At 53.1% G+C, this 46,274-nt stretch carries 38 protein-coding genes, 1 tRNA gene and 1 pseudogene; 28 read left to right on the forward strand and 12 right to left on the reverse strand.

What is annotated here, in order from left to right; all coding sequences use genetic code 11:
- Positions 1-377: 377 nt before the first annotated feature.
- Complete coding sequence (locus tag ACESQ2_RS22395) at positions 378-1,502, forward strand: cupin domain-containing protein (RefSeq protein WP_049082207.1); 1,125 nt, start codon at positions 378-380, stop codon at positions 1,500-1,502.
- Between the two features lie 68 nt (positions 1,503-1,570).
- Here ACESQ2_RS22395 and surE read toward each other — a convergent pair whose 3' ends face one another.
- Positions 1,571-2,446: a 5'/3'-nucleotidase SurE gene (surE, locus tag ACESQ2_RS22400; protein WP_064406610.1), complete on the reverse strand. Its 876-nt coding sequence runs from the start codon at positions 2,444-2,446 to the stop codon at positions 1,571-1,573.
- A gap of 495 nt (positions 2,447-2,941) precedes the next feature.
- Between surE and ACESQ2_RS22405 the strand changes: the two genes are divergently transcribed.
- Positions 2,942-3,721 carry a histidine phosphatase family protein gene (locus ACESQ2_RS22405; protein WP_038422856.1) on the forward strand — a complete coding sequence of 260 codons (780 nt, stop codon included), beginning with the start codon at positions 2,942-2,944 and terminating at the stop codon, positions 3,719-3,721.
- An 84-nt stretch (positions 3,722-3,805) separates the two neighbouring features.
- The gene (locus ACESQ2_RS22410) at positions 3,806-5,149 is read left to right on the forward strand and encodes an OprD family outer membrane porin (RefSeq protein WP_046878216.1); all 1,344 of its coding nucleotides are present in this window, start codon (positions 3,806-3,808) and stop codon (positions 5,147-5,149) included.
- A gap of 41 nt (positions 5,150-5,190) precedes the next feature.
- Here ACESQ2_RS22410 and ACESQ2_RS22415 read toward each other — a convergent pair whose 3' ends face one another.
- Entirely contained in the window at positions 5,191-6,555 is a 1,365-nt protein-coding gene (locus ACESQ2_RS22415; RefSeq protein WP_014227732.1) for an MFS transporter, read from the reverse strand.
- A 565-nt stretch (positions 6,556-7,120) separates the two neighbouring features.
- Here ACESQ2_RS22415 and ACESQ2_RS22420 point away from each other — a divergent pair.
- The 6 genes from ACESQ2_RS22420 to ACESQ2_RS22445 all read left to right on the forward strand — a co-directional run bounded on the left by ACESQ2_RS22420 (position 7,121) and on the right by ACESQ2_RS22445 (position 13,696).
- A complete protein-coding gene (locus ACESQ2_RS22420) occupies positions 7,121-8,770 on the forward strand; it encodes a signal transduction protein (RefSeq protein WP_373171309.1) in 1,650 nt (549 codons plus the stop codon).
- 144 nt (positions 8,771-8,914) lie between these two features.
- Entirely contained in the window at positions 8,915-10,366 is a 1,452-nt protein-coding gene (locus ACESQ2_RS22425; protein ID WP_014227730.1) for an MFS transporter, read from the forward strand.
- Positions 10,367-10,418: 52 nt separating this feature from the next.
- Positions 10,419-11,522, forward strand: a complete 1,104-nt coding sequence (locus ACESQ2_RS22430; protein ID WP_004108723.1) for a mandelate racemase/muconate lactonizing enzyme family protein — start codon at positions 10,419-10,421, stop codon at positions 11,520-11,522.
- A gap of 23 nt (positions 11,523-11,545) precedes the next feature.
- Positions 11,546-12,373, forward strand: a complete 828-nt coding sequence (locus tag ACESQ2_RS22435; protein ID WP_016809991.1) for an SDR family oxidoreductase — start codon at positions 11,546-11,548, stop codon at positions 12,371-12,373.
- Positions 12,367-13,278, forward strand: coding sequence for a dihydrodipicolinate synthase family protein (locus ACESQ2_RS22440; protein ID WP_088168478.1), 912 nt, complete (start codon positions 12,367-12,369; stop codon positions 13,276-13,278). Before ACESQ2_RS22435 ends, ACESQ2_RS22440 begins: the two co-directional genes overlap by 7 nt.
- The gene (locus tag ACESQ2_RS22445; protein WP_049069584.1) at positions 13,265-13,696 is read left to right on the forward strand and encodes a heme-binding protein; all 432 of its coding nucleotides are present in this window, start codon (positions 13,265-13,267) and stop codon (positions 13,694-13,696) included. Before ACESQ2_RS22440 ends, ACESQ2_RS22445 begins: the two co-directional genes overlap by 14 nt.
- 136 nt (positions 13,697-13,832) lie before the next feature.
- On the opposite strand, the gene ACESQ2_RS22450 is transcribed toward ACESQ2_RS22445, so the two are convergent.
- On the reverse strand, positions 13,833-14,846 hold the full coding sequence (locus tag ACESQ2_RS22450; protein ID WP_004117622.1) for a LacI family DNA-binding transcriptional regulator: 1,014 nt from the start codon (positions 14,844-14,846) through the stop codon (positions 13,833-13,835).
- A gap of 210 nt (positions 14,847-15,056) precedes the next feature.
- Positions 15,057-16,088, reverse strand: a complete 1,032-nt coding sequence (locus tag ACESQ2_RS22455; RefSeq protein WP_345911965.1) for a DUF1176 domain-containing protein — start codon at positions 16,086-16,088, stop codon at positions 15,057-15,059.
- Positions 16,089-16,562: 474 nt separating this feature from the next.
- Between ACESQ2_RS22455 and ACESQ2_RS22460 the strand changes: the two genes are divergently transcribed.
- From ACESQ2_RS22460 to ACESQ2_RS22480, 5 genes are all read left to right on the forward strand, one after another.
- On the forward strand, positions 16,563-17,267 hold the full coding sequence (locus tag ACESQ2_RS22460; protein WP_373171351.1) for a DNA/RNA non-specific endonuclease: 705 nt from the start codon (positions 16,563-16,565) through the stop codon (positions 17,265-17,267).
- A gap of 289 nt (positions 17,268-17,556) precedes the next feature.
- On the forward strand, positions 17,557-17,880 hold the full coding sequence (gene symE, locus ACESQ2_RS22465) for an endoribonuclease SymE (RefSeq protein ID WP_373171312.1): 324 nt from the start codon (positions 17,557-17,559) through the stop codon (positions 17,878-17,880).
- Between the two features lie 158 nt (positions 17,881-18,038).
- The gene (locus ACESQ2_RS22470; RefSeq protein WP_373171314.1) at positions 18,039-18,473 is read left to right on the forward strand and encodes a VOC family protein; all 435 of its coding nucleotides are present in this window, start codon (positions 18,039-18,041) and stop codon (positions 18,471-18,473) included.
- 165 nt (positions 18,474-18,638) lie between these two features.
- Positions 18,639-19,382: a hypothetical protein gene (locus ACESQ2_RS22475; RefSeq protein ID WP_373171316.1), complete on the forward strand. Its 744-nt coding sequence runs from the start codon at positions 18,639-18,641 to the stop codon at positions 19,380-19,382.
- A 260-nt stretch (positions 19,383-19,642) separates the two neighbouring features.
- On the forward strand, positions 19,643-20,356 hold the full coding sequence (locus tag ACESQ2_RS22480; protein WP_373171317.1) for a hypothetical protein: 714 nt from the start codon (positions 19,643-19,645) through the stop codon (positions 20,354-20,356).
- Between the two features lie 84 nt (positions 20,357-20,440).
- On the opposite strand, the gene ACESQ2_RS22485 is transcribed toward ACESQ2_RS22480, so the two are convergent.
- Positions 20,441-21,535, reverse strand: a complete 1,095-nt coding sequence (locus ACESQ2_RS22485; RefSeq protein WP_373171318.1) for a hypothetical protein — start codon at positions 21,533-21,535, stop codon at positions 20,441-20,443.
- Positions 21,536-21,777: 242 nt separating this feature from the next.
- On the opposite strand from ACESQ2_RS22485, the gene ACESQ2_RS22490 reads away from it, so the two are divergent.
- The 4 genes from ACESQ2_RS22490 (at position 21,778) to ACESQ2_RS22505 (ending at position 26,219) form a co-directional block, all read left to right on the forward strand.
- Positions 21,778-22,800, forward strand: a complete 1,023-nt coding sequence (locus ACESQ2_RS22490; protein WP_373171319.1) for a DNA adenine methylase — start codon at positions 21,778-21,780, stop codon at positions 22,798-22,800.
- 53 nt (positions 22,801-22,853) lie between these two features.
- Positions 22,854-25,106, forward strand: coding sequence for an Eco57I restriction-modification methylase domain-containing protein (locus ACESQ2_RS22495; RefSeq protein WP_373171321.1), 2,253 nt, complete (start codon positions 22,854-22,856; stop codon positions 25,104-25,106).
- Positions 25,099-25,692, forward strand: coding sequence for a hypothetical protein (locus tag ACESQ2_RS22500; protein ID WP_373171322.1), 594 nt, complete (start codon positions 25,099-25,101; stop codon positions 25,690-25,692). The genes ACESQ2_RS22495 and ACESQ2_RS22500 overlap by 8 nt, the downstream gene beginning before the upstream one ends.
- A gap of 74 nt (positions 25,693-25,766) precedes the next feature.
- The gene (locus ACESQ2_RS22505) at positions 25,767-26,219 is read left to right on the forward strand and encodes a hypothetical protein (RefSeq protein ID WP_373171323.1); all 453 of its coding nucleotides are present in this window, start codon (positions 25,767-25,769) and stop codon (positions 26,217-26,219) included.
- Between the two features lie 646 nt (positions 26,220-26,865).
- Here the strand turns inward: ACESQ2_RS22505 and ACESQ2_RS22510 are convergent.
- Positions 26,866-27,465, reverse strand: a pseudogene (locus ACESQ2_RS22510) (tyrosine-type recombinase/integrase); the annotation flags it as partial.
- Positions 27,466-27,654: 189 nt separating this feature from the next.
- Positions 27,655-27,739, reverse strand: a tRNA-Leu gene (locus tag ACESQ2_RS22515).
- A 307-nt stretch (positions 27,740-28,046) separates the two neighbouring features.
- On the opposite strand from ACESQ2_RS22515, the gene ACESQ2_RS22520 reads away from it, so the two are divergent.
- The 8 genes from ACESQ2_RS22520 to ACESQ2_RS22555 all read left to right on the forward strand — a co-directional run bounded on the left by ACESQ2_RS22520 (position 28,047) and on the right by ACESQ2_RS22555 (position 35,945).
- Positions 28,047-29,060 carry an HNH endonuclease domain-containing protein gene (locus ACESQ2_RS22520; RefSeq protein WP_004128309.1) on the forward strand — a complete coding sequence of 338 codons (1,014 nt, stop codon included), beginning with the start codon at positions 28,047-28,049 and terminating at the stop codon, positions 29,058-29,060.
- A complete protein-coding gene (locus tag ACESQ2_RS22525; protein ID WP_373171324.1) occupies positions 29,060-29,638 on the forward strand; it encodes a class I SAM-dependent methyltransferase in 579 nt (192 codons plus the stop codon). Before ACESQ2_RS22520 ends, ACESQ2_RS22525 begins: the two co-directional genes overlap by 1 nt.
- Positions 29,639-29,768: 130 nt before the next feature.
- A complete protein-coding gene (locus ACESQ2_RS22530; protein ID WP_373171325.1) occupies positions 29,769-30,788 on the forward strand; it encodes an NAD(P)-dependent alcohol dehydrogenase in 1,020 nt (339 codons plus the stop codon).
- A gap of 190 nt (positions 30,789-30,978) precedes the next feature.
- Positions 30,979-31,851: a carbohydrate ABC transporter permease gene (locus ACESQ2_RS22535; RefSeq protein WP_014227687.1), complete on the forward strand. Its 873-nt coding sequence runs from the start codon at positions 30,979-30,981 to the stop codon at positions 31,849-31,851.
- Positions 31,841-32,728: a carbohydrate ABC transporter permease gene (locus tag ACESQ2_RS22540; protein WP_014227686.1), complete on the forward strand. Its 888-nt coding sequence runs from the start codon at positions 31,841-31,843 to the stop codon at positions 32,726-32,728. Before ACESQ2_RS22535 ends, ACESQ2_RS22540 begins: the two co-directional genes overlap by 11 nt.
- A 10-nt stretch (positions 32,729-32,738) precedes the next feature.
- Complete coding sequence (locus tag ACESQ2_RS22545) at positions 32,739-33,563, forward strand: phosphodiesterase (RefSeq protein WP_219677756.1); 825 nt, start codon at positions 32,739-32,741, stop codon at positions 33,561-33,563.
- A 5-nt stretch (positions 33,564-33,568) separates the two neighbouring features.
- Positions 33,569-34,642: an ABC transporter ATP-binding protein gene (locus ACESQ2_RS22550; RefSeq protein WP_373171326.1), complete on the forward strand. Its 1,074-nt coding sequence runs from the start codon at positions 33,569-33,571 to the stop codon at positions 34,640-34,642.
- Positions 34,635-35,945 (forward strand): ABC transporter substrate-binding protein, encoded by a 1,311-nt coding sequence (locus ACESQ2_RS22555; protein ID WP_014837229.1) that lies wholly within the window; start codon positions 34,635-34,637, stop codon positions 35,943-35,945. Before ACESQ2_RS22550 ends, ACESQ2_RS22555 begins: the two co-directional genes overlap by 8 nt.
- A 176-nt stretch (positions 35,946-36,121) precedes the next feature.
- On the opposite strand, the gene ACESQ2_RS22560 is transcribed toward ACESQ2_RS22555, so the two are convergent.
- The 5 genes from ACESQ2_RS22560 to iolD form a co-directional block, all read right to left on the reverse strand.
- Entirely contained in the window at positions 36,122-37,621 is a 1,500-nt protein-coding gene (locus ACESQ2_RS22560) for a sugar porter family MFS transporter (protein WP_014837228.1), read from the reverse strand.
- Positions 37,622-37,789: 168 nt separating this feature from the next.
- On the reverse strand, positions 37,790-38,689 hold the full coding sequence (gene iolE / locus ACESQ2_RS22565) for a myo-inosose-2 dehydratase (protein WP_004098147.1): 900 nt from the start codon (positions 38,687-38,689) through the stop codon (positions 37,790-37,792).
- 25 nt (positions 38,690-38,714) lie between these two features.
- Positions 38,715-39,599, reverse strand: a complete 885-nt coding sequence (locus tag ACESQ2_RS22570; protein WP_004098146.1) for a sugar phosphate isomerase/epimerase family protein — start codon at positions 39,597-39,599, stop codon at positions 38,715-38,717.
- Between the two features lie 41 nt (positions 39,600-39,640).
- Positions 39,641-40,654, reverse strand: a complete 1,014-nt coding sequence (locus ACESQ2_RS22575) for a Gfo/Idh/MocA family protein (protein ID WP_004098145.1) — start codon at positions 40,652-40,654, stop codon at positions 39,641-39,643.
- A 48-nt stretch (positions 40,655-40,702) separates the two neighbouring features.
- Positions 40,703-42,643 (reverse strand): 3D-(3,5/4)-trihydroxycyclohexane-1,2-dione acylhydrolase (decyclizing), encoded by a 1,941-nt coding sequence (iolD, locus tag ACESQ2_RS22580; protein ID WP_373171327.1) that lies wholly within the window; start codon positions 42,641-42,643, stop codon positions 40,703-40,705.
- 525 nt (positions 42,644-43,168) lie between these two features.
- Between iolD and iolC the strand changes: the two genes are divergently transcribed.
- Both iolC and ACESQ2_RS22590 read left to right on the forward strand, forming a co-directional pair.
- Complete coding sequence (gene iolC, locus ACESQ2_RS22585) at positions 43,169-45,082, forward strand: 5-dehydro-2-deoxygluconokinase (RefSeq protein ID WP_373171328.1); 1,914 nt, start codon at positions 43,169-43,171, stop codon at positions 45,080-45,082.
- 151 nt (positions 45,083-45,233) lie between these two features.
- Positions 45,234-46,091 carry a MurR/RpiR family transcriptional regulator gene (locus ACESQ2_RS22590; protein ID WP_004098142.1) on the forward strand — a complete coding sequence of 286 codons (858 nt, stop codon included), beginning with the start codon at positions 45,234-45,236 and terminating at the stop codon, positions 46,089-46,091.
- The last annotated feature ends 183 nt before the right edge of the window (positions 46,092-46,274 follow it).

The following is a 46,274-nucleotide window of genomic DNA, read 5'->3' on the forward strand; positions in this document are numbered from 1 at the left end:
TTTTTTCTCTTCAACCGACCCGGTTGTTTGTGAAGTGATTCACATCTGCCGTGTCAGTGGGAGCGCATTATAGGGAGCTGCCGGGATATAGCAACCCTTAAAATACAAAAAACTTATCAAACGCTCATAATTTAAACTTCTCACGCTCCCTCCACGCCAGAAAAAATGGGGGAAAGCCAGATGCCACACGGGCTGCAGCGAATTCAGGCAAAAGCGACATTTTGCGAAAATCAACGTTATCCGCTTTAAGTTTCCCCCACTCTTACCGCGTCGTGACTTCAGATGATGAATTAAGCACCAGCCTTGACCCATGACAAAGCGGCTTGAGGGTGCATATTTCTATAATCAGGCCCGTTTCTTCTTATTGGTATGAACCTATGGCTTATCAACTCAACATTAACTGGCCCGAGTTTTTAGAAAAGTACTGGCAAAAGCAGCCGGTCGTATTAAAGAAGGCTTTCGCGAATTTCGTCGATCCGATTACGCCGGATGAGCTGGCCGGGCTGGCCATGGAACCGGAAGTCGATAGTCGACTGGTGAGCCTCAAGAACGGTCAATGGCAGGCCAGCAACGGGCCGTTTGAACATTTTGATGGCCTGGGCGAAACCGGCTGGTCGCTACTGGCTCAGGCGGTAAACCACTGGCATATGCCCGCCGCTGAACTGGTGCGCCCCTTCCGCGTGCTGCCGGACTGGCGTTTAGACGATCTGATGATCTCCTTTTCCGTACCGGGCGGCGGCGTAGGCCCGCATATCGACCAGTACGACGTCTTTATTATTCAGGGCATGGGCAGCCGCCGCTGGCGCGTGGGCGATAAGCTACCGATGCGTCAGTTCTGCCCGCATCCGGCGCTGCTGCACGTTGACCCGTTCCCGCCGATCATTGATGAAGATCTGCAACCTGGCGATATTCTGTACATTCCGCCCGGATTCCCGCACGACGGAATCACTCACGAAACGGCGCTGAACTACTCCGTCGGCTTCCGTGGACCAAACGGCCGCGATTTGATCAGCAGCTTTGCCGATTATGCGCTGGAAAACGATCTCGGCGGCGAGCACTACAGCGATCCGGATTTGACCTGCCGCGAACATCCGGGACGGGTAGAAGAGTATGAACTGGAACGCCTGCGCGGCATGATGATCGAGATGATTAGCCAGCCGGAAGATTTCCGCCGCTGGTTTGGGCGTTTTGCCACCACGCCGCGCCACGAGCTGGATATTGCGCCCGCTGAACCGCCTTTTGAAGAAGAGGAGATTGTCGACGCGCTGGCGGGCGGTGAAATGCTGACTCGTCTGAGCGGCCTGCGTGTACTGCACATCGGCGACAGCTTCTTTGTGAATAGCGAACAGCTGGAGCCAACCGCTCCCGCGGCTCTGGACGCGCTGTGCCGCTATACCCTGCTGGGTAAAGAGGAGCTAGGCGAGGCCGCGCTGCGCAATCCGGCTTTTATCGCCGATCTGACCCGCCTGATTAACCAGGGCTACTGGTTCTTCGACGAATAGCGCTTCATCATCGGTTCATATAAAGAAGGCGCGGAGCCCGCGCCTTCTTCTTTACTATCGCTACAGCATCATTTACCGAGCAGCGCCTCAAACTGCGCCTGGTAGTGCGGCGCGTTCCATGAACCATCAAACAGGGTGTAAGTAATATATCCTTTGTTGAGCCAGCCCGAGTCATTATCCCCTTCCGCCGGTTTCATCGCCTCCGGATTCATCGTCTGTTTGGCGGTACCGTCCGCCAGAAGTTCATAACCAATCTGCGGCACAGGGAATTGTTCATTCTCAATATAATGAACGCCCTTAATTTCAGCCGACGGCAGCGGCGGATAGTTAATGCTTAACCCGGCCCCCTGCGGCATAATCGGGCTTCCCGGTTTATGCGCGGCGTTAAGTTTATCCACCAACGAGACGACATAATCCACCGAATCAGGCCAGTACTTATGCGTGCTCGGCCATTTGTTCTTCATCTCTTCTTCCGTGAAGCGGTAGCCAATGCTGGCGGCAATCGCCGGGAAACCGTAGCGTACGGCGCGGGCCGCGGCGCTCACGGTGCCGGAGTTAACCTGCGCCATACCGGTATTGGGACCATCGTTGACGCCCGAAATCACCAGATCCGGCGGCGCGTCTTTCAGTACGCCCCACAGGCCAAAATCCAGCGCATCGGCAGGAGTTCCAGGGAAGCAGTAGCGTTTGTCAGCGGCTTTTTTGACATCAAAAACTTTACCCGTTTTAAAGGTAATTGCCGACCCGATACCGCTCTGATTCGTTGCCGGCGCCACCATCCAGACGTCATACCCTTTGGCCGTCAGTTTTTCCTGCAGCGAAGTGGTCCCCACAGACTGGCAGCCATCATCGTTAACCAGCAGTATTTTCAGCGGTTTTTCAGCAGCCTGTACGCCAGCGGCAGATAACGCCAGAATGGCGGCAGTCAGGATTTTCGTTCTCATCATCACTCCTTGTTGGGTAGCAGAGGTATTTCTTAGGCGCAAAAAAAAACCTAAGACTCCTGCCGCACGCCAAATTGGCGGACAGGGGTCTTAGGTTTTGCCTGTGGTCAGTAACAATCCCAGAGTGCTGCGAAAATAACGCCAGAGCGTAAAAGAGTCCAGCCCGGACATCATTATTCTGTGACGGAGATCAATCCTCTAAAATTATTTAAGCCGAAAACTGCCAATTAATCTGAAAATTAAACTTAAGATACAACTCAATCGACAAAATTACCTCCATGAAGACGATCACATTTACTGACATTTATAATAAATAGAGGGTGTCTTTTCTCATAATTAGTGCTAACGTCGCCCTTGTTGGATTGTTACTGTTTAGAACAGGCGAAACCTACGTTATAGACGTTCGAGCGAACATAATCTTATTTATGCTTCGCGTCGAATATCTGACGTAGGTTTTTTTTTGCTTATAAAAAGACCATTCAGGTGGAGCGTTATATGAAGAAGTGGCTAATAGCATTAATGATGGCGGCAGGTGCGGCAACCTGCTCTGCGGCGGAAGTTAAAAACGATGACGGCGTGAATATCTATTTCGCCCGCCATGGCAAAACGCTGCTGAATACGTTTGACCGCGTGCAGGGTTGGGCGGACTCACCGCTTACCGAAGACGGCATTCGCGTCGCTCGTTATCTCGGCGAGGGGCTTAAAGGTATTCCGTTTGATAGCTTCTATTCCAGCGATGCCGGACGTCAGCGTGAAACCATGCAGGTGATCCTTAAGCAAGCCGGAGTAAGTGATTACAAACTTACTGAACTCAGCGGCCTGCGAGAAGCCTTCTTCGGCGGTTTCGAAGGCGGCTATAACAAAGATATGGCCGACGCCGGCGCCAGACAGCTGGGGCTTAAAGACGGCGCTGCGCTGTTCAGCCAAATGAAAGCGGGCACCCTGGCCGTCGATACCAACCAGAACGCGCTGGCAGCGGCCGACCCAAAGGGTATGGCGGAAAACTATCAGCAGGTAAAAACCCGTACCCAGGCAGCGCTGCATACTATCGTTGAAAACGCGCAGGCCCGGGGCGATAAAAACGTGCTGGCAATTTCATCCGGTACCGCCATGCAGATTATGATTTCCGATTTAACCGACGATAACGCGAAAAACAAGCCGCTTGCCAATGCCGCGGTGGTTAAAATTGTTTATAAAGACGGCAAATATACCGTTCCAGAAATTGGCACCATGAAATATGTTGAAGCCGGAAAACAGGCTCTCGATAAAAAATAATACCCACGCTTAATTATTTATTACGGCAGACTTCAGGCGAAAACACCTCGCCTGGATCGCTGCGTCCCTACTCTGGGGTTTATTATGAAAATCAATACTACAACAGTCGCCATTATGCTGCTGGCTATTCCCGCCAGCGCCTGGTCAGCTTCGACCACTAACAGCCTGAAGGAGCACGATTATATCGATACCGTGCTCGACGATCCGTTATTCAGCCAGTCCCATATGAATTTATCGTTTAAAAACTACTGGAAATATCTTAAGGAAGAAGAGACCGAGCCAAAGAAAGTCCATAATGCCTGGGGTCAGGGCGTCGCTGTCGATTATCAGTCCGGCTATTTTGCCGATATTATTGGCTTTGATGCCACTTACTACGGAGCGGTAAAGCTCGGCGCCAGCGATTACTTTAACTCCCGCGGCGTGCTGTATAACAACGGCAGCGGGAATAAAAAGAGCAACGCTGAAGGCTTTTCCAAATTTGGTCAACGCAACATCAAGCTACAGTATCGCCTGGCGGACACTCATCTGAACGCCCGCTGGGGCTGGCAGACGATGAAAAACTTTGGCGTCATCTCCAACTCCACCCGCCTCTCCCCGACCACCTATTTGGGCTGGACCGGCGCGGTGAACTACGGCCCCTTCACGCTGCGCGGCGCGTACATCGAAAGCGCGATGGATCGTAACTCGCCGGATAAGAAACGCTTCCAGACCAACAGCGGACAGTACATTAACCATATCGCCAGCGGCGATATTCTGTGGCAAAGCGAGCACCTGAACATGCAGTACGGCTATGGTGAAAGCGATAACTATCTGCGCCGCCATATTCTGTTTACCAATATTAAACCGATAAAAGCGCTGAACATCGGTACTCAGGTCTACGCCACTCACGCGCTGGACGAGTATAAAGCGATGCCAGCGAATAAGCGTGACTTTGACGACGACGCCTGGCACATCGCCATGGATGTGAAGTGGCAGGCGGACAACTGGAGCACCAAGTGGGGTCTGGGCTATACCGATGCGAACAAGGCCAATGAAGTGGGCTTCTACCCGCGCCATATGAGTAAAAACTCGCGCGGGACCTTTATCTCAATGGCTTACGCCGGTAACGACTATATGCGCGACGGTGAGCTGGTTCTCTCTAATATGTCGGATTATAACCTGACGCCGGAGCTGGCGATCGGTCTCGCCGGCAACATCGCCCAGTTTAACTACCGCGGCAACCACGTCCGTACCGGGGAAATTAACGCCTTCAGCCGCTGGGTGCCGACGCACCCAAGACTGAAAAATCTCACCGTCTGGGCGATGTTCGGACCGGGCTGGTCCTATAAGATGAATGGCAAAACGCCGGTGCTTACCGACGGCCATTACAGCCGGGCCAACTCGCTCTCTTCGGAAGTGATTATCGAATATAAATTTAATCTGTTCTGATACGCCCGCCCCGCCGGTCATGGCGGGGCAACCCTCCCCGGCTACTTCTTCACCTCATTAAGCTCATCGTTATAGCTTTCCCGCGTCACGCAGACGCACAGGATGGTAATCAGCGCCATGCAGGCGAGAAACAGCGAGATGGGCCACGATGCGCCGCCGGACCACACCAGCAGCAAGGTACCAATCATCGGCGTTAGGCCGCCGACGATGTTCGCCAGCTGGAAGCCGAGCGACACGCCGGTATAGCGCACGCTGGTGTCAAAAAGCTCCGAAAAGAAGGCCGGCTGAACGCTGAACATCATGCCCAGCCCCACGGAATAGCAGAAGGTGGTGGCGAACATAAACATCTTCACCGAGCCGGAGTCGATCATCCAGAATAGCGGGAAGGCAAAGATCAGCGTGATAGCGGCGCCGGCCAGATAGACCGGTCGGCGGCCAATTTTATCTGAAAGCCAGCCGAAGAACGGAAAGGTAAAAATGCCGACAAAGCTGGCCAGCAGCAGCCCGTTCAGCGCCGTTTCGCGAGTAAAGTTGAGTTCCCTTGTCACATAGGACATAAAGAACGCCACCGTCAGCCAGCCCAGAACAATCTCCCCCATGCGCATGCCCATCGCCAGGAACACCGCTTTACGGTGATGCTTGAGTACGGTGAGAATGGGAAACTTCTGCTCCGCCGCTTTCGGCGCGTTCTGCTGCTGTTTCTGATTCTCCTGGAACACCGGCGTCTCTTCGATCCTTGAGCGGATAAACATCCCGACAAACAGCAGCGCGATGCTTAACAGGAAAGGCACGCGCCAGCCCCAGGACATCAGGTCATCCTCCGGCAGCATCACCACCAGCGCAAAAACGCCGGTGGCGATAAACAGGCCAAGCACGTTGCCCAACTGAACAAAAGTGCCGAAAAAGCCCCGGCGATGGCGCGGCGCATACTCGGTGATCAGCGTCGTCGCCCCACCCCATTCGCCGCCGATGGCAAAGCCCTGGCAGAGGCGCAAAAAGATAAGTATCAGCGGCGCGGCGTTGCCTATGGTGTCGTAGCTGGGGATTAAGCCTATGAAAAAAGTCGAAATACCCATAATCATCAGCGACAGAACCAGCGATTTTTTGCGGCCGATCTTATCGCCATAGTGGCCAAATACGATGGCCCCGATGGGCCGGCTGACGAAGGTAATCGACAGCGTCAGGAAGGACACCAGCAGCGCCATCAGCGGCGAGAGGTTAGGAAAAAACAGCGACGGAAACACCAGCGCGGCGGCGGTGCCGTAGATAAAAAAGTCATAGAACTCAATCGTTGTGCCGGAAAGACCGGAGCCCAGCACGGTGAGCAGCTTTCTTCTTTCATGCGTTTGTTGCGATGTTTGTTCATTTTTTGCAGGGGTCATGGCGGGCGAGGTAAGCATAGTCATCATTAAATCCTCTGTCCTGAATCATTATTGTTAAGTCGGGCAGCGCCTGGCTAACTGCGGTGGCGAGGGAAAATCGCCCGCAAGCTAACTCGAATTAGCTAATTATAACAAGATACGGAGATTCACAACGTAAATGCTAAAAGAGTGTGACCAGGATCGGTTAAATTTTAACACTCGCGCCAGCGCCGCGAGACAAATCGCTCACGAAACAAAGTAAATAATTTATTAAATTCAATCAATTATATATTTAACGCTGATTTACCGTCCCCGCTGCGCTTCCCGTCCGCTTTTCTGCCCGCCTTTATGCCGTCTCAGCAAGCGTTCCCTGTCACCTCGACCCACCGTTTAAAATAAAGAGTTAAATATTAATAAGTTAATAATTGCACATTGATAGCCATCACAAATCCCCGGTAAAGAGTTTGTTCCTGTCTTTTTTTTATCCTAATTTGCTAATTCGAGTTAGCCAAAGAAATTAGCCAGCAACAGAACGATTGATGCCGCGCTTACCCCGGCGCAGCACGCTCAACGATAACCAAGCGACCTATCCCCTACAGGAGAAATTCACATGCTGAATTTAACGTTACCCGCGGAAGCCGGGCTTATTACCCCGCAGCCAGGCGAAGTGTTGATGGTGACCAATGCGGATCTCCGCGAACCGGCTAACGTCACCTGCTGGCCCACGCAGAAGCTGTTTGAACAGCGTCTGGAAACGGCGCTGGAAACATTAGGCTATCGCCTGCGCCGCGCCCATCCGGTCAACGAGCAGCGCGGCCACGGGTTTATCAGTAGCCAGAAAGAGGGTAGCGAGCTGTTCGCCGGGATCGATCCGGATGCGCCGATTATTGTCCTGCTGACCGCCTGGCAATACTCCCATCACCTTGCTCCTTCGCTGGTACATCATCGCGGCCCTATTTTGCTGCTCGCCAATTTTGACGGTACCTGGCCGGGCCTCGTCGGCATGCTCTGTATGGCAGGCTGCCTCACCAGCCTGGAGCGCAACTACTCGCGGCTGTGGTCGGAAACCTTCGCCGACGAGGCGTTTATTCGCGGCTTAGACACCTGGCTGCGCGACGGCCATCTCAGCCATAAGCTCGGCTATCTGCATCCTGTCGCGCCCAGCGCGCCGCTGCTGGCCAGCAAAGCCGGGCAGATTGGCGTGAAGGTTGGGCAGTCGATCCTCAAACACAAGGCCATTGTCGGGCTGTTCGATACCTTCTGTATGGGGATGATCAACGGCGTGTTCCCGCAAAAAGCGATGATCGACGTAGGGATGCCGGTGGAGTCGCTGTCGCAATCGGCGCTGCTGGTTGAAATGAACAAGGTGCCGATCGCCCTGCGCGAAGCCTGTCTCGACTGGTATGAGACCCGCGGCATGCGCTTCCGGTTCGGCACCGACGGCGCGAAGGATCTGACCCGGGAGCAGGTACTGGAACAGTGCGCAATGATGATCGCCATGGCGCGCTTCGTGAAGCGCTTCGGGCTGACGGCAGTGGGCGTGCAGTATCAGCAGGGGCTCAAAGACAGCTGCGCCGCCTCAGATTTTGCCGAAGGCGCCATCGGCAACGCGGAACGTTTCCCGATCCCGGATGAGAATGGCGAGATCGTCTGTCCGGACGCGCCGATCCCCTGCATCAACGAGGTGGATATGGGCAGCGCCATCCCGCAGGTGATGCTGGCGAAGCTGCTCGGCGCGCTGGGCATGGCGAGCGAAACCACCCTTCACGATATCCGCTGGGGTAGCGAGTACAACGGCACGTTCTACTGGGATCTGGAGATCTCCGGCGCTGTGCCGTTCGCCCATCTGAAAGGCGGGATCGCCGGGGCAACCGGCTATCGCCAGCCGGCGATGTTCTTCCCCTACGGCGGCTCGACCATCGCCGGTCAGGGCAAAGCCGGACGCTTTATCTGGGCGCGCGCGCACTACGAAGGCACTCAGGTGATCCTGCATATCGGCACCGGCACCGCCGTCGAACTGCCGCAAGACGAATTCGAACGCCGCCGCCGGGCGACCAACTACGAGTGGCCGTTACTCAACGCCGTTCTCGACGGGGTTTCGCGCGACGATTTAATGGCGGGCCACCAGAGCAACCATCTCAGTCTGGCTTATGTAGAGGAGGAGGTATTATCCGAAGTGCTGAACGCCTTTATTGCCCAGGCGCTGACGCAAAATATGAAAGTCTTTATCGCAGGCGATGCGCATTTATTAATGAAATAACAACTGATTCGCTTATGTAATTTTTACGTTGTTAGCGATCCTGGCAAACATCCGCTTTATTCGTCTCTTTATCGCCCATAAAGAGCGGATCAACGCGCATCTGTCCGGGCGGGCTCTCCGCCTGCCCGGATAAGAGAGGATTATATGTATCAGCAGCAACATATTGAATTTATTATCCAGAAGGCAAAGAAACGGCTCGATCTGCAGGAGGCCCCTGGCTGCACCAAAGCGGGATGGCTGATGATCACCGCATTATTAATTGAGTCATGGGATATTTATTCCATGGCGTTTATTTTATTCGCCCTGAAAGATATTTATGAGCCCAGCAGCTGGCTGCTTGGTTTTACCGCCGCCGGCACCCAGCTCGGCGCGGTGGTCGGCGCGCTGCTCGGCGGCTGGCTGACCGATAAGCTCGGACGGCGTAAAATTTTCCTCTGGTCGATGATCCTGTTCGCGATCTTCGCCGTTCTTCAGGGCCTGGCGCCCAATATGTACTGGCTGGCGATTATTCGCTGCCTCGCCGGGATCCCGGTGGGCGCGGACGTGGCTAACGGCTTTACCTACATCATGGAGGTGATGCCAAAGGGCAAGCGCGAAGTGATGGCTAACCGCTGGCAGTTTATGTTCGCGCTAGGGATTATCGCCGCCATTCTGCTGGTCACCACGCTGGTGGCGCTTGATGTTCACCCGGATATGATCTGGCGCATCGTGCTGGCGGTCCCGGCGATCCCGGCCTGCCTGCTGCTGTTTATGCGTCGGGAGCTGCCGGAGACGCCAGCGTGGTTCGTCGAACGCGGCCGCTTTATCGAAGCGAAAAAAGCCTCCCGTGAATATTACGGCGAACAGGATGGCCGTCTGCTGGACGACATTCTGCCCAACGAAAACGTCACCATCGCCGACCCGACGCTCAAAGAGACGCTGCACGATCTGTTCCGCCGTCCGTTTACCCGCCGCACCACCCTGTTCGGCTGGTTCTCCTGCGCCGTGCAGTCGTTTGAAAACTACGCCTTCTCCTTCTTCCTGCCGCTGATCCTCGTGACCATCGGGATTTCCGGGCAGATCCAGAATAACCTCGCCCTGCTGGCGGTGAACTGTATCGCCGCGCTCTCGGCATTTGTCGGCCCGCTGCTGTTGCCGAAGCTCGGGCATAAGGGACTGAGCAAATACGGCTTCCTGCTGGTCACCATCGGTATTTCGATATCGGCGTGGGGCGTCTACAGCAGCAGCTTCGCATTTATCATCTTCGGCGCGGCGCTAATGCTGTGGGGCCACTACTGGGATTCCGAAAGCGGCATGACGGTGATCTCGCTGGTGGCAAAACCGCGCTATCGCGGGGTGGCCTCCGGCATCGGCTACACCATCGTCAAGGTCACCGCCTTCGTTACCACCCTGGTCTTCCCGGCCCTGTTTGAAGCGGTCGGCGTACCGGTCGCCTCGATGATTATCGCTATCGCGCCGTTCTGCGCCTTCCTCGCCTCCATCTTCCTGCTGCCGGAAGTCTTCGGCCATGCGGTGGGCGACGAGAACGATCGAGAGCATGACGCCAGCCCGGCAATAGCCCTGGAGGGTCATGAATCCCCGGCCTCCAAACATTAACCGCCCGGGCCGCAGGGGCGGCCCCCGCTGAACCCATAAAGGAAGGAATCAGATGAACAGCACAAAAATGCCCGTGATTGAAAATATCGAACTGATGACCGCCCGCGTTCCGCTGCCGGAAGGCCCGTGGGGGGATCAGATTCACCACGTCACCGATATCGAAGTGGCGATTGTTGACGTCTACGGTTCTAACGGCCACGTCGGCACCGGCTTTAGCCACACTTCCGGCTGGTGCGGGAAAACCATCTCCGCGCTGATTGCCGAGATTATCCCGGACGTTATTGGCCAGCCGCTCTCCCCGCGCGGCCTGTGGCATCGCTCGTATAAACACGTACACGACGTCGGCGGCGCGGGCGTCACCACCCATGCCCTGGCGGCGCTGGATATTGCCTACTGGGATCTGTTAGGTAAAACCCTCAATGCGCCGATTATCGACATTCTTGGCCGCGTACGCGATCGCGTTCCGCTGTACGGCAGCGGCATTAACCTGCATCTGTCCATTGAGGAAGTGATTGACCAGGTCAAACGCTGGAAAAGCACCGGCTACCTGGCGGCGAAAGTGAAAGTGGGCAAACCGACGCTGGAGGAGGACGTGGAGCGGCTGCGTAAAATTCAGGAAGCAGTGCCGGGCTTCCCGCTGGCGGTGGACGCCAACCAGGGCTGGAACTTCCCGCAGGCGCTGCGCGCGTTCAAGCTGTTCGAACCGCTCAACCTGCTGTGGATTGAGGAGCCGCTGCCCTCCGACGATATCGCCGGCCACCTGCGGCTGCGCGAACGCAGCGCCACGCCTATCGCGCTGGGAGAAAACGTCTATAACTTAAACCAGTTTACGCAGTACATCGAGAGCGGCAGCGCGGATTACATCCAGGCGGATCTCGGCCGCGTCGGCGGGATCACCGGCTATCTGGATATCGCCGCCGTCGCCCGCGCGCACAACCTGCCAATGACGCCGCATTTTGTCATGGAGCTCAGCGCCAGCCTGCTGGCAACGGTGCCGAATATCTCATACGCCGAGATGACCGACGGCGGGCGCTGGAAAGATCTGCGCATCATCGCCGAAGCGGGCGAAGAGGTGGACGGCTACTACGTGCCGAGCGAAAGGCCGGGCCACGGCATTATTCTCGATCGTGATTACCTCGCAACCCACAAAATCTAACCACGCAGTGAGGGGAAAGGACAATGGAAGACACGTTATTCTCGGTTAAAGACAAGGTCATCATCGTGACCGGCGGCCTGGGACAGCTGGGGGCGCAGTATGTGAAGACGTTACACGACCGCGGCGCGAAGGTGGCGGCGCTGGCCACCCGCGTCGATGCCGCGCGCGTCGACCGCGTGCTGGGGGCGATTAAGGACTCCGACCGCCTGCTGTGCGCGGAAGTGAATATTACCGATAAAGCCAGCATTAACCGGGTGCTGGATAGCATTGAAGCGAAGTGGGGCGTCCCGGATGGCCTGGTCAACAACGCGGGCGTCGACACCCAGCCCAGCGCGCCGCCGGAAGTCTCCGGCCCGTTTGAAGAGTTTCCGGAAGAGGTGTTCCGCGAGGTGGTGGAAGTGAACCTGGTCGGCACCTTCCTGATGACCCAGCAGGTCGGCAAGCGCATGAAACAGGCCGGCAAAGGCGGCTCGATCATCAACGTCGGTTCGATCTACGGCGTGGTCTCCCCTGTGCAGGATATCTATAGCTACAAAAAAGAGGACACCGGCATTCCGTTCGTCAAACCGGTGGCCTATTCGGCGGCAAAGTCCGGGCTGTATAACTTTACCCGCTACTGCGCCACCTACTGGGGGCGCGACGGCATTCGCGTCAATACTCTGACCCTCTCCGGCGTCGAGCGCAGCGATCAGGACCCGCGCTTCCAGAAAAACTACACCAACCGTATCCCCATCGGGCGGATGGCGAAAGCCCACGAGTACAACGGCGCGGTGGTGTTTTTGCTCTCCGACGCCTCGGTCTATATGACCGGTTCCAACGTGGTGGTGGATGGAGGCTGGACCGCATGGTAAGCGATAAATGGCAGGTTTTTCGCGGCATTATCTCCGCCGTGGTGACGCCGATGCACGCCGATGAGTCGGTGAACTACGCGGCGCTGGACGCGATCGCCCGCGCCCAGCTGGCGCGCGGGGTTGAGGGCTTTTACTGCTGCGGCTCCTCCGGGGAGGGGCCGTTGCTGCGTTTCGATGAGCGCCGGCAGGTGCTGGCAACGCTGGTGCAGTCGGCGGGCGGTCGCGTGCCGGTGATCGCCCACGTGGGGACGCCGCGCACCCGGGATGCCGTCGAGCTGGCGAAGCACGCCGAGCAGGACGGCGCCAGCGCGGTGTCGCTGGTGCCGCCCTACTACTACAAATATAGCCGCGAGGAGATTATCGCCTACTACCGTCGAGTGCTGGACGCCATTTCGATTCCGGTGATTTTGTATAATATTCCGCAGTTTACCGGCGTCGAGCTGGATGCCCAGAGCGCCGACGCGCTGCTCGGCGATGAGCAGGTTCTGGGGGTGAAGCATACTTCGCATAACCTCTATTCGCTGGAACGGATGATCGCCCGCTACCCGGAGAAAGTCTTTTTTAACGGTTTCGATGAGATCTTCCTTTCCAGCCTCGCGGCGGGCGCGACGGCCACGGTTGGCACCACGGTTAACCTGCAGCCGGAGCTGTTTCTCGCCCTGCGCAGCGCTTTTCAGCAGGGCGACATCGCCCGGGCGCAGCGCCTGCAGCAGCAGATCAACGAGGTGGTGGAGCAGCTGGTCGCGCGCGGCGTGTTCCAGTCGGCGAAGTATCTTGCCGCGAAAGAGACCGTCGATACCGGCCCCACCCGCGAGCCGTTTGTGGCGCTGACGACGGCGCAGAAAGGCGAGCTGGATGACCTCTATCTGCGCTTAAGGGGGTATATCGCCGATGCCGGACAATGACGCGCTCTGTCCCCAGATCCGTCTGAACGATAGCGTCGTGTGCCAGCAGGTCGCGCGGTTTTTACAGGAGACGGAAAGCGATGCGCGAACCCGGGGGCTGGCGGTGGCGGTTGTCGGGCCGGAGGGCGAGCTCATCGCCTTTGGCGCGCACGCTCGCTGCCCACCGCTACCGCGCCAGCTGGCACAGCGCAAGGCCTGGAGCGCCCTGCGCTTTCGCCGTCCGACGGCAACGCTGGCGCAAGAGGTCAGCGCCGGCGCCCTGCAGCTGGCGGTATTTAACGACCCGCAGCTGCTGGCGATGCCGGGCGGCGAGCCGGTGATCGTCGACGGGCTGGCCATTGGCGGCGTCGGGATCAGCGGCCTGCCGCCGGAGCTGGACGCCGGGCTGGCGGCGCGGTTTGTTCAGCGATTGACTTGATGAGGGATCGTTAAGGGTTCCTGGATTGCGGCGCCCGCGCCTTATCCAGGCTACCAGCGCGCGCAGGATGCGGTATCTGTAGCCCCGGCCAGCATAGCGCAGCCGGGGATTGACGTGTTCACACAAGCCGTGTCATTTACTGGCTCCGCTGCTTCTCCACCGACAGCGGGCGGTGAATCAGGGTCATCGGCACGGTGATCTTCACATCGGCATTTTCCCCCTGCAGCTTCTGCTGCATCAAATGAAACGCGTGCTGCGCCCAGGCGTCCTCATCCTGGCGCATCGACCACACCGCGTTCGGCAGAAATCCCAGCATCTGATGTTCATCGAAGGTGCCGATGGGAATATCCGACGGAATAAAGCCGTAGGTTTCCCGCAGCGCGCTCAGCGTCCCTTCCAGAATGGGCAGAGAGGAGGCGATAAACGCCTTCGGCGGCTCGCGGTGCTGACGCAGAAAATCGAGCATCAGCTGTTTGCCCTCTTCCTGACGGTTATGGCTGGCGGACAATATCCACTCCTTGCCGGCGGGCAGCTCGCTCAGGTAGCCCTGCAGACGACGCTGGATCGACGGCTGCTGGGTATCCCCGGCGATAAAAAAAATCGGCGAGACGTCCACCGCCTGGGTCATCGCCTGCACCAGCTTTTTGCTGCCGTTGTAGTTATCGCTCACCACCAGCGACACGTCGCTCTCACCAAAATCGCGGTCGAGCAGCACCAGCGGCCGCTTGCGCGCTACCTTCTGGTGATGCAGCTGCGTTTCCCGGGTAGAGGGCACCACGAAGAGCCCGTCAACGTTGCGCGCCAGCAGTCCTTCAACCAGACTGTTTTCATGCTCGCTGTCGCTGTAGGTGCAGGCAATCATTAGCTGATACCCCGCCTGACGGCAGCAGGCTTCGAGCTTTTCCGCCAGGGTGGAGAAAAACAGGTTGGATAAACGCGGGATCACCAGCCCTAAGGTCTCGGTTTTATTGAGCTTCAGGCTGCGGGCGATATGGTTAACGACCAGCCCGTTCTCGGCGATGTAATCATTAATACGCTGCTGCGTTTTGGCGCTGATGCGATACTGCTCAGCTTTGCCACCCAGCACCAGGCGCACGGTGGTAATCGAGATTTCCAGCGCCCTGGCGACTTGCTCAACGGTTTTGGCCATAAACTCATTTTCCATAACGAACAGAACGGCTTAATCATAAACTAATTCGAGTTAGCAATACATTAGCCGCGCTGTTATTTTGAACAAGGCGTCAGTTTTCTGACGCCACTGGCGCTGTCGATCGCGATCCCGCTACGCGGAGGATCGTTAAGATCCTTCCCTGTCCTCTCTGTCGGCGTGTGTGTCGGGAGAGAGTCTGACCGCGTGATTTCACTTTGCCGGTTTAACCTCGGTCACCCAGGTGGGGAGATCCCATGTCCCGCCGAGGCGAAGATAGCGGCACATCCCAGTGGTCGCTTCACGGCTTTTGCGGAACGTTGTGCCATCCCAGAGCCAGCTCGCCGTCCCCCAGCAATCGCCGAGCCCTCGCCCTTTCTGGCTCATAAAAATCTCGCCGTCGCCATACTCAGAACCGGAAACCGTAATAAGCGTTGGATTACCCTCAAGTTTGCTATCCACAACCCAATAGCCGTATCCCTCGTTATAGGCCGCCCGCCAGCACAAGGCCGAAATCAGGGAATGCGCGTTATCCAGCGGCGTCAGGCTGATGGTTTCAGCCTCCTCCCCCTCCTCAGGCTGGAGGCGATCGCACCAATCATCGTTATTTAGCGTGGCCAGAAGCTTAGGCTTGAGCACCGCCAGCTCAGGCGCGGTTAACGCTCTCTCCTGCGCTTTCTCAGGCATGACCCGGTGAATGACCGGGGCAGGAATCGCCGCCCGGACGCTGCTTTCCGGCCTGTCGCCTTTTTTGGTCAACGCGCCCGGCGTGCCGATTCGCCCCTGAACATCGTCCATTTTCAGCAGTACCGCGTAAGCGCCTTCGCCGGAAAGCTCAAACGGCGCCTCCCCGCCTGTACATTCGACCTTCCCGCTGCCTTTGATGGCGTTAACGATCGCCCGGGCCTGTTTCTCCGACAGCGGCCAGCTCTCTTTTGCTGGCTTCACATCGCCTGCCGGCTGGCCATTGATCCACAGCGTCAGTTTGCCCGGCAGAACGTCGCTGTCGGTCACCTCCGCCAGCATCAGCTCTCCCGAGACGGCGGTGCCCGCTCCGGCCTGGCGGGTCAGCAGCACCGAACCTCCGCTTCCTTCTTCAGCGCTGTATCCCGCCGCCCGACAGGTCAGCGTGTTATCGCATACCACTTCCCAGTCTTTGTGGCTGAATGAAACGCCTGTTTTCGCCAGCGCGGGGAGACTAAGTACGGCCAGTGCCAGCACGCCTCTCCAGAGTTCCTTTTTCATACCTTCTCTCCTTAATCGGTCATCCGCGTAGTCTGAATAATCCCCCGCTCAGAGAGAAGCGTTTTCCCCTGCCGCGACATTTTTTCAGACAACGACATGGATGCCGCACCGCTTTACGCGTCGTCGGGCATATTCCCACCCGTTCAGCCCGGCTGAAAATAGCGGGCCTGAGAGTCTGGTCACCTCATTCAACATCATTTCTGGGTTCACAAAATAACATCCGCCGTGATGTTAAATCATCTTGTGATATTCCGCGCAGCTGCGACCGGCTAACTCTTTTTACGCTCTCACTTCATCTTTGCGATTCATAGCTGAATTCCGCTCTGGTTATTCAGGGGGTTCTTTTATGCATCGGTTCATCTTTTCTTTGACGTCATCAATAATATGAAGCTATCCCGAGTATTCAGCGTTCTGCCGTCGCTATTTTTTGCCGTCGCGTGCGCTGCCGCATCATCCGGCGTGGATCATTGTGAAGTGGGCTGCCCGACCGGCGGAAGCGCGCAGACGCTGGTTCGCGAAGCCTATACACTCAATAACAACAGCCAGCGCAAATTCGCTAATTGGGTGGCGTATAAAATCACCAAAGCCAGCCTGGCCAGCGGGCGTTCGCGCAGCTGGAAGCGCGATCCGGATTTACCCGCTGCGGATACCCTTGCCCCCGCGGCATATAAAGGGGCCAGCGCAGCATTGGCGGTCGATCGCGGGCATCAGGCGCCGCTCGCCGGGCTCGGCGCCAGCGCAGACTGGCCGGCGTTAAACTATCTTTCTAATATCACCCCGCAGGCCTCCGACCTGAATCAGGGGGCGTGGGCGCGGCTGGAGGATAAGGAGCGCGCCCTCGCCGAGCGCCGCGACGTGGCGGCGGTGTGGTCCGTTACCGGGCCGCTGTTCGAACGGCATATCGCTACCCTGCCCGCCGCGCCCGAGGTGGAGCTTCCCAGCGGCTACTGGAAGATTATTTTTATCGGCTCCAGTCCGGATAAAGGCGAATACGCGGCGTTTTTGCTGGATCAGGCGACGCCAAAAAGCGCCAGTTTTTGTGATTATCAAGTGACGGTGGAGGAGATTGAGCGGCGGACTCATCCGGCGCTCTCGTTCTGGCCCGCCCTGCCGGCAGGTATCGCCCGCCGCCTGAAGTCCCGGAAGGGTACGCTGGCTAAAGAGATGGGGTGCCCGTAATTGGGCATGGGCATCCTGTTGCGCGCATTATCTCGCTTTTGTTTTTTGAATCTGCTTTGCGGTTATTTCAGCAATATCAGGAAAGGCATTTTCCACAGGAGCTAATTAATAGCGTCACGCATTCTGTTAATTCTTAATTCACGGTTAAAGACGTTTATTATGTCCGATTAAAGTCTGGACTTTATTTTTATTACTGGTTAGGTTTACAGGTGTTATTTAGCGCGGTGCGAATGTGCGCCAACACACCCGCACCGCTGATCACAATTACTATTTCGCGAGAATAGCAACCATGACTAGTGCTGATTGTATTGTAGATTCGTTTGATCCAGAAGTGTCGCCGAAAAATAAGCGTCAGTTGACGGTGAGTTATGTGAGACGTTTGCCAGATCGTCGTCTTGTTCCGGCGCTGATCATGAAGGGCGAGTGGCTGGCGGCGGCAGGGTTTTCGACCGGCACCCGGGTGGAGGTGCGGGTGATGGATGGCTGTATTGTGCTGACGGCGGTTGAGCCGGAACCGGAGCTGGAAGCCGCGATGCGCAGTGTGGAGAAGCTGTCGGCCAGGAAGCAGAAGCAGGTCAGAGAGTTTATCGGGGTGATTGGGGGACGGGGTTGAGGGGTCAGGATTGCGGTGACAGACAGGATTTTAATGTCATGCTCTATTGACTGATATTCATCGTCATCCCGGGCCTGTACTCATCCATCAAATCCGTACAACGCTCCTTTTAGATAACGGATAAATACCTGTTAATACGACTGAATGAGGAAACCATCATGGAGACTTACCGATTACATCGCGGCAGGCTTATCGACCATATCCAGCTTGTGGTAAATGATTTCGAGGCCAGCAAAGCGTTTTATACAGCCGTGCTGGCGGTCCTTGAGATCCCTGTCGTGAATACCTACGACGATTATTTTTGGGCTGATGAGCTTGTTGTTTCATCCATTAATAGCCCCGGTTCCGCAGGTAAGCCGACAGGACGGCATCACCTGGCTTTCCAGGCCAGGGCTCGTGAGACGGTAGATGCTTTTTACCAGGCAGCGCTGGCACACGGCGGCAGTGATAACGGCGCACCCGGTGAGCGAACTTATCACCCGGGATACTACGCGGCCTTTGTACTCGATCCCGATGGTAACAACATCGAAGCGGTTTACCATGGCGAGGGGGAACGCAGCGCGGCATCGGTGGAGATTGGCTTCAGTCTTTAAGTATAACGGCCTCCGGGCAGGGGCCGTATTGGGCGGTTGGCATTAAGTCAGACCAGGAGCCAGCCCAGGAATTAGCCATATCGAAGCCCTCATAATAATGAGGGCTACATAAAATAAATTCAGTGTTGTAAATTCATTGCGTATTCATTTTATAAAGGAATAACGATGGGAGCTATTAACGAGATAGATATTGCAAAGCTGGTTTTGCTACCCGCGATTTTATATGTGGCTAAAAAGATCATCGACTGGGCGGGAAAAGTGATGTCCAGCCCGCCAGCAAAGCGAAAAATTCGCTTCGAAAAGGTACCTATTGAAACAAAAATAGAGGTGCTGAATAAAATCGCTGAGATAGCGAACGCTGAAATACCCGACACTAAACTCTCGAGGACGCATCAGACGGTACAAATAAAGTTTTTGTATGAGCAGATCGGGATTACTCTTCCTGTCTGGCACGCCCATCAGCTGATCGCTTTTATCGCTGATAAAAATATCGGCTCATATGATGTACGATTAATGAGTTTCCTTAAAAACCCATCCTTATATCGTTGTGAAGAAAATCATTTTTCTGTAGATGCTAAAAAAATTAAAAAATTTCACATCGTTAGCGGGGTTTTCTGGCTAATTTCAATCGTCATTTTTGCCTGCGCCTGGTGGACAACAATACAATCGTTACTGGCCAGCGGGGGCGTAAATTCAGCTATCGCATTTTCACTGTTTTACTTTATTTCCGCTATTGTGGTCACTGGCTTTATCTTAAGCCATGTTGGAGAAACCTGGCAAAGCACCAGATTCGCCAGGCTGTTTGAAAGGTGGTGTGAGGATGAAGCGGGGGTGGAAAGTGGGGAGGGTGCTGTGCTAGCCGCATCGGAGCCAGAAGAACAGATGCCTCAACAGGAGGTTTTCAAATGATGAAATGCAGATACCAAAAGTATTTTAGTGGACTGATTGGGGGATTTGGTGCGAAGGCCGGACTCGAACATCGCAACTATCCTTATGATCTTAAGAAATTAAAAATTATCACATTGGACATGATACCAACATTGATACCATCAGTCCCGATTGGTGATAATCGAACAAATTGAATTAGTTATTCCAACTTGATAGTGTAAAATCTATACATCTTGTAATCAAGGCTCCTAAGCAATAGTTTATTAATGGAATTATAAACAATGTATAGAGTAAATCAAATCATCAAAACAATAAGTAAAATGAATTCTTATGCTCCCTATAATCAAATAAATAAAAAAAGCAACTTGCTTAGAAAGGTTCAAGTATATTCATTTCTAACATCACTCATTTCTCTTGTTTTAATGGTGATAATGGCAGTTATCTATAAAATTTGTGACCTTCCCAAGGAGCCATTTCTTTTACCAGCACTCGTTCTGTATGCCCTAAATTCCATTGCCGGTATAGTTTATTTGTTTACACCTATAATTCCAGGTGTGAAGTTCATGCTCAACTTCAAAAAGGAAATTTTCAATGACCTAATTTGTGAAATTGATAATGATGAACAAAATATAGAAAAACTAATGCCTTACTCGTTGACTGAATTAAAATATTCAATAGATTGGTTAAGCATAAAGATACAAAGAGTGAAATCAAGAATAAATGATTTCTTTGGAGAAAAAACTGCTGTCTTATCAATAATTGGATTAGCATACTCAGCAGTTCAAGGTTTTGGTGGGTTAGACAAATTGGGTGATACCATATCAAAAGGGATCTTCAATTCCGGCACAGCAAATACATTAATCGTATTTGGACTGGCTTTTCTTTTAGGGTTATCACTTGGGGCATTAGCACTTAAAAATGTAGCAAATCATTTGCAATATCTGAAAGAAATACTAGAACTGGCGAAAAGACAAAAAGAACAACAAGAAAAATAAACATAAAACATATATTAAAGTTTAAATGAAGCCCTACATAGTTAATGCAGGGCTTCATTACTTTATTAAGAAATCAGAGGGAATTTACCCCCAAAAATCTTCAATATTATTGAAACCATAATCTTTCGCATTTTTAAATTCATTATGTAACGAAAACCCACAGCATTCACATGTTATTTTCCATATATAAGTAATGACATTGCTTACCTCGTAGTCATTATTATACTCACAATCTGATTCAGGGTATAAAATCAAAGAATTTACACCGCATACAGGGCAAGCCTTCAACTTTGCATGATGCTTCTGTAGTTCCTGATTAGCAACATCCTCAGCTTTTTGAATAGAAGCATTATCCAATAAGGAAGAGAAATTTTGTCTTCCTGTTCTTTTTAAAACAGTTTCATATAAAGGATTATAATATGCAGCCCTTCCCATTTCTTTTAAAAATGCAATTTTATCCAACTCAAATCCTTTATCGAAATCCATATTGATCAATTCAGATATCGGGTCAATATTACAGTGTAGATCTTTATATTTCCAATTTATTTCATTACCATAAAATAGATTAAGAGATAAAAATTCATTGACTAAATGTAAAATAAATCGGCAAACTAACTCATCAAGTGCTTCGTAGCGTAAAACAAAAAGCCCTCTATGCCAGATTCTATTCCTTAGTGAATTCACAGTTCTCAGCACTTGTTCACCAGAAAGGATAAAATTTAATAATTTAAAATCATTGATACTTTCATTTTTTATCAACTCTAGAAGTCTGGAAATTGCTTCGCTGAACTCTATTGACTGTAGACTATTATCTTCAATCTCACTTAGAATTTCGCCTTTCAAAAGCTTTGATAGAACAACGGCTTTTTTTGATGCTACATTAGCTAAAAGGGGGTGTTCGTTTTTTAATATATGTTTACAGACAAGTTCAAAAAAATGCTGAAAATGAACGATAGTCTCTGTACAAGACTCATAATAAGAAAGTGAATAATTTTTATCAACATCTTCAACATTGAAAATATTACTATTAAGGGATGACAAATTTAGTTTGAGATCACGATAAGTAGAAAAATATGATTTAAGCGCAAGCCTGAGCGAAATAAAAGCAATATCAAGTTCATTTTGGCGTGACTCACAAACTCTGAATCCGTTTTTAGAAATGTCTATAAGTTTATTCATACAACCCTCTTAAACAAATCAATTTAAATACATTTGATTTTTGTATTATAAAGATTAAAACAACTTATATATTATCACACACTTAACAGATGATGTCATTTGTATAAATAGAGAGTCAAATACACTTATTACCAGAATAAAATAATTTGAAGTATTGATATTTTTAGAGCACTCATAGTATTATTGCTTTTACTCAAGATAATAGTATAATTGATAAAATTTATGGAATAGCAGCGAATAACATGTCATTCAGATATATAGGGTCAAAAGCCAGATTAGTAGATCAAATTGGTGAGTTTATCGGAACACCATACACTAAAGAATCATATTTCATTGATGCCTTTTGCGGTACAGGCTCTGTTGCAGAGGCCGCTGCCGAACTGGGTTGGAATATCAGAATCAATGATATTCTTCATTCTGCCGTCATAACCTCAGAAGCAAGACTAATGAGTACGCATCAAGTCTCTTTTGAAAATTTAGGAGGATACAATAAAGCAATTGAAAAATTAAACTCTGTTATCTTAGAACCGGGGTTCGTATGGAGGGCATATAGCCCAGCCTCATTAAAGTTTTATGGTATTGAGAGGAAATATTTTTCAGAAGAGAATGCCGTAAAGATTGATAGCATACGGAGGCAGATTAAAGACTGGAGAGATGCTTCTACAATTAGTAATACTGAAGAGCGACTTCTTATCGCAGATCTTCTGAAAGCAATAAATAGAATAGCTAATATAGCCGGTACGTTTGGTTGTTTTCTTTCAAAATGGACACCACAATCAAAAGGTTTTTTAAAATTAGAATGTCGTAAATTAAAAAATTATAATATCAAGATAGACGTATCCATTGGAGATGTCTTTTCTGTTAAAAACAAAGCCTATGACTTAGTTTATTTAGACCCCCCATATACCAAAAGACAATATGCAAGCTATTATCATATTTTAGAAACCATCGCCTTTGGAGATGAGCCTATAATAGAGGGCGTTTCAGGGCTAAGACCTTGGAAAGATAAGGCATCTGCTTTTTGCTACAAACGTAAGGCCTTGATAACATTGAGTAACTTGGTATCAGAAATTCAGGCCAAGAAAGTGCTTGTTTCCTATAGTAATGACGGTCACATCAAAATGGATGAAATGATAGCGGCTTTTAATAATTTAGGTATGGTCAAAGTCAGCTCTTTAGGAGAGATTAACAGATACGAACCCAATAAAAAAGCTTTAAAATCAATAAGTAATGTGAATGAGTTTTTGGTTGAAATTGATAAATAGTCCTATAAAATAGAGATATCAGAAACATATTTTGAATTTTATAGGATTAAGAAATGGCAGCACCTCGCCCATTAGAGCATGATCTGACAAAAGAAGCAGAGGATTTGCTTGCAAGATTCACTGGCGAGTATGTCATCAAGTATTCTTTGAATAGATTTGAGGCTAGAATGCTTCTTTTAGAAGCTGTATCCTCAAGATTTGGTGGGTTCGATTATTTAGAATTTCAAAATGAATTTAATAAATCATGCGAGAAATATATCTTAACTGATATACTGAATAAATCAGAAAAATTAGTGAGCTTGATAGCTACTATCCCAATCCCTCCACAAATCATTCTAAGTATTTTAGCCCGTGAAAATTTAATTGAAAATGATCGTAAATTAACAGGGGCCTATCACACTGATTTTCGTCTTGCTAAACGAATAGCTAACCAATGTATTAGCAATAACAAGGTTAATTCTACAAGTAAGGTTATTGATCCCGCTTGTGGAACAGGGATACTGTTAGTTGCACTTACAATCGAGATCTGTGGAAAAGATAGAAATATTGCTAAGTCATGGCTGCAAAACTCTGTATATGCCTGTGATCTTTCTAGTAACTCTTTACGTGGAGCTTTACTAAGTTTAGCTGCATTTACTAATGATCTTTACATCTTAAAGATTATGAAAGGCCATTGGTTTTGCGGTGACAGCTTAATCCAGAATGATCTTTTTTGGAAGAATTTGAATAAAGATGGTTTTGATGCCGTTATAGGCAACCCTCCTTGGGAAAAAATAAAAATAACTAAGCATGAATTTTTAAAATCATCAGGAATTAAAAGACATTACGGACAAAGTACAGAACCTTTTGATAGTGATGAATTCCGAGAAAAACAAAATGCAATCGCTAAATATAATAAAAAACTTCTGACAAGATATCCGTCATTAGGATTTGGCGAGCCTGACTTGTATATCGCATTCACCGAGCTCTTTTTCAGGATTTGTAGAAAGGGTGGAGTGACTGTTGCGATCCTTCCTGGTGGTTTTATCCGTTCTCAAGGTTCAAGCTATGTGAGAAATAAACTTATTTCTGAAAGTGAAGATGTAAAAGTTTCAGTGATTGATAATAAAGCAAAGTTTTTTGAAATTGATAGCCGTTTTAAATTTTTAATTCTATCTTTGCAAAAAAAATATGATTCTATTGATTATAGTAAGCAAAATTTACATCTAACTCATGAGAAAGGAAACCTAATTGGTTTAGAGACGTTAGGTAATGTTTATATAGGACGTAAAGCTTTGGCGAATATTAGACCAGATTTTAGTATTCCAGAAGTAAAGAACATTACTGAATGGCGACTATTTTTATCATTATACGATTCAGGCATTAAGTGGGACGATAAACAATCAGGTTGGAATGTTAAATTTAGTCGTGAAGTTGATATGACGAAAGATAAAATAAATTTCCAAAAAACGTTTACATCTAATCATATACCTGTAATCGAAGGAAGAATGGTTTCACAATATCGTTTTGGTTGTAAAGGATATATTTCAGGCTCTGGGAGAAGTGCTCTTTGGGAAAGTTACCCTATTGGTAATTCAGTAATTAGCCCACAATTCTGGATTGCTAAAAGTAAGCTATCTTCATCAACCTATGAAAGAATTAAATCGAAAAGAGTTGGGTTTTGTGATATTTCAGGTCAAACTAATGAAAGAACCTTCATGGCCGCTTTAATACCCGAAGATGTAGTTTGTGGTAATAAAGTGCCAACAATTCTTTTTTATGATGATAACAATAATGAATGTTTATATGTTTGGTTAGCCATAACAAATAGTTTTGTATTTGACTGGGCAATACGCAGAATCTTGACCACTACGGTGAACTATTTCTTATTACAAAGCATACCTTTCCCCCGTATAATCAGAGGGGGCTTACCATGGCATAGTCTTCTTGAAAAAGCAAAAGAACTCTCATCGTTAGACAATGTTGGATACTCATATGAAAATTTGATGAGAATATCCCATTTAAGAGCGGAAATAGATGCAGAAATAGCTATTGCTTATGGGCTTTGTATTGAAGATATGGAAGTCATTATGTCTGATTTTCCTTTATTAGATAGAGGTCAAACGCCACTAAGAGGCGAAAAAAAATCTACGATAACTCGTGATTTGATATTAGCAACATTAGCGAGAAAACTTGGATTTAATTCAACAACATGGCAGGTCAGAAAGGATGAAGCAACATCTGGTGGTGCGGTTGCTTATATATCTTCTCAGGCCATTTTTAAAGAAGGTAGTATCGTTACTAAAAAGGTTGTCAATAATGACTAATACAGCAAGTAGTGTTTCACGAATTCTTTTTAAAGAGATTGTGGATGGCGATGTAAGAAAAATACATGCAGATTCCAATGACAGCGATACAGGCGGAGGTGCTCGCGACTTTCGTTTTGGCTCCTATACTGATTTACAACATATTTTTCACGCAATGTTTCCTAATCAAATAACAGAACCTCGCCGACGGGGTGGCGTAATGTGTCCAGTAACAATTTATTCAGGTCGATTTTATTGGCGTGACCCAGTATCTCAGGTTGTTAATAGTCAAGATTCATTCTTTGAACCTCCGACCGATGCACGACCACAAGAAGGAAGAATAACAAGAGTGCATGAGCAGCCATGTTTATCTACTGAATTAATGCCTGTAGCCAGCCCTAATAATCGTGTTTTTCTTTTGCTAACTCAAATGAGCGATGGGACGGTATGGCCAGCTTATGTAGAAGAAAGAACTTTAAGATCTGTTGGTGTTTGGGCATTCGAAATTACTCAAAAAATGCTCAATTGCATTGATGCTCCTCGCCGAGCGGGCCAATCGGTTATAGGGTTTTATGATTTTACAACAAATGATAGATATTGTAATTGACTATATCTCTGGCCACTTTGACGTGGCCTTTTTAAACTTCTCTTTAACATTCGAACCATAAAATGGTATATATAATGGAACGATTTATAAGTTTTTTGAAGAGTTATAAACCATTTGGCAATTATTTTATTAAGCAAGCATTATATAGCATAATTTCTATTATTATATTATGTCTGATTGGTCAAGTCATACCTGAAAAACCAGCAACATTTTATGTCTTTACAACTTTCATAGTCGCAATCGCAATGTTGATTTTAGTTTTATGGAAGATAGATGAATCATTCAAGGACCTAAATGATTCTTTATTGTTTTTTTATGCAAGCTATCTGGCTATAAATAAAATATTATTTCCTAATGAAACTTTCTTGGAGGTTCCTTTGAATGTTTCTTTTAGTGACTTTTGGTATGCAAGCAATAAAATTGAGTATTTAAACTTATTTATACTGTTCCTTATAGCAATTTGCACAACAGCAAAAGCTATTATTGCATATAGAACCTTTAAAACCCGTTATATTAATAAAGATTAATTGCTGTTATTCTTTTTTTTAAAATAATCGAATGTGTCTATGCATATGACAGGGATAACAAAAATGCAGATCATACTTAATACCATGAGTCTAACACCCGGAATTAAGATCATCAATAATAATAAAATTATTGCATTGACCTTAAATTCATTATCAATTTTAGATTCTTTTTTCATTCGGCACCTCTCTTGTAATTATTATAGAATATAGATAACATCGGTTATCATTCCTGTCAAATATAATATCAGCAAGGGCTAACTCTGCGAAGCGTAGCTTCTCAAGTTGCCTTGCTTTTTCTTCCTTTCAGTTGAAAAAGATAAAAGCCTTTACTGATACCCAAATAACATTATAAAATATATAGTAATCTTATACGAAGCTCCTCTTAAAATGGATGTAAAAATGAATATGTTCGAATCTTTCATTACTTATATTAAAGATAGCAAAAATATAAAGTCGATAATAATTAGCTTATTAACAATACTACCCTTAACTGCTTTATGTTGACCCTGGCCCAAATTCAGTGCAGTGCTAAATCAGAGATCCTCGTCTTTCTGACCCTGGCCCAAATTCAGTGCAGTGCTAAATCAGAGATCCTCGTCTTTCCGGAGACTTCGGATGAATTCAGCCGGAGTCATGTCATTTAATGATGAATGCGTTTAGCCGTCGCTACAGCTCCAGCCATCTCTTGTGCCGGATTGTAGTCGAGCAAGCCACTTTGAACAGCGTAGCGCATAATTGCAGTTGTACGCTGCTGAAGACGAGAAGCAACCTCAATGCGCCCAGACATCTCAACAGTCCTAACCGGAGCCAAAAGATCACGAGTCTTCAGATCAGCAATGTTGCGTTTGCCAATGAAGGGAAAAAGGTTATCTTCCAAACTTTTAAGTACACGTTTACTATGATCTTCTGACCATTTTTTATTGTTTGCGTGCCAGTTTCTGGCTACAGCTTCGAAAGTCAGTGCCCCACTTTGCTCAATCTTGTCTTCCTTCTTTTTCTCAGAGGGATCGATACCATTGGAAATGAGCTTCCTGGCTTCATCACGCTTTCTGCGAGCATCAGCGAGAGAAATCGTAGGATAAACCCCTAATGCTAATACTTTTTGCTTGCCGCTAAAGCGATACTGAAACCGCCAGTATTTCGCACCGCTAGGTTTAACGAGAAGGAACATCCCTTGACCATCTGTGACCTTCACAGATTTGTCTGTGGGCTTAATTGACTTAACCTTGATATCAGTGAGAGCCATTACTTCCTCCCCGCCTTGGTGGTACCAAACAAAATCGAACCGAAGATACCAGCAAAAATACCATCAAACGATGGTACATGTAGATAGACATTAGTGGACTTTAAGAGACTATGAGAAAGGTATAACTTATGTAATCTATTGATTTTGTATACAAAAATAGACTTGAGTGGACGTGAAAAAAATGTCAAATGGTGCCGAAGGCCGGACTCGAACCGGCACGTATTTCTACGGTTGATTTTGAATCAACTGCGTCTACCGATTTCGCCACTCCGGCACGGAAAGGATACGGAAAACGTTCTGGATTATACCTGTCACTGGCTGCTGCGCAAGCGGCAGAGTGCGATCGCCACGCTAAGTGTTGAAAAAAACAGCGCAAGCCGCATTTCGGCCAACATTCAATACGTTCCAGATATAAACCCCTCGTTCTCACCTTTCCCACTCGCGGTTTCCTCTTTCTCCGAGCCTGCTCGCAAAATCCTGTAAACGGCTCAATTCGGTTTACATTTTCGGCAATTTGTTATCAGATCCTGTTATTAGTACGCGTAATAACGCCTGTACTTTCCCAAAACAGGATTTCCGCAATGCGCTTCTATCAGATCGAACCGACGCTGGAGAACTACTGGCGCGGCATTATTCTTTTTGGCAAAAACGTCGCCTCCTATAAGTTTGCGCTGGCGCATGCGCTGTACGATATCCGCCGCGACGGTAGCGATCTGATACGCCTCGAGGAGCTGGCGGTGCCGTTCAGCCAGCATCTGTGTCGCCATCTTGAGCAGGCCCCCAAACAGATCACGTCGCCAAAAAGCCAGTTTCTCAGCGCCTGTAGCCGCTTCAATCGCCAGGAGATAACCCAGGATCAGCTCATCGCGGCAACGGTTAAGCTCGGCTTTAGCGTGGTGCTGGATAAATTTCATAACGTGAATCAGGGCGAAATCGCCAGGCGCTTTTTTATCGACGAGCGTAAAACGCATCAGGGTATCCGTCTGACCGACGACTTTTATTCTCTGACGGAGCGCCAGCAGTACCAGAACCTGATCCACGAAACGGACGCCCGCTGGCGTCTGGTGGAGCAGGCGTGGGCGATGAACATCGCCAGCAGCCTGATCGCCGTGGAATATGATGCCGCCGAACAGCAGCTCTTCAGCACCCTGAATACCCGGCGGGTTGCCATCTCCAGCTGTCGCGACAGCCTGAACGGCTACCAAAAAGGCCGCTGCTTTTACTGCTATGCGCCGATTAGTCTCGAAAGCGGGGATGAGAACCTGGCCGACGTTGACCACTTTATCCCGTGGGCGGCGCGCGGCGAAGTGGCGAATATCAACGGCGTCTGGAACCTGGTTCTCGCCTGCAAGAGCTGCAACCGCGGGGAGAAGGGCAAGTTTATGCGGGTACCGTCGGCAAAATTGCTGCGCCGCCTGCGCGACAGAAACGAATATTTTATTACCAGCCACCTTCCCTTGCGTGAAACCTTAATCCGTCAGACCGGTAACACGACCGCCCGCCGCGATGACTTCCTCGCCAAAATCTGGAACACTGCGCGCATTACGCTCCTTCATGAATGGGAACCTCAGGCCGCCGGAACGGATATATTCTGATGACAATCAACTACTACCAGCAGAACGCTGACAGCTTTGTGGCTTCAACCGTCGCTGTCGATATGACCTCTCTGTACGCGCCTTTTATCGGGGCAATTGAACCGAACGGGCTGATCCTCGATGCGGGATGCGGCTCCGGACGCGATGCAAAAGCCTTTGCCGATATGGGCTACCGGGTCGAGGCGTTTGACGCCTCACCGGCAATGGTCGAGCGGGCTGCGCAACACAGCGGGCTGGCCGTGCGTCAGGCGACCTTTCAAAGTATCAGCGAAAGCGCGCGGTATGACGGCATCTGGTGCTGCGCTTCGCTGCTGCACGTTCCCGCCGCGGAGCTGCCGGGAGTGATGCACAAACTGGCTACGGCCCTCAAACCCGGCGGCGTCTGGTACGTCTCATTTAAATACGGTTCAGGCGAGCGAGAAAAAGAGGGGCGGCGGTTTACCGATCTCGACGAAGCAGGGCTGACGGCGCTGATCGAACCGCTGGCGGATATCCGTATCGCCAACATGTGGCAGACGGTGGATAAGCGCCCGGAGCGGAGCGAAATCTGGCTCAACGCGCTGTTACTCAAAAGCTGAACTGTCGCGATGGCTTCTCTCTCGCAGAGAAGCCGGCTTGCGCAAGCTTCCCCCCCTCCTTCTGCCAAGCGTCCCCTCGCCCCATGCTCTACACTTCCTTCTTAACTACGCCAAACCCAAGGAAACTGTCATGAGCACTATTAAAAGTTACGCCGCCAAAGAAGCGGGCGCCGATCTGTCGCTGTGGGAATACGATGCCGGCGACCTTAAGCCGGAAGATGTCGAAGTGCAGGTGGAGTACTGCGGGATCTGCCACTCCGACCTGTCGATGATCGACAACGAATGGGGCATGTCGAGCTATCCGCTGGTGGCCGGTCACGAGGTGATTGGCCGGGTGGCGGCGCTGGGCAGCGCGGCGCAGGATAAAGGGCTGAAGGTTGGCCAGAAGGTCGGCATTGGCTGGACGGCGCGCAGCTGCGGCCACTGCGACGCCTGTATCAGCGGCAACCACGTGAACTGCCTGGAAGGCTCGGTGCCCACCATCATCAACCGCGGCGGCTTCGCCGATAAGCTGCGCGCCGACTGGCAATGGGTGATCCCGCTGCAGGAAAACGTCGATCTTGAATCCGCCGGGCCGATGCTCTGCGGCGGCATTACCGTCTTCAAACCGCTGCTGATGCATCACGTCACGGCCAACAGCCGCGTCGGCGTCATCGGCATTGGCGGCCTCGGCCATATCGCCATCAAGCTGCTGCACGCGATGGGCGCGGAAGTCACCGCCTTTAGCTCCAATCCGGCGAAAGCGCAGGAAGTGCTGGCAATGGGCGCCGATCGCGTGGTGAACAGCCGCGATCCCGAAGCCTTAAAGGCGCTGGCCGGCCAGTTCGACCTGATTATCAACACCGTCGCCGTCGACCTCGACTGGCAGCCGTACTTTGAAGCGCTGGCGTACGGCGGCAACTTCCACACCGTCGGCGCGGTGATGAAGCCGTTCCCGGTCCCCGCTTTTACCCTGATTGGCGGCGACCGCAGCATCTCCGGTTCGGCCACCGGCAACCCGGCCGAGCTGCGCAAGCTGATGAAATTTGCCGGACGCAGCAAAGTCGCGCCGACCACCGAGCTGTTCCCGATGTCGCAGATCAACGAGGCGCTGAAGCACGTTCGCGAGGGCAAGGCCCGCTACCGCGTGGTGCTGAAAGCCGACTTCTGATCAACCCTCGTCATGCTTCAGGCCGCAGCCGCGCGGCCTGAACGCCACTGACCGGGGTGATGCCGGGCGGCCCGTCTGCCCGGCGCTTGTTTCCCTGGTCATTAAACCGTCATCTCCCCGCCATACGTTTGCAGTCAATCCTTCTCACAATCCGGGCTTCTACAAACGCCTGAATGAGACGTCCGCCACCATGAGAAAAACCTGGCTCCCCTGGCTGATATTGTCGCCTTCCCTGCTGTTTTTATTGCTGTTTACCTGGTTCCCCCTCGGGCGATCGATTTATGACAGCCTGTTCGATACCCGCATGGTCAGCGACGGCGGCCAGTATGTCGGGCTGGAGAACTTCAGTCGTCTGTTCGCCGACAGCGTCTTCTGGCAGTCGCTGGTGAATAACCTGCTTTATATCCTGCTGACGGTGGTACCGGGCGTGACGCTCGCCCTGCTGCTGGCGGTCGCCCTGACAGAGAATCACCGCGTCAACCGCTGGCTGCGCACCGCCTTCTTCTTCCCGATGATTATCCCGATGGTCAGCGCCGCCGCGCTGTGGCTGTTTATCTTTATGCCCGGCCTTGGCCTGCTCGACCACTATCTGGCGAAGCTGTTTGGCCCGATGAACAACAACTGGCTGGGGCGCAGCAACAGCGCTCTGCTGGCGCTGGCGCTGATTGGCGTGTGGAAGTTCGCCGGTTACTACATGCTGTTTTTCCTCGCCGGGCTGCAAAGCATTCCGGCCTCCACGCGCGAAGCGGCGATCGTGGAAGGCGCCACCCGCACGCAGGTGTTCTTTAAGGTCACGCTGCCGCTGCTGCGCCCGACCCTGAGCTTTGTGATAACCACGGCGCTGATCTACTCCATCACCCAGATCGACCACGTGGCGGTGATGACCCGCGGCGGGCCGGATAACGCCACTACCGTGCTGCTCTACTACATCCAGAACCTCGCCTGGGACACCCATGATTTAGGTAAAGCTTCCGCCGCCACCTTCCTGACGCTGGCCGGGCTGTTTGCCTTCTCGCTGATTAACCTCAAACTGCTGGAGAAAGGAGCGCACTATGAGCGCTGAAATCTCGCCGCTGGCGCTGCGATCGCACAGCGTATCGCGCCCGCTCTGGCTGCGCCTGCGCCGCTCGCAGCCCTTTACGCTCACGGTATTAATGTGCTGCCTGGCGCTGCTGTGGATGAGCCCGTTTTTATGGATGCTGGCGACCTCGTTCAGCGCCACGACCTTCGGCGAGGATATGGCCTCGCTGCTGCCCCGTATGCCGCTGACGCTGGATAACTTCCGCGATGCCTGGGCCAGCGCCGACTGGCTGAGCCTCTACGCCAACACCCTTATCTTCACTTTCGGCACCTTCTTCGTGCAGCTGTTGACCATCACCACCGCCGGCTACGTCTTCGCCTGCCACGAGTTCCGCGGCAAGAAGACGCTGTTCCTGATGTTCCTCGTCCAGCTGATGATCATGCCGGTGGTGATGATGGTGCCGAACATGCTGACCCTGAAAACCTTCGGCCTGCTCAACACCCTCACCGGGGTGATGATGCCCTACTTCACCTCGGCGTTCGGCGTGTTCCTGATGCGTCAGGCGTTTCTGGCCATACCCAAAGAGCTGGAAGAGGCGGCGCTGATGGAGGGCTGTCGCTGGTGGCAGGTGCTGTTCCGCGTGCTGCTGCCGATGTCCTGGCCGTCGGTGCTGGCCTTCGCCACCGTCAGCATTACCTACCACTGGAACGAGTATCTGTGGCCGCTGATGATGCTGAACGACCCGGACAAACAGGTGCTAACCGTGGGGCTGGTCTCGTTCGCCATGGGCGCAGAATCCGGCGGTCAGTGGGGCATCATCGGCGCCGGCACGCTGATGGTCTGCCTGCCGCTGATGCTGGCGTTCATCCTCTTCCAGAAACAGTTCCTGCGAAGCTTCGGCTTCTCCGGGATAAAATAAGGAGCTCTTCATGCTGTTAGCGCAAATTTCCGATACCCATTTCCGCAGCCGCGGCCAGAAGCTGTACGGCTTTATTGACGTCAACGCCGCCAATGCCGACGTCGTCTCCCAGCTGAATGCCCTGCAGGAGCGTCCGGACGCGGTGGTGGTGAGCGGCGATATCGTCAACTGCGGCCGCCCGGAAGAGTATGAGGTCGCCCGCCAGATCCTCGGCAGCCTGAACTATCCGCTGTATCTCATTCCCGGCAACCACGACGATAAAGCGCTGTTTCTGGAATACCTGAATCCGCTGTGCCCGCAGCTCGGCCGCGATGCGCAAAACATGCACTACGCGGTAGACGATTTTGCCACTCGCCTGCTGTTTATCGACTCCAGCCGGGCGGGTACGTCGAAAGGCTGGCTGACCGAGGAAACCATCAAGTGGCTGGAGGCTCAGCTGTTTGATGGCGGCGATAAACCGGCGACGGTGTTTATGCATCATCCGCCGCTGCCGCTGGGCAACGCGCAGATGGACCCTATCGCCTGCGAAAACGGCCATCGTCTGCTGGCGCTGGTTGAGCGTTTCCCGTCGCTGACGCGCATTTTCTGCGGCCATAACCACAGCCTGACCATGACCCAGTATCGCCAGGCCATCATCTCCACCATCCCGGGAACCGTCCACCAGGTGCCCTACTTTCATGAAGATACCCGTCCGTATTACGACCTTTCTCCGGCGTCGTGCCTGATGCATCGCCAGGTCGACGAGCAGTGGGTGAGCTATCAGCATCCTCTGACCCACTACGCCGGACCGTGGATGTACGACGAAAATATCAGCTGCCCAACGGAAGATTGCTAAACGCCATGCTTAGTCTGCAAAACATCAGTAAACAGTTTGACGGTAAACCGGCCCTCAGCGCCCTGTCGCTGGATATTCGCGAAGGGGAATTCGTGGTGCTGGTGGGTCCGTCCGGCTGCGGTAAAAGCACCCTGCTGCGCCTGCTCGCCGGGCTGGAGCCGGTCAGCGAGGGGGAGATCTGGCTGCACGATGAGAACATCACCGAGATGTCGCCCAGAGAGCGTAATTTCGCGATGATCTTCCAGAACTATGCGCTGTTTCCGCACCTGTCGGTGCGCGACAACATCACCTTCGGCATGAAGGTGCGCAAAGAGGAGAAGACCAGCTGGCAACCGCGGGTGGATAAAGTCGCGCAGATGCTGCAGCTGGATACCCTGCTCGATCGCAAACCGGCGAAGCTCTCCGGCGGCCAGCGGCAGCGGGTGGCGATGGCGCGGGCGATTGTGCGCAATCCGCGCCTGTTCCTGATGGATGAGCCGCTCTCCAACCTCGACGCCCGCCTGCGTAGCGAAGTGCGCGACAGCATTATGGACCTCCACCAGCAGCTCAGAACCAGCACCGTCTACGTCACCCACGACCAGACGGAAGCGATGTCGATGGCCGACCGCATCGTGGTGATGAACGGCGGCCACGTACAGCAGGTCGGGCGACCGGAGTATCTGTACGCCAACCCGTCCAACCTGTTTGTCGCCGGGTTTATCGGATCTCCGGCGATGAATCTGCTCCCGCTGCCCTGCGCTGATGGTGAGGTATTACTGGGTGAGCTGCGCTATCCGCTGCCGCCGAGCTACCGTGAAGAATCCCGGGTGTGGTTAGGCATTCGCCCGGAACATATCAGCGACCGCGTGGAGGAGAGCCATCTGCGCCTGCCCGCCACCGTGCTGCAACGAGAACTGATGGGAGCCGATTATTTGCTCCACGTCAGCACCCCCATCGGCACCTTACGCTTTAGCCGTCGCCATCGCGGCGCGGTGCCGGAGAAAGGCGATTCGCTGATCCTCGGCTTTTCACCTGCCGATGTGCATCTTTTTCATGCTGAGACCCAGCATAATTTACTGATGGAGACAGACCATGTTTAAACCTCTCACCGCTCTCGCGGTTGGGCTCAGCCTTGCCCTGAGCGGCGCGGCGCTGGCGAAAGAGAAGATCGATTTCATGTTTCCGGCGCCGGTGGACGGCAAGCTGACCATGGAGATGACCCGCGTCATTAAGCAATTCAACGAGTCGCAGCAGGATGTCGAAGTGCGCGGGATCTTTACCGGCAACTACGACACCACCAAGATCAAAGCCGAATCGGCGCAGAAGGCCGGGCAGCCGCCCGCGCTGGTGATTATGTCCGCTAACTTCACCACCGATCTGGCGCTGAAGGATGAGATCCTGCCGATGGACGAGCTGTTCCAGTATGGCGATCAAAAAGCGGGGGATTTTCTGGTGAAGGCGTTCTGGCCCGCAATGCATAAAAACGCCCAGGTGATGGGCACCACCTATGCGATCCCGTTCCATAACTCGACGCCGATCCTCTACTACAACAAAACGATGTTCGATCGGGCCGGGATCAAACAGCCGCCGCAAACCTGGGCCGAGCTGCTGGCGGACGCCAGAAAGCTGACCGACGAAAGCAAAGGCCAGTGGGGGATCATGCTGCCGTCGACCAACGATGATTACGGCGGCTGGATCTTCTCGGCGCTGGTGCGCGCCAACGGCGGGAAATACTTTAACGAGGACTATCCGGGCGAAGTCTATTACAACACGCCAACCACCATCGGCGCCCTGCGCTTCTGGCAGAACCTGGTCTATAAAGACAAAGTCATGCCTTCCGGCGTGCTGAATTCGAAACAGATCGGCGCCAGCTTCTTCTCCGGCAAAGTCGGGATGGCGATGCTGAGCACCGGCGCGCTGGGCTTTATGCGCGAGAACAGCAAAGATTTTGAGCTGGGCGTGGCGATGCTGCCGGCCAAAGAGCAGCGCGCGGTACCGATCGGCGGCGCCAGCCTGGTGAGCTTCAAGGGCATCAACGACGCGCAGAAAAAAGCGGCGTATCAGTTCCTGACGTATCTGGTGAGCCCGCAGGTCAACGGCGCCTGGAGCCGCTTTACCGGCTACTTCTCCCCGCGTAAGGCCGCCTACGATACGCCGGAAATGAAGGCGTATCTGCAGCAGGATCCGCGCGCGGCTATCGCCCTCGAACAGCTGAAGTATGCCCATCCATGGTACTCCACCTGGGAGACCGTTGCCGTGCGTAAAGCGATGGAAAACCAGCTGGCCGCGGTGGTCAACGATGCCAAAGTCACCCCGGAAGCCGCGGTGCAGGCGGCGCAGAAGGAAGCCGATGCGCTGATGAAGCCCTACGTCGATAAGACCGCGCTGGCGGAAGTGAAGTAGGCCTTTCCCTCACTATCCCCGCAGATAGCTGAGGTATCTTCTGCAATACCGTACGGAAGCAGTGTGCCCCCTCCCCCTTTTCAAGGGGAGGGGATCGTTCGATACGGCTCATTAGCCCGGTCCGTGCAGACCGCTGAGCACCGCTCCAGCATCGCAGATATCGTTGGCAATCAGCGTTACACTTTATCCGCCTGCGATTCAGCCACTATTCGCCGGGCCCTGGCGGCCTGCCCTTCTTCACTGGTGTCCAGCTTATCCCGCAGATAGTGCTCGATTTGTTCAAGACTACGGTGGCGGGTTTCCGGTACGCATTTAATTACGAATATCGCGCCAAATACGCCAATACCGGCGAAGATAAAGAAGGTGCCTGAAAGCCCTAACCACGCCAGCAGTATCGGGAAGAACAGGGAGATCAGGAAGTTGGCAATCCACATTGAAAATACCGCCCCCCCCATAAAAATACCGCGCAGGCGAGTTGGAAATATTTCCGACATGAGCAGCCAGGTCACTGGCGATAGCGCCCCCTGCTGAAAGCTCAGAAACAGTAACATCCCTGCCAGAACCATATAGGCACGCAGCGCATCAGGCTGGCCGTTAACCGTCTCCGGCAGCAGATAGCTGACCGCACCGATAAAGACCAGGCAAGCGGTGCAGCCAAACTGACCAATCATGGTCATCGGGCGACGGCCAATTTTGCCAAGCATCCAGATGCCAACGAATGTCATCAATACGGAGACTACGCCATTGGCGATAGTGGCAAACAGCGCGGCATTATCAGTCATACCAACCGAGGTCAGTACCGTGGGGGCATAGTACATAATGGTATTTACACCGGTAAGCTGTTGGATAACCGCTATACCAATACCGATCATAAACAGCTTGAACAACCACGGGGTCATAATCTCGCTGAACCGGGGCTTACCGAGATTGCGCTGCTCATCCAGCGTTTCGGTGATCTCCAGCAGCTCCCACTCAACATCATCTTTATGCCGGGTGCGCTCAAGCACGCGACGGGCTTCCGCCAGGCGCCCTTTCATCGCGTACCAGCGCGGTGAATCCGGCATAAACATCATGCCAAACCAGAGCAGCACGGCGGGTAGCGTCGCCACCGCCAGCATCCAGCGCCAGGTGCTTTCCCCGCCCCAGACTTCATGGAACGTGGCATTAGAAATATAGGCCAGCAGCTGACCGGATACGATCATCAGCTCCTGCAAAGTAACCAGCTGTCCGCGCTTATTCGCGGGAGCTATCTCGGCAATATAGACCGGAACGGTGGCCGCCGCCCCGCCGACCGCCACGCCGAGAATAAGACGAAAGAAAATCATCCAGTTAACGTCCGGCGCCATAGAGGTGCCTATCGCGCCGATGGCAAAAAGCACCGCCAGCCACAGAATAATTTTCTTTCTGCCCGCTGCATTCGCCAGATTGCCAGAAAGCAGCGCGCCAAAGGCGGCGCCGAATAGCAGCGAGCTGGTGACCAGACCGGTGGTAAAGGGAGTAAGATGAAGCTCGGTGCCCATAAAGAGTAAGGCACCGGAAATCACCCCGGTATCATAGCCAAAAAGTAAACCGCCAAGCGTCGCGATCAGGGCGACAACTTTTACAAAGGGCGTTGTCGGGGTCTCGCTATTCGGTCCCGACGCTTTATTGAGTGTAAGATATTGTTCCTTAGACATAATAGACTCCAGTAACCCGCCTTGTTTGAGGGAAGATTTGCTCTAGTCTGAATGCAGAGGCCGAGGCCTCACCGACGTGTTGTTTTCGTTCTACGTCTTGAGCTACTGCTGAGTGATGGGGTAAAAAAAGCAGGCCATACGATGTATGGCCTGAAAATAAAACAACGATTAGATTCCTGCCGTCTCGCGGATATATTTGCGCGCTTTTACGGCGTATTCGAATGGGTTGGCCAGCGCCGGATCCTGCTCGGCCTCAACCACCATCCAGCCTTTATAACCATGCTCGTCCAGCAGCTTGAACACCGGACGGAAATCAATGACGCCGTCGCCCGGCACGGTGAAGGTCCCCTTCTTCACGCCGTCCAGGAAGGAGAGCCCTTCTCGACGCACCTGCTCGATCACCGGCGGACGCACGTCTTTCAGGTGCACGTGGTTAATGCGCGGCAGATATTTTTTCAGAATCGCCAGCATCGGCTCTTCGCCGCCTTCGGAATACCAGGCGTGTCCGGTGTCGTAGAGCAGGAAGACTTTGTCATCCACCAGCGACATAAACTTGTCGATCTCTGCCGTCGTCTGAATACCGGTACCCATATGGTGGTGCAGACAAACCTGCATGCCCTTTTCCGCCGCCAGACGACCGAGGGTGTTATAGCCTTCCGCCACCCGCTGCCACTCTTCTTCGCTAAAGCACGGTTTCGCATTCTCCAGGATGGGCTTTTCCAGCCCCTGGATGCTGCCGCTCTGCTCAGAGCAGCCGATCACTTTCGCGCCCATAGCATGCAGGAAATTCATGTGGTTAACGAATTCATCAATGGTCTTTTCCCGCTGGCCGTTAGCAAAAAAGGTGCTGAACCAGGCGTTGCAAATCTGAATGCCGCGGATATCCAGCATCGGCTTGAGAACCGCCGGATCGCGTGGATATTTGCTGCCGACTTCGCTGCCGGTAAAGCCCGCCAGCGCCATTTCGCTGACGATTTGCTGGAAAGTATTCTCGCTGCCCAGCTCCGGCATATCGTCGTTAGTCCAGCCAATCGGGGCGATAGCCAGTTTTACGTTATCTTTGTTCATAGTAGGGGGCTCCTGCCGCTGCGCCTTACCGGCGCAGCAATTCACGTTCGATGAGTTCACGGGTTTCCACTGCCTGGTATTTCATCTTTTCCGGGTAGCCGAACAGCGAGGTGGCCACAATCGGCTCACCGCCGACCTTGAAGGTCTGCTCGGCAAATTTCATATCGCGCAGGGTGCGGAACAGCGCGTCGAAATCAACATCCCCTTCTCCGACGCCCACGTGCTGGTGAACGACGGCATCTACGCCCGGTGGGTTAACGATATAGCGGCAGTGTTTTGTATGGTTGCGGGTATCCGCGATCAGCACATGGGAGAGATCGCTTCCCGCGTAGCGCAGCATCTTCTCAACGTCGCCCACGCCTTTGTCATAGAAAAAGGTATGCGGGACGCTGTAAACGTACTTAACGTTATCGCTGCGGAACGACTTCACGATATCGACGGTTTCGTTGTTCTCTTCGCAGAAGTCCCACGGATGTGCCTGAATTTCAACACGGATGCCTTCGCGCTCAAAAATCGGCAGCAGCTCTTCCATGGAGCGATAGAACATCTCATCGCAAATCTCCGGCTGGTTAGGATCGCCGGAGAACTCGGTGTTGATCACCTGTACACCCATTTCAACCGCGATTTCGATCAGCCGTTTCCAGTTTTTCACTGCCGCCTGACGGCGCAGCTCATCCGGACCGGACCAGCGGTAGACGCAGATAAACGAGGAGAGCTCCACGCCGGTATCGCGCAGCGCCTGCTTGTACTCAGCCATAATTTCCCGGCTGGCGCGCGGGTGCTTGTAGAACGGGTTGATCTGCGGATGCGGCGATTGCTCAATGTACTTGTAGCCCCACTCCGCCACCTGATGGACCATTCGGGTTACCCCGAGGTCTTTAATGACATCAACGTCAAAAGCAATTTTCATCGTCGTTACCTGTGCAAAGAAGTTCCGTCAGCAAAGCGGGATTAGCGTTTGTAGAATGCCGGGCATTCCGGCAGCGTCACCTCAACCGGCTCGCTGGTTTCCTGGGCTTTGATACAGGCGTCGGCAGCAACGGACGCCGCGTAGCCATCCCACGCCGATGGGCCGTGCAGCTGGCCGGCCTGAACATCATTGATAAAGGCCTGTAGTTCAACGTCATACGCTTTGATAAAGCGATCCTTCCAGTCGGTCAGGATAGCGGTCGACAGGTTAGCGGCTTTGCGCATCTGCACAGCCGACGGCTCAGGCAGGCGGGCAATCCCGGTTTCCCCTACCACTTCACACTGGATGTCGTAGCCGTACTGGCAGTTCACGAAGACTTCCACGTCGATCAGCGTGCCTTTTTTGGTTTCAAACGACACGATCTGCGGGTCTTTCAGGCGCGCGTGGGTGTGGGACGTGGAGCGCGGGAAGCGCACCTGCACGGAAACATAGTCGTCATTCAGCAGCCAGCGCAGAACGTCCAGTTCGTGAATCAGGGTGTTGGTGATCGCCATGTTGGTGATGTAATCCTCGCCCACCGACTGGTTGCGGTGCGCGCAGCGCAGCATCAGCGGCGCGCCGATGTCGCCGTCATCGATCACTTTTTTGAGCGCCAGATAGCCTTCGTCGTAAGGGCGCATAAATCCAACCTGCACCAGGCGGCGACCGGCCTTCATTTCCGCATCAACGATGCGGCGGCAGCCTTCCGCGCTCATCGCCAGCGGCTTCTCGCAGAACACCGGCTTCCCGGCGGCGATGGCGGCCAGGGTGTACTCTTCGTGGGTGGGGTCCCATGAGGTGACCAGAATAGCGTCCACGTCGCTGGCCTTAATCACGTCATGACCGTCGGCGTACACTTCGGCATGTACGCCCGGCAGCGCAACCGCGGCGCGGGCGTTCTCTTCGTTGATATCCGAAACCGCCACTACCGTGGCTCCCTGCAGTACCTGAGTGCAACGACGGATATGCTCTTTACCGATAGCGCCGGCACCGATGACACCTAATTTGAGTGACATAGTTGGTTTTCTCCCGAGATTTGTAGGGTTCAGGGTTTGTGTTCTGTTTTAGTAATCCCGCGCCTGAGCGCGTTTTTCATTGATCATTTGCGCCACCTTGCGGATCCGCTCGGAGAGCGCAGACTGCGCGACGCCGACGTTCCACCAGCTGCCGTATTTGTGCACCATGGTTTTCGGCAGCACTTTAATGTCTATCAGGGTGCTGACGGTTTCGCGGCGCGCGGCGTCCAGCGCGTGGCGTAGTTCTTCTAGCGTCGTGACGCGCCAGGTTTTGCAGCCGTAGCCGGCAGCGACGGTGGCGAAATCTACCGGCACCAGGCCGCCCTGCAGCTGGCCCGATTCGGCGCAGCGGAAGCGGAACTCGGTGCCGAAGCTGTCCATACCGTGCTCCATTTGCAGGTTGTTAATGCAGCCGTTGGCCATGTTGTCGAGCAGCACGATATTGATCTTCGCGCGCTCCTGCAGGGAGGTCACCAGCTCGGAGTGCAGCATCATGAACGAGCCGTCGCCGACCAGCGAATAGACCTCGCTTTGCGGTTGGGCTAACTTCACGCCCAGCGCGGCGCTGACTTCGTACCCCATGCAGGAGTAGCCGTATTCCACGTGATAGGTGTTGGTGGCCCGGTTGCGCCAGACGCGCTGCAGGTCTCCCGGCAGGCTACCCGCCGCCGCCACAATCACCGCATCCGCCGGCAGCGTTTCGTTGAGTACGCCAAGGACGCTGCTTTGCGTCAGGGTGGAGTCGGTTATCTGACGAAATTCGCGATACACCGATTCCCGATCCAGATGGTCGTCGATTTCCGGGACGAAAGCGGTTTCCTGCCACACCGCCTGGTAAACGCGCTGGGTCTCTTTCAGCTGGCGGCTCTGTACGCTTTCAATCTGCTCGCCCCAGCCAGCCTGCCAGGATTCGCCGGACAGGGCGTCGTCCAGGGCGGTGAGGGCTTCGCGGGCATCCGCCAGCATCGGGATGCCATCCAGCTTCCAGGCGTCGAAGTTGCTGACGTTAATATTGAGGAAGCGCACGCCCGGGTGCTGGAAAATCCATTTTGACGAGGTGGTGAAATCGCTGAAACGCGTGCCGAGACCGATGACCAGATCCGCCTCTTTCGCCAGCAGGTTCGCCGCCAGGCAGCCGGTTTCGCCGACGCCGCCCACGTTATACGGATGCGAAGAGACAACGCTGCCTTTACCCGCCTGAGTTTCGACAAACGGCACGCCGTAGCGCTCGGCAAAACGGGTCAACGCCTCGCCGGCGCCGGAGTATTTCACCCCGCCGCCGCAGACGATCAGCGGCTTACGGCTGGCTTTAATCGCCGCCACGGCATCCGCCAGCTGCGCGGCGCTGGCCGGACGGCGATCAAGGCGGTGTACCCGGCGGGTAAAGAAGGATTCCGGATAATCCCAGGCTTCGCCCTGGACATCCTGCGGCAAACAGAGCGTGACCGCACCGGTTTCCGCCGGGTCGGTCAACACGCGCATGGCGTTGATGCAGGCGCTCATCAGCTGTTCCGGACGGGTGATGCGATCCCAGTATTTACTCACCGCGCGAAACGCGTCGTTAGTGGTAATGCTGAGATCGTGGCTCTGTTCGATTTGCTGCAGCACCGGGTCAGGCTGGCGGGTCGCAAACACATCGCCCGGTAGCAGCAGCAGCGGGATGCGGTTGGCGGTCGCGGTGGCGGCAGCGGTAATCATATTCGCCGCGCCGGGGCCAATGGAGGAGGTGCAGGCAATAATCTGACGACGCAGGGACTGTCTGGCAAAACCGGTGGCGACATGCGCCATCCCTTGCTCGTTACGCCCCTGATAGACCCGCATTTCACCGCTATCTTGTTCAAGGGCCTGGCCCATTCCCAGCACGTTGCCGTGGCCAAAGATAGCAAAGATGCCTTTGACGAACTTATGCTCTTCGCCATCGACTTCCAGGTACTGGTTATCCAGGAACTTCACCAGCGCCTGCGCCATTGTCAGTCTCAGTTTGCCCATGTTGCCCAATCCTTATTGTTCAGTATTTGCGTGTGGGTTCGCGTTTTGCCCTGCCCAGCGATACAGCGATGAGTCAGGGAAATCGTTAACGTCACTGGAATACTTCTGGATTATAGGCAAACATTTTTTTCATTAAATAGAAATACAGAAGAAATATTTCATTTTGCGAGAGCGATCAAACTCTCTATGCATTTCACCCGTTTCATTCGCATCCTGTATACGGGATAACGCGCAAATTACGCGGCCCACCTCTTAATATCCCCTTAAAAATCATAGGTAAAGACCGCGTCTAAACGGACTCCAGTTCAACTTTCAGCCGCAGCCCTGGATCCGAGGCAGAATGAGGCTCAGCGCGGCATAGTGGTATATCCCTCACATTTTTGGTTTTTTAATTTCGATCTAGTTTGCAAATGAAATATTTATTTCTCAAACTAGAGATAACCAATAACCCTCAGGCTGTTTTCGGAGACGCTGTCGGCATCCCGACTCTTCCGTACAGCAGAAATGCAAAAGGAAACCCTAGCTATGAATGCAGCAGTAAAGCGACTCGACGTCATCTGTATTGGCCGGGTGGCAGTCGATCTCTATGCCCAGCAGATTGGCGCGAGGCTGGAAGATGTTGCCAGTTTTTCTAAGTACCTGGGTGGCTCTTCCGGCAACGTCGCCTTCGGCACCGCTATACAGGGATTAAAATCGGCGATGCTTGCCCGCGTGGGCGATGAGCACAATGGTCGTTTTTTACGCGAAACGCTCAGCCGCGCCGGCGTCGATACCGAATATCTGATCACCGATAAGCAGCGCCTGACGGCGTTAGTGATGCTGGGGATTAAAGATCAGGAGACATTTCCGCTCATTTTTTACCGCGATAACTGCGCCGATATGGCCCTTTCGCCAGAAGATATTAAGGAAGAGTACATCGCCTCTTCCCGGGCGCTGGCGGTAACCGGCACCCACCTTTCGCACTCTAACACGCGCGAAGCGGTGCTGAAGGCGCTGGAGTACGCCCGCCGCCACGGCCTGCGTACCGCACTGGATATCGACTATCGTCCGGTGCTTTGGGGGTTAACGTCTTTAGGCGACGGTGAAACGCGTTTCATTGAATCCGGCCAGGTGACCAGCCAGCTGCAGGAAGTCCTGCATCTGTTCGATTTAGTGGTGGGGACAGAAGAGGAGTTTCATATTGCCGGCGGCAGCACCGATACCCTGACCGCGCTGAAAAACGTGCGTAACGCCACGAAAGCGACGCTGGTTTGCAAGCGCGGTCCGATGGGCTGCGTGGTGCTGGAAGGCGCTATTCCCGACAGCTGGGATAGCGTGCCGCTGCAGCAGGGCGTACGCGTAGACGTGCTTAACGTCCTGGGCGCGGGCGATGCCTTTATGTCCGGCCTGCTGCGCGGCTGGCTTAACGATGAAGGCTGGGAGCAGGCCTGCCGCTACGCTAACGCCTGCGGCGCGCTGGTGGTTTCACGCCACGGCTGCGCACCCGCAATGCCGACCAAAGCCGAGCTTGACGACTATCTGTCGCGGGCAGAATCGGTGCCGCGTCCGGATATCGACGATCGTCTCAACCATCTCCATCGCGTCACCAGCCGCCGCCAGGCATGGCCGGAGCTGTGCATTTTCGCCTTTGACCACCGTAAACAGCTGGCAGATCTGGCGCTGGAAACCGGGCGTGATGAATCCTGCATTCCGCAGTTGAAGCTGCTGCTGCTGGCGGCCGCGGAAGCCGCCGCAGACGAAGCCGGTCTTGACGGTCGCAGCGGCATCCTCGCCGATGGCACCTACGGCCAGCGCTCGCTCAATGCCATCACCGGCAAGGGCTGGTGGATTGGTCGACCGATTGAAATGCCGAGCTCTCGCCCGCTGCGTCTGGAACATGGCAACATCGGTTCCCAGCTGATCGACTGGCCGCTGGAGCACGTGATGAAATGCCTGGTCTTCTATCATCCGGCCGATCCGGCCGAGCTGCGCGCCGAACAGGATGCGCTGCTGCTGGAGGTCTGGCAGGCGTGCAACAAGTCCGGGCATGAGCTGCTGCTGGAAATCATCCTGCCGGAAAACGGCCCGGATAAAGATGAACGCCACTACCACGACATGCTGGAGCACTTCTATCAGCTGGGCATCCAGCCGGACTGGTGGAAGCTGCCGCCGCTGTCGAGCGCGGAATGGGAAAGGATTGGCAAACTGATCGCGCGCGAAGATAGCTGGTGCCGCGGGATCTTAATCCTCGGCCTGGACGCCCCTTCGGACCGTCTGCGCGCCGGTTTTGCCGAAGCGGCGAAGCATCCGATGATCAAAGGTTTTGCCGTAGGACGCACCATTTTTGGCCAGCCTTCACGGCGCTGGATGCAGGGAGAGCTCAGCGACGAGGCGCTGATTAACGAAGTGAAACGCAACTACCTCACGCTCATCGGCTACTGGCGAGAAGCCCGCGGCTGATTCCGCCCAGGCCCGCATCCTCTTCAGAAGATGCGGGCTTTTTTCTGGATCTTCGTGAAATGAATCGCGTATTTCATCGTAGTAAATGAAAAATTCGCTTCATTTGATACACTGGAAATTATATTCCTTTCATTTTCTCAGAGCGCAATCTATGGCCAATAATCCGACCCAACTTACCATCTTGCAGGATGAAATCAGGCGTCGCTACGACACGTTAAGCAAACGCCTGAAACAGGTAGCCCGCTATATTCTCGATAACAGCAATAGCGTGGCTTTCGACACCGTGGCCTCTATCGCGCAACAAGCTGACGTCCCCCCTTCCACGCTAATCCGCTTCGCTAACGCCTTTGGTTTTAGCGGCTTCAACGAAATGAAGCAGATGTTCAAGCAGCATCTGATGGAAGAGACGGCTAACTATACCGAGCGCGCGCGTCTGTTCCGCCAGACCACGACGGATGACGCAACCCCGCCGGAAACGCCGACCGAAATCCTGAATATGTTCACCATGGTCAATACCCAGGCGCTGCAGCAGCTGGCGATGCAGACCTCCGGCGACGATCTGCAGCGCGCGGTCGCGCTGCTGGCGGAAGCGGAGAATATCTACGTTATTGGCCTGCGCCGCTCCTTTAGCGTCGCCTCCTATCTGACCTACGCCCTGCGCCATCTGGACCGTAAAGCGTTCCTGATTGACGGTCTGGGCGGCATGTTTACCGAGCAGCTGAGCCTGGTCGGGCCGAAAGATGTCGTGGTGGCGGTGAGCTTCTCTCCGTATGCGCGGGAAGTGGTTGAACTGGTGGAGCTCGGCGCGCAGCGTAAAGCACGACAGATAGCGATTACCGACAGCCAGGTCAGCCCGCTGGCGGCCTTCAGCGACGTCTGCTTTGTGGTGCGCGAGGCGCAGGTTGATGGTTTCCGCTCGCAGGTGGCCTCGCTGTGCCTGGCCCAGACGCTGGCGGTCTCGCTGGCGCTGAACAGCAGCAAAGATGCAGAGACGAAGCAGCTGGCTTAAGCTTTTCATTATTCCCGGATTGCGACGTAAACGTCTTATCCGGGCTACTTGTCCGCAGATGACGGTAAACCCGTAGCCCGGCTAAGCGCAGCGCGAGCCGGGGTGCAGCTGGCTTAAGCTTTTCATTATTCCCGGATTGCGACGTAAACGTCTTATCCGGGCTACTTGTCCGCAGATGACGGT

It is taken from the genome of Klebsiella sp. Q11, from assembly GCF_964241505.1.
Taxonomy (GTDB): domain Bacteria; phylum Pseudomonadota; class Gammaproteobacteria; order Enterobacterales; family Enterobacteriaceae; genus Klebsiella; species Klebsiella michiganensis.

Coding starts and splice junctions, on each gene's coding strand:
- ACESQ2_RS22560 (WP_014837228.1), bottom strand. CDS start 37,621: ATGTCTAAGGAACAATATCTTACACTCAATAAAGCGTCGGGACCGAAT.
- ACESQ2_RS22435 (WP_016809991.1), top strand. CDS start 11,546: ATGGAAGACACGTTATTCTCGGTTAAAGACAAGGTCATCATCGTGACC.
- ACESQ2_RS22430 (WP_004108723.1), top strand. CDS start 10,419: ATGAACAGCACAAAAATGCCCGTGATTGAAAATATCGAACTGATGACC.
- ACESQ2_RS22525 (WP_373171324.1), top strand. CDS start 29,060: ATGACAATCAACTACTACCAGCAGAACGCTGACAGCTTTGTGGCTTCA.
- ACESQ2_RS22590 (WP_004098142.1), top strand. CDS start 45,234: ATGGCCAATAATCCGACCCAACTTACCATCTTGCAGGATGAAATCAGG.
- ACESQ2_RS22410 (WP_046878216.1), top strand. CDS start 3,806: ATGAAAATCAATACTACAACAGTCGCCATTATGCTGCTGGCTATTCCC.
- ACESQ2_RS22535 (WP_014227687.1), top strand. CDS start 30,979: ATGAGAAAAACCTGGCTCCCCTGGCTGATATTGTCGCCTTCCCTGCTG.
- ACESQ2_RS22475 (WP_373171316.1), top strand. CDS start 18,639: ATGGGAGCTATTAACGAGATAGATATTGCAAAGCTGGTTTTGCTACCC.
- ACESQ2_RS22440 (WP_088168478.1), top strand. CDS start 12,367: ATGGTAAGCGATAAATGGCAGGTTTTTCGCGGCATTATCTCCGCCGTG.
- ACESQ2_RS22415 (WP_014227732.1), bottom strand. CDS start 6,555: ATGACTATGCTTACCTCGCCCGCCATGACCCCTGCAAAAAATGAACAA.
- symE (WP_373171312.1), top strand. CDS start 17,557: ATGACTAGTGCTGATTGTATTGTAGATTCGTTTGATCCAGAAGTGTCG.
- ACESQ2_RS22450 (WP_004117622.1), bottom strand. CDS start 14,846: ATGGCCAAAACCGTTGAGCAAGTCGCCAGGGCGCTGGAAATCTCGATT.
- ACESQ2_RS22485 (WP_373171318.1), bottom strand. CDS start 21,535: ATGAATAAACTTATAGACATTTCTAAAAACGGATTCAGAGTTTGTGAG.
- ACESQ2_RS22420 (WP_373171309.1), top strand. CDS start 7,121: ATGCTGAATTTAACGTTACCCGCGGAAGCCGGGCTTATTACCCCGCAG.
- iolD (WP_373171327.1), bottom strand. CDS start 42,643: ATGGGCAAACTGAGACTGACAATGGCGCAGGCGCTGGTGAAGTTCCTG.
- ACESQ2_RS22405 (WP_038422856.1), top strand. CDS start 2,942: ATGAAGAAGTGGCTAATAGCATTAATGATGGCGGCAGGTGCGGCAACC.
- ACESQ2_RS22520 (WP_004128309.1), top strand. CDS start 28,047: ATGCGCTTCTATCAGATCGAACCGACGCTGGAGAACTACTGGCGCGGC.
- ACESQ2_RS22490 (WP_373171319.1), top strand. CDS start 21,778: ATGTCATTCAGATATATAGGGTCAAAAGCCAGATTAGTAGATCAAATT.
- iolC (WP_373171328.1), top strand. CDS start 43,169: ATGAATGCAGCAGTAAAGCGACTCGACGTCATCTGTATTGGCCGGGTG.
- iolE (WP_004098147.1), bottom strand. CDS start 38,689: ATGAACAAAGATAACGTAAAACTGGCTATCGCCCCGATTGGCTGGACT.
- ACESQ2_RS22500 (WP_373171322.1), top strand. CDS start 25,099: ATGACTAATACAGCAAGTAGTGTTTCACGAATTCTTTTTAAAGAGATT.
- ACESQ2_RS22575 (WP_004098145.1), bottom strand. CDS start 40,654: ATGTCACTCAAATTAGGTGTCATCGGTGCCGGCGCTATCGGTAAAGAG.
- ACESQ2_RS22545 (WP_219677756.1), top strand. CDS start 32,739: ATGCTGTTAGCGCAAATTTCCGATACCCATTTCCGCAGCCGCGGCCAG.
- ACESQ2_RS22530 (WP_373171325.1), top strand. CDS start 29,769: ATGAGCACTATTAAAAGTTACGCCGCCAAAGAAGCGGGCGCCGATCTG.
- ACESQ2_RS22570 (WP_004098146.1), bottom strand. CDS start 39,599: ATGAAAATTGCTTTTGACGTTGATGTCATTAAAGACCTCGGGGTAACC.
- ACESQ2_RS22455 (WP_345911965.1), bottom strand. CDS start 16,088: ATGAAAAAGGAACTCTGGAGAGGCGTGCTGGCACTGGCCGTACTTAGT.
- ACESQ2_RS22495 (WP_373171321.1), top strand. CDS start 22,854: ATGGCAGCACCTCGCCCATTAGAGCATGATCTGACAAAAGAAGCAGAG.
- ACESQ2_RS22555 (WP_014837229.1), top strand. CDS start 34,635: ATGTTTAAACCTCTCACCGCTCTCGCGGTTGGGCTCAGCCTTGCCCTG.
- ACESQ2_RS22425 (WP_014227730.1), top strand. CDS start 8,915: ATGTATCAGCAGCAACATATTGAATTTATTATCCAGAAGGCAAAGAAA.
- ACESQ2_RS22470 (WP_373171314.1), top strand. CDS start 18,039: ATGGAGACTTACCGATTACATCGCGGCAGGCTTATCGACCATATCCAG.
- ACESQ2_RS22540 (WP_014227686.1), top strand. CDS start 31,841: ATGAGCGCTGAAATCTCGCCGCTGGCGCTGCGATCGCACAGCGTATCG.
- ACESQ2_RS22505 (WP_373171323.1), top strand. CDS start 25,767: ATGGAACGATTTATAAGTTTTTTGAAGAGTTATAAACCATTTGGCAAT.
- ACESQ2_RS22395 (WP_049082207.1), top strand. CDS start 378: ATGGCTTATCAACTCAACATTAACTGGCCCGAGTTTTTAGAAAAGTAC.
- surE (WP_064406610.1), bottom strand. CDS start 2,446: ATGAGAACGAAAATCCTGACTGCCGCCATTCTGGCGTTATCTGCCGCT.
- ACESQ2_RS22445 (WP_049069584.1), top strand. CDS start 13,265: ATGCCGGACAATGACGCGCTCTGTCCCCAGATCCGTCTGAACGATAGC.
- ACESQ2_RS22550 (WP_373171326.1), top strand. CDS start 33,569: ATGCTTAGTCTGCAAAACATCAGTAAACAGTTTGACGGTAAACCGGCC.
- ACESQ2_RS22480 (WP_373171317.1), top strand. CDS start 19,643: ATGTATAGAGTAAATCAAATCATCAAAACAATAAGTAAAATGAATTCT.